Source organism: Mesorhizobium sp. M0778, assembly GCF_040320105.1.
Lineage (GTDB): Bacteria > Pseudomonadota > Alphaproteobacteria > Rhizobiales > Rhizobiaceae > Mesorhizobium.
Map to the genome: position 1 here is coordinate 1 of NZ_JAMYPA010000033.1, position 52,733 is coordinate 52,733.

Genomic DNA, 52,733 nt, shown 5'->3' on the forward strand with positions numbered 1-52,733 from the left:
CCGCGCAGTTCGGGCGGCGGGCTTTTCCGTCCCGGCTCCAGCGTCTGCTGCAATCGCAGATCACGGTCCGTCCTCGGGGCGAGGAGCGAGCACAGTCTGATCGCGGTGGAACACCATCGTGGAGGGAGGCGACCAACTGTTCCCGGTCGACGCTGGCGAAGCTGGCAAAGCTCCTTGCGCCTGCCGTCGATACCTTGGCGAACGCTAACGCAGAGTAATCTGAAGCTGCTACGAGGTTTTCGAACTGTTCGTTTGCTGCCCATCGGCTCAAGGTGAACTGCTCGAACCGGCGCGCCAGCTGGACGTCGCCGCTGATCGCCTCGCGCGCCTCGTTGACGCCGAAGCAGACGGGCGAGATCTGCAGACGGTCACTGAGAAAGCTTAGCGTGTTCAGCACGATCCGCTGCTCGTGGTAGGATCCGGCGAGGATATTGTCCACCTCGTCGATGACCAGGACCTGCACGCCAATCGCCTCCATGATCCGCAGTGCGGCTTGCTCCATTTGGGCAATGTCGGCGCGCCGCCGTTGCGGTACTCCGAGCAGGGTAAGCAGTTCGGCGTAGAACCGCCGTTCTCGGGCCGGCTGGTCATCTCCATGGCGAGAACCGGTGTTATCAAAGTGCCGGTCGCCGGATTGAAGCTTGGCGGGTGTTCGTCCCTGAACTTCTTCATGATCATGGCTTTTACCCATGCCGCTGTCGCCATAAATTGCGACCGAAGGCATGCGTGCCCCGCGGATACTGAAGGAGCCGGCTCAAACGATCGTGCTCGCGATCGTCCTGCCTCAACCGCGTCATCATCGCCGGCGAGCGCCATAGCCAAACCGGGAGCGCTTATTCTCCACGGAGCACCGGGCATTGTCTGGTTGTGAAGACGGTGCTTGATCACCAGCCGCCTGAGTGTGTCTTCGCTTACGTTATAGTCGTACCTGAACAGATCAATGGCCCTATGGACCGTGATCGCCTCTGCCCGTGGGATGTAGAGCGGACCGAAGCCGTTCGCCTGCTGACGCTGTTTTGACAGGGAGCGCATCGGTCATTCGGCCCATCGCGCCTTTCTGCGGCCCGCCGTTTCGCCCGACATGAGGGAACGATATCGCCCCCCATGTATTAGAAACCGATGGACACTCTGGAACCCCACGGCCACGGGATGGCGGCCGATCTTTTGACATCGGAAGTTGCCAATGCCAGGCAGCGCATCCACCGGACCGAGTTCGCGCTTCAACGCACTGAAGAAATGCTGGCCGAAAATCTCGCGCTGTGCAGCAGGATACGAACTGCGGTCGAGGCCGCAGACCGCTTGATGAAGATCGATCCCCCCAGCTTTGAAGGACGTCGCGCGGGTTGAACTGGGCCGGCGTTTCATTCGTCGCGACCTTGCGGCACCCTGCCGCAAGAGCCTGCCCTGTCGGCATCACAGCGTGAGCAAACATTGACAGAAGCATTCCACCATTCACGATGTACAACACCGACGCTAGATCGACACGAATCCTCAGTTCAAAGAGCGAGGATTAATGCTGCGGCAAACGAAGGGGCACGGGCGTCTTCGCGCGAGCCAGTTATCCGATCTCCCGCTCAAAAATTTCTACCAAATATTCCGACCACCTGATGGAACCCATTCGTCGCGAGCGAGTTGCGGCTCATTGGGACGGACTTCCCGTACATGACAACCAGCAACAAAGCAGACCATCAGTCTGTCTCCAAAGCGTTTCGGAAACTGATCCGTTCCGAAGGCTATCGTCATCACGTACAAACGTTCTTAAATCTGGAGGTCGAACCAGAACTGCCGCCAACGTTACAGTCATTACTTGCGGCTATTGACCAGGCAAAACAGGGGTCGACGGAAGAAGGTCCTTAGCGGGCCGGCTGAGCGTCAAAGCGAAAGAGTACAGAGGCTCGCTCGCTCCGTGCTTGTTTCTCTGATTCCGGCTCAGAAATTTCTACCAAACATTCTTCTTGATGTTTCCCGACAAAGGATCATGAATGTCCCCGTGGGTTATCGCTGAGGTGGAGGCCTCGGATGAACGTTCGGATGAACTGCCGACCCATCAAAGTGACTGCCAATGAGCTTGTTGAAGAGCTGATTTTACAAGCTCGGCGCGGCCAAATCATCATCATCTCCGTCAAAGAGACTATCGCCGCGGTGCGACGAGACGGGCCACATCTGGTGGAAAGTGAGTGCGAGTTGGTGGAGCTTATTGTCGATATTGCTCCAGCCTTCGGCATGTTCGTCGCGTTCGACGTTCGCGAATAGCCCTCATGGCTCTCCACTGGTTCAACCCTCCAATCTACGGCAGGACCGAAAGCACCGGGGGACGAAAGGCGAATCGAGGCGCGCTCTAGGGGGCTTCGCGCGAGCCAATGTATCAGAACTCTAGCCAGAAATTGCTCACTGTTGCGGCCCAGCACCGTACCAATTGTACAATTCGTACATGGTCTTGATGCCGCTCAGGTAGCGAGTAGAGTACTCTTTCGGCGTGTCCCTGGGGAGGGCTGGATGAGCGTCGCGCGAAGGGTCGGTCCGCTTCTAGAACAGGCAATCACTGTACTCCTCAACAGGGCGGACCGTCGCGACACGGTCTCGATCAAAGCGGCACTACGCGAAGCTCGGGAGACTGTGCCTTATTTGGTGGCCTCCGACGAAGAACTAACCGAGGCGATCGTCGAGGCAGCAACTGCCATGGGCCTCTGCGTGGCTTTCGACGGTCGCGAGTAGCTGTCAGCCAACTTCAGTCTGTGGCATCGCAACGGAGGCGCACCCTCTTGCGCCGTTTTCAATAGTCAGAGGTAATCCGCAATTACCTTCGCAGGATGCTAGATCTGCCTGTAGAACGGAAGCTGCCGGCTGAGCAAAAGTATTTGCTGGAGGAACTTGATCGGGCCGACAAAGAGTGACGTATGGCTCTCCACTGGTTCAACCCTCCGGTCCCGGTCAAGACCGAGCGTCCCGGGATCATCCACAACGTCAACAACGCCGAGACAGCCGGCGAGGAGCTGATGAAGTGGACCAAGCGTGGCCCTTGCTGGGACCTCGCGGTGCGCGTTTGCATGGCCGTGATTTTCGACGAGATGGAACCTGAGGAGGCCCGCAAGGCATTCCTGGCTGCTGCAAAAGAGGAGGGGACATTACTCCCCCCAATGACATAGCTGAATTGGATGGGTATAAGGTTCTAGGTGTCTCTGACCAAAACCGCCTTCGCGAAAGGAGCCCGCCGCCGGTGAGGGAGAGGCGACGGACCCCGCCACAGCGGCTGCACATCCGAGAAGGACCACTGCAACCTCTAAACCCGCGAGGGCCTACATCGTTCCCTTAGCTGCGGCTAAAGCGGGGTTGGTCAGCGGGCTCTTGCCGCTCTAAGTTCCCCTTATGGGTCCCCTCTGGTTCGCTCCCCCGGTCTACGTGAAGACGAAACGTCCGGGCATTCGCAATGGGGTCAGCCACGTCGAGGGAGCCGCCGAGGAACTCATGGCGTGGGACACAAAGGGCCCGAGGTGGACCGAGGCGGTCCAATCCTGCGTCGATGCGTTCGAGGGCAGAGCCTCCCCCCAAGAGGTCCGTGAAGCCTTTGAGGCGGCTGCCAAGGAGGCCAACGTGTATCTCTCCCCTGAGTAGGAGGTATCATGGCGTCCATCTGGTTCGTCCCTCCGGTGTTCGTGAAGACTGAAACCGGTGTCAGGCATGGCTGCAACAATGCGAGGGCAGCCCTTGAACAGCTCAAGACGTGGACCCGGAGAGGACCTCGCTGGCACAAGTCGGTGGCCCTCTGCCTGTCAGCTCTGGAGGGCGATCCGATTGACCCCCAGGTGATACGAAAGGCTTTTGAGGCTGCCGCTAAGGAGGCCAAGATGTATCTTTCTCCGTAGGAGGAGGTGTCATGGCAACCCATTGGTTCTCCCCTCCGGTGTACGTCTAGACTGACCGACCTGGGATCACTTACGGGTGCAACAATGTCGAGAGTGCCGCCGAGGAACTCATGAAGTGGACCAAGATGGGACCTAAGTGGAGGAAGGCTGTGCAACTGTGCGCCGACGCCTTTCAGGACCGTGTGACTCCGGAGTGCGTCAGGGTTTCGAGGCTGCTGCCAAGGAGGAGGGGGTGCTCCGTGAGTAGCAGGCCGGTGCCCATGGCTATGTTGGGAGGGACCCGCTAGGCTGTCTAATGCTGACCAAGTCCTGTCTGGCCGTCGTCACTCTCGCAGCAATCGTCCTGTGGCTCAGATAAGAGTCCCCATGATCTAGAGCGAGATAGCTCGGCCCGCACCCAGGCGTTTGGCCTCGCGGTAGCGAGGTCGGCTGCCACCATATCTTCCATGGCGACGCCCATCGCCTTGTAGATCGTGATCTGCTGATCTGACGTCCGACCTGGTCGCTGACCCAGCAGCATCGCCCCAAGTTCGGTGCCTGCCTCGGGATCAATATTTGCAAGCTCGCAGCAACCCACGGGTGTTGGCGAGAAGGAAGCCTGCGTCTCAACGAAGAGGTTGCCGCGAGCGATCAAATCGATCGGAAGTTCGCCGCCGGGCGGCGCGACACCAACCGAGGACACGTGCGTTCCCGGTTGCACCCATTGTGCAGATATCACGGGCACGTAGGAGTGCGTCGCGAGACACACAACATCTGAAGAGCGTACCGCGGCCTCGAGGTCCTCGACGGCAGTGATATTTGAATGATGTGAAGCCAGCGCCTGCGCATCGGCAAAATCCTTCGAGAAAACTCGGATTTTCCTGGAAATCTCGAACGAGCGGCAACAGGTGAAGGTGCTGGCTGGCTTGCACGCCGGCGCCGACGACGGTCGCGACCTTGGCATCACGCCTGGCGAGCTCTCGCACCGAGAGAACGGCCGAGCCAGACGTGGGTATGGCCGTAATGTAGGTGCCATCCATGATGCAAACAGGCATTCCTGTTTCTGGATCGAAGAGATGTATTGTTGCGAGGTGACTTGGGATGCCCCGGCCGATATTGCCTTCGAACACATTGACTAGTTTTACGGTCAAATGCATGCCCTTCATCCAGGTCGGCATCGCCAGCGAATAGCCTGCATTCGGAATATCGGGTTGTGGCCGCGCTGGATTGACGACACGACCGTCGGAAAGCGCTTTGAACCCGACCGCTAGCGCGTCGAGCAGCTTACGCAGGTCGATACATCTTTTGATCTCCGCTTCGCTCAGGAGAGAATCTTGATCTCCCCTTTTGCATCAATGTTCGAGGCGGGTTGTTGGCTGTCCATGATGTTGCTTGCCTTCATTACAGTTGATGTGTTCCAAACGTATTGCGGCAAACTGGCGTGATCAAATATGATAATTTCGATTTCTTTGCGTGATTATCGCGCATTTTGCCAAGACAAAGTGTGAATCCAAAATGAACGATCTGGACCGTGTCGACCGGATGCTGCTCAAGCTTTTGAAAGAAGATGGTCGGCGAGCCGTACTTGACCTCGCCGAACGCGTTGGGCTGTCACCGACCGGCGCATCATAGCGCATCAAGCGCCTTTTCAGCGAAGGCTTTATCCGCGCCGTCCGGGCTGTGATCGAACCCTCGAAGACAGGACGCGGCACCCTCGTCTTTGTCGAGGTAAGGCTCGATCACACCGCGCCACACGTCTTCGACCGCTTTGCGGAGGCTGTTGCGACGGCACCCGAAATCATCGAATGCCATATGGTGATTGGTGGTTTCGACTACCTGGTCAAGCACGAATAGCTGACATGGCGACGTTTCAGGAATTCCTGCAGCGGGTCATTCTGCCGCTTCCTGGTGTCAGGGAAACGCATAGCTTCGCATCGATCGGTGATGTGAAGCCCGACGCGTTGTTGCCGCTTTGACGCCTGCGGATCGTCCTATCGATCAGACAAGTGTTCGCACGACCTAGGGGACCGGAACCGGAATGTCGGGCTTCTAAAGCCGATGGCAGAAAGCGGATACGCTGTGGCGGCATTTGAGGGCACGTTCCTGCTCTTGATTATTGCCTGTGAGCTGTGCACGAAAATCGGGAATGGAAGGGCCGGAGGCAGGAAGCACGGCCTCAGGCCGAGGCGCTAATCAAGCGGGTCGGTAATGATCGCGAAAAGCTCAACACGGCCGGCAGCGAAACTAAAGAAGTAGTCGCGCGTTGGATGGCGGATAACGCTGTTTCGTCTCTGAGTATGGTTTAGGTCAGAGTGGTTAAGCCAACGTCGCGTAAGGCAATCAATGGATCGAGCGCTAGTCAAGCGAAGTCGCCCGCTCGTGACGAGGTCACTTTAGCGCCGCCCGCTTTCCGGCCGGTCCAGCTCGCAACGCTCGTGGACACGGTCCCTGCCGGCGATCGTTGGATCCATGAGATGAAATACGACGGCTATCGTATTCTCGTTGCCGTCGGCGGTGGCGAGGCGCGAGCCTACACACGATCTGGTCTGGACTGGTCTAGCCGTTTTTCCTCGATCCTCTCCGAGGCTCGCAAGCTCAAGGTGCGCTCCGCCCTGATTGACGGCGAGGCCGTGGTTGTCGATGCGGAAGGAAGATCTAACTTCCAGGCGCTTCAGAATGCATTGAAGGGTGCCCCGGCGACTATCGACTTTTATGCGTTCGATCTGCTGCAGCTCGACGGCGAAGATCTGACAAGGCTTTCTCTTCTTGAGCGCAAGGCGAAGCTGGAGGCGATCTTGCCTGCGAAAAATCCGGTCCTTCGTTACTCCGACCATATCCTCGGCCGCGGAGAAGAGCTGCTCGATCGGTTCTGCGCTGCCGGCCTTGAGGGCGTGATCTCAAAGCTCGCGGATTCGAGTTATGTGGCGGCCCGCGGCGCAAGCTGGCTGAAGATCAAATGCATCAGGCGGCAGGAATTTGTGATTGTCGGCTGGACGCCGTCCGACAAGGTGCGCGCGTTTCGGTCCTTGATCCTTGGCGTTCATGTCGGCGGCAAGCTGCGTTACGCCGGGAAAGTCGGCACCGGCTTCGATACCGCTGAACTTCTTCGTCTCTTGAAGATCATGGCGCCGCTTGAGCAGAAGGCCGCGACCGTCGACGCACCACGCGCCGAAGTGCGCGGCGCACACTGGCTGCGTCCTAAACTGGTCGCTGAGATTGCTTTCACCGAAATGACAAATGAAGGGACGTTACGACATCCGAGCTATCTTGGTCTCCGCGAAGACAAGAAGCCGGAGGCGGTCGTGCTTGAGAGGGAACGTCATGCAGCCGATCTCGGAGCGTCTGCGACAACCGCCATCACGATAAGTAACAGTAACCGCATCATCTATCCGGAATCCAACATCACCAAGGGACAGCTCGCCGACCATTACGCAGCGGTCGCGGCGATCATGCTTCCTTGGGTTGGCAGGCGGCCGATCAGTCTGGTTCGATGCCCACAGGGCCGCGCGAAGAAGTGCTTCTTCCAAAAACACGACGCCGGCAGCTTTGGTGACAAAGTTCACCACGTCGGCATCATGGAGAAGGACGGGCACGAGGAACCATATCTCTATGTCGACGATGCCGACGGACTGATGACTTGCGTCCAGATGGGAACGATCGAGCTACATGGATGGGGGGCTCGGATCGAGGATGTCGAAAAAGCCGACCGCCTCGTGTTCGACCTCGACCCCGATGAAGGCCTCGATTTTGAGGCCGTCCGCGCCGCTGCCTTTCAGTTCCGCGCTATCCTTAAATCGTTGGGACTTACGAATTTCCCGATGCTAACGGGAGGCAAAGGAGTGCACGTCATCGCGCCGCTCACCCCTGACGCCGAGTGGCCAGAGGTGAAGGACTTCGCGTCTCGCCTGGCGCAGGCGGTCGCCCGGAGCGATCCGGCCCATTTCACGGCCGTGTTGTCAAAGGCGCGCCGCAAGGGTCGCATCTTTGTGGACTATCTACGCAATCAGCGCGGGGCGACCGCGATCATGCCCTACAGCGCAAGATCACGTCCGGGCGCTCCTGTCGCCGCACCGATCACGTGGGCGGAGATGAAGACAATAGATGCGCCCTCTCATTTCCACGTGGGCGATGCTCCTGAATTAAGGAAACGCGCGGCCTCCAAAGCTCTGGCAGGATGGGGTCGCGCTGACCAATCCTTGCCCAATCTGTAGCGTCCGACGCGGGAAGAGGCAGTAAAGCCGGGATTCAAAGGGCAACGCGGCGCTCATGGCCTTGCCTGATTGGAACCTGCGGAGATCGGCCTCGTTTGGCTGAAGCCATGGCAAAAATCGATCCGAGGACCGCCGCCAGTCTTCTGAGGGAATACGCGCAACGGGCGTCTATGCGCGGCGACAATCCCTATCGCACAAAGGCATACTTGCGCGCGGCAGACAGTCTGACGGCGCTGTCGCAGCCGCTTGATCGGATCATCGCCGCCGGCGCCCTCACCAAGATCCCGGGGATCGGTGACGCGATCGCAGACATCGTGACCAAGCTCTACCAAACCGGCACGCACCCACGCCTTGAGAAGCTGCGCGAGGATGTTCCAGCGGGCGTGATGGAGCTGTTTGCCATACCCGGGCTTCGTCCCGACAAGATACTGAAGCTTCATCAGGCGCTCGGGGTAAACTCGCTGGCGGAGCTCGAGGCCGCAGCAAGAGAAGACCGCATACGCCCAGTCAAAGGCCTCGGCGCCGCGCTTCAGACAAAGCTCCTGCAGAACCTGGCCATCGTGCGAAGCGGCGAAACGCAACTTCACCTGCACAAGGCCGCCGCTCTTCTCGAACATGCGGTTCTATCGGTGAAGCAAGAGCATCCAGAGCTTTCGCGCGTCGAAATTGCAGGTGACTTCCGGCGCGGTTGCGAGCTCGTTTCCGACTTCGTTCTGGTAGCGCAAGGCAGAAAGTCGACTGGAATCGAGGATACGACCCTCAGACTTGTTTTCACGGACAGGAAGCACTTTGGCGCGAGCCTGCTCGAAGCAACCGGTTCGGCAGGCCACCTTGAGCAACTGAAGACGTTCGCGGCCGACAAGGGATTCACCCTAAACGCCAACGGGCTTCATCGCGGGAGAAAGTTGATCGCGTCAGCGACAGAAGAAGAAATCTACCAAGCGCTAGAATTGCAGTTTATCGAGCCTGAATTGCGCGAAGGCAAGGGCGAGATCGAGCGAGCGGCAAAGCAGAAGCTACCCGCCCTCATTCGGGATGAAGATCTGCATGGCATCCTGCATTCTCACACGACCGCATCCGATGGCACCGAAACGCTTGAGGCAATGGCTGAAGCCACGCGCAAGCGCGGTTTCGAATACTATGGTGTCGCCGATCATTCGCAGTCCGCTCACTACGCAGGCGGCCTTTCGTTGCAGGGGATTGCTGAACAGCACCGCGAAGCTGACCGGCTGAACAAGGCATACAATGGAAAATTCCGCATACTGAAGGGCATCGAGGCGGACATCCTGGCGGATGGCTCGCTCGATTACCCGAATGATATCCTGGAGCAGTTCGATTTCGTCGTCGCGAGCGTGCACAGCCGCTTCAAGTTGCCCAAGAAGGAACAGACGGAGCGTATCATTGAGGCGATCGGAAATCCTCGGACGACAATCATCGGGCACATGACCGGTCGCCAGCTGTTGCGCCGGCCCGGTTATGATCTCGACGTCGACAAAGTCCTCAAAGCGTGTGCGAAACACGGCGTCGCTGTCGAAATCAACGCACATCCGTGGCGACTCGACCTCGACTGGCGCTGGCATCAAACGGCACTCGATCAGGGCTGCATCTTCAGCATCAATCCGGACGCTCATTCAATCCGCGAGCTCGACCACATGCATTGGGGTGTCGAGATGGCGCGCAAGGGCGGTGTCCCTGCGAAGCGGGTCCTGAACGCGATGCGTTTGGCGGCCCTCCTTGCGCATCTCGCACGGCGCAGGCAAACGTCCTAACCTGCTTGTGCGCCCGGCCTATCATCGCAGGAACCCGTCATTCTCAAAATCTTCCCAGCCGCGCAAACTGGAGTGCGAGTTCTCATCGGGGCCATAGCCAGCGGAAGCTGCAGTTCCGCGACCGCTTCTTTGAGCACGTTTCAAAGCGGCCTTCCCCGCGGCTCGCCGCCTATTCTCTGCAGCTGTCGCTGCGTCCTGTTCGCGCCAGACCGTAACCAAGTCGCGGTCAAGCACATCCTCCACGTGCTGCGGGTCGAACACGTGAAAGGTGATGTTCCTTGCCCGCCCGCGGAGTTTCACCGTTTTCGTCCCGGCGCTCTGCAAGCGACCATCTTTCAGCCAACGGTGCCGTTCGGCCGTCGAGATCGTCAGAATGTCCTCGATTTCACGGGGGATTACAGGCAGGTCTTCGATATTCTGCAGTGCATTGGATACGATCCCGAATACCACCTGCACATCATTCTCGGTGCCCTCAGACAGGCGCAGGGTAAGCACGCGGGACTCGATGTGGAGCAGTTTCCTGAACTCCGTTGGAAGGCGGGCGCGTATTTCAAGGAAAATACCCCTCGCTCTGACGGACGATCCGAGCGTTGCAGCCGGGGTTAAAGGCCACTCTCCAATCAGCTTCGCTGCTGCATTGATTTTTCGGCGTGTGGACATGCCCCTTTATATAGGTCACCGATTGTCGGCAGCGATGAGCCGATCGCAAAGCCAGCAGAGTTCTAATCCGCCAGCGGTCTGAACCATGATGCCCAAAGGCGCAACCACGATTGTTAGCGGGGCCGCTGATTGTCGTCGCCTAGCGCTTACCGACAATTGTGCTTCGCCCGTTCCGGGCTTCCTTGTGGGTGCCGGGACCAATATGTGATCTCCATAATGCGTAAGAGCCGGAGGCCCATCGCCGGCGACAAGGCGATCATCGCAGAGAAAGGTTACGATCGATCGGATGCCCGCGGCCTTCACGCGAAATGTTGCTGGGCGCCTCCTTCGACAGCGCGCCCATGCGAGACGTCCTGGCCGGGCGCGCCGCCTGTTTGCCGAGAGCGACGATCGCGAATGCGCGAACGGCTGGACGGCAGGTGAAGCGGGGTCGCGATAGGCGCACATCGGACTTGCTAGCCGTCGAACTCCGGCTTATCCGTTCGTCCGCCCCATATCCGGCTGGACCGCGCTGCGCCCTTGGGCTGTTCAAAGGCGCTTGCATCCTATGCCGACATCGGCCGTTGTATCGCCGGAGCGTCAACCCGCTGAAGTCCGGCGCTGCTTTCTCAGCCGAGTGATCGCCGACTTGTCGACCGTGATCACCCCGCCGCAGTCAATCCGTACAGTGAGTTTGTTTGCTCCGCGATCGATGCGGGTGACGTCCCCAACAAGAACCACTCGGTCGCCGGCCCGGACTTTGGGCGGCGGATCAATCGTATAAGGATGGTCATACGAAGGAATGCTCACCCTGGCGCGCCCGCTGGGGAGAATCGTGATGACCATACTTGCTAGCGCAACCTCATCGCCGACCTCAAATTCGCGAGGCATGTTAACGTGCAGCATGGTGTTCCTCCCGATGCTTTCCTAATTGACGCTTTGCTAAATTAATGCCCGGCCAACCAGGTTGGTTGCTTGCAATCGACTTCGGCGGTTCAATTCCAAGCTGGTATGCACTCCCAGTTGGCCTCGGATCGGCCTTGGTGCGTCAAATTCTGCAGAAAATGGGTTGACCTTCAGCGATGACTTTGGTGCGTCCCGCCCAGCTACGTGTTAGCGGAGCGGCGGACTTCCTCTCGGTTGGCGATGGCCATAAACGCGGAGCGTGGAGCGGAAATCGATCTTTCGCCTTCAGGTACGTCGTTCCGGTAAATTCGAGGAACGCCGACGCCGGAAGCAGGTATCGAGCGCGCTTTGATGCTACGGCAACGCCTACAAGCAATTTTCGCTATGTTCTCTTTGGCGGCAATGATCGATGGGCACCCTCGATCGTTGCCGTCCGCCGCCGCTCCTATTCAGTTCCAAGCCGGAGCTCGCTCGTCGACATCGGAGCCGGTGTTAACCAGCTTCCGCGCCGATCCCTCACTTCACGATCGCTACGTTCCCACCGATCACCGCTTGGCGCTGTCGCTGTCCGCTTCGGCCCGCGCAAGGAACTGCTCGGTCGTTGAGGCAAGATGGGTTTTCAGCCAATCCGCCATCGCGACTTCCTCTCGCAGGTTTTCTTCGCAAGCCCGAAGAACCTCGGTTTCGCCGAGCGATCGAGCAGCGGCAATCAGGATCGTGTAGGAGGCGATTTCCATGTGCTCGAACGTGTAGCTCGCCAGCGATCCTTTCATCACCTCGTCTCCGGCGAAGACACCGCTCAGCGATTGCGCCATCGCCGTCAGCTTGCCGCCAGCGTCCTTCATCGTGGATGAACCCTCGTCCATCTGATCGAGACAAGTCCTCAGCCGAGCGGCCTGCTGCTTGGTTTCGTCGAGGTGCTGTCGGATCCGGTCGCTCAGTTCGGGATAATTCTCGATACGACGCAACTGCCCGTTCAACATCGTCTCTGCCTGCTCTTCCATGGCATGAGCGTCTCTAAGCCATTGGACAAACCATTCCCGGCTTTCTGACATTTCGAATCTCCTTTGCTACTTAAGGAAAAACTTTCGGAAGAAGACATTGTTCCGGAGCAAAGCCCGCCGAACGGCCCTTGACAGTCCCAGAGGATCAGCGACGTAGCGGATCTCAATTCACCTCACGAAGATTCCTCAGCAATGCGGGTGAAGGCCAAGATGGCGGAAGATCGGCGCAAGGAAAACGGGCCATGGACGCGAGACGCGCCGATCAACCACACCTGCTCGCCGCTGCGCGTTCCATTACAAAGTCCAACTGGCACTGGCCCGCTTCCTCGCCATCCCACGCGGCGACGAATTGAAGCGCCCCGCATGGCATACCGCGACCGCCGTCTGTCGTCCCGGGCAAGTAAGAACGGCAAGCAGATGAAACTCCCAGTGCTCGGCGAAGCTGAAGCGGTTTCTTGAGGAGGCACTGATCGCGGCCGCTGGCGCTCCGCATTGAGCCTCGTGCCTCACCGCACCATCACGTTCGCAAGGAACGCGACGGCCTCTCCGCTCGTTGATTGCTTTTCGAATCGAGCCGCCGTCATGCCCTCCATATCGATACGCAAAACGGAATACGATCCCGACAGAAGAATCCTCTCGGTCTGGTTCGTGGCCAGCGGTAAGCGGTACGAGTTTGAGGGGGTACCGCCGGAAACTTTTGCCGCTTTCCGGGCGGCATTCGCCAAGGGCCGCTATTTCAACGACCATATCCGCAACAATTTCCGCTACCATCTGGTTGCGACCCATAGCGACCCGGGATGACCTACCTGCCGGTGTCTCAATCGTCCTGTCGCTCCAACCGGCGGTTGGTGGACGCGTCGCCGCTGTTGCCCTAAGTTCGCTTTCGGTCCGCGCGCACCTCGCAAAGCCCACCCCCGAAGTCCCTGCCTGGTGCAAAGGCGCTTGATCAGTCCCGCCGCCCTGGCAGTGTGCGGCGGGATTTTTTGCGCTCCAGGTGGAACACCGGGGCGCGGGCAAGGTTCGGTGCACGCAGTGCATCCTCCATACGATATTGCTGCACGATCGGCTGACTCCGATCCGGCCCGCGTCTCCTCAATCCAGAGACGCGGGCTTTTGACGAATGTCTGTGGATTAGCGCGCCATCAGGTCTGTTCAGCGCTAGAGTAGAGGCGATCGCGTATCTATCTGACCGAAAGCAAACAGAAGCGAGGCGTGCCCCACTGAAAGCACAAGCAAGCGCAAAGGTTCCTAGACTGATGCTCGGCTGGCGGCAACTTGCTCGCCAGCCGAGTTGAGTTCACGCGGTGGTCGGGGGAGACTGGCCAGCCACACGCTGGTCATTCCAACCTGTGCCGATGTGCCAATCAGCAACCTTCGTCGGTCTTTTTCACCTGGCCCGGCGCCGCGGTGTTGGCGGTCGTGTCCTGCTGACCTGGCGCAGCCTGCTGAGCGCTGCCAGTCTGCTGGCCGGGCGCGCAGTCTCTGGCCGAGTTCGGATTTGTGGTGCCGCTGGTGGTGGTCGTGTCGGTGCCCTGATCGCCGGACATGTTGGTCCCGCTGCTCGTCGTGCCGGTGCCCTGATCGGTCGTGCTGGGCATGGTTGTCGTGGTCGAGGTTCCGCTGGTCGAGGTTCCGCTCGAAGTTCCACTGGTCGTCTGGGCAAAGGAAAGCCCGGCCGACACCGCTAGCACGGCCGAAGCCAAAAGGATGCGTTTCATCTTCTTTCTCCTGTCTGAATGCGCGGGATGCGCCTGGCAAATCGAACAGGCAGACAGAAGGAGTGTTCCCCGATGAAGTTCAACTTTTGTAACTCTGGTCGTAGGTCAGCCTTAGGATGGCTGGCGTATATTAGAAGCCTCTTGAAGAAGACACTGCCCGCACCAGAATCCATGGCATGGCTCGGGGAATAGGCATTGGTGACCAAGTGGCAATTACTGCCACGGTTCGAAGGCGGATAACAGAGGACCGCGTAAGCGTCTCTATCCCAGGTTACGAGTTCCCACATTCCATCATCGACCACACCAAGGTGAACCGAGGCCAGCAAATTGACCTGAAAGGCGAGGTCACGCGCATCGACGAGGACACCGTGACGATCGACCTCGGGCCACTAGTCACGGTCGACCGTGACAAGCGAGAAATATCGGCCGCCAAAACGACCGAAGGCACTTGTCGATGCCCCGGATTAGAACCGACAACATCGCCACAGGCTATAAGGGCAGGCCGCATGACGGGCCGGTAGAGGACGAATCGAAGCACTTTATCTACTGCCCAGTCTGCGGCCAAACCTTCGACGCGCGCGATCTTGGACAGGTGTTCCACCACGCTGAGCCGCAGCACGAGCCGCTTCCGGTCGAGCAATAGTCCAGCTAGGCCGTGAATTCATAAATGCGGAGGATGGCGGGAAGCCGACTGGCTGCCATCAGGAGAGGCCGCGGTGGATGCCGACATTAGCTATTCGTCGTGAAAGAATGCACCTAATTCGGCAGCCAGTGCCTCTGGCACCTCCTCCGCCATGTGGTGGTGGCAGTTGAGGCTGTTTCCTTGAACATTTGAAGACCATTCCCGCCATATGGCGATGAAGTCGCCATGCAACTCCTCCAGGTCATCGTAAGCTGACCATAGCACGAGCAGCGGACATTCCAATTTTCGGCCTGCGGCTCGGTCGTCCTCGTCATGTTGTCGGTCTATGCCTAACCCGGCCCTGTAATCCTCGATCATGCCGTGGACCGTCGCCGGATCGTGGATCGAGGCGAGAAAATCAGCGTAAGCCTCAGCGCCCATCTCCGCGGGATCACCGCCGTACCATGCATCTGGATTGGCAAGGATAGCTTGCTCCGGTTTTTCAGGCTGAGCGAAGAAGAACCAATGCCACCATGCCGATGCGAACCGAGCGTCACATCGTGCCAGCGCATCGCCGATCGGAATGGCTTCAAGGATTGCGAGGCGGCTGACGGATGCCGGATGATCCATTGCTGTCCGAAAAGCGGTGAATGCCCCACGATCGTGACCCACAAGTCCGAAGCGATCGAAGCCAAGATAGTCCATAAGCGCTAAGCAATCGCGGGCCTTGGACCTTTTAGACGAGCCCGAATGGTCAGGCATGTCAACGGGCTTGGAAGACTGGCCGAAACCGCGAAGATCAGGGCAAACTACGGTGTATTCCTCAGCCAAAATCGGCGCCACGCGATGCCAAGTGGCATGGGTGCGAGGATGACCGTGCAACATCAGAAGTGGTGGGCCCCCTCCACCAACCCGCACTCTGAGCGTCGCTTCCGGAAGTTTGATCTGCTCCAGCGAGAAACCTTCAAACACGCAACTCCCTCCATTCGCAACATTTGTTAAACGTGTAAACGGAGAGGCAGTTCAATGTCGGCTTCCGCTGGATCTGAACTTGCCTCGTATGTCCGAGAAGGATCGTTTGTCGACTGGCGGTTTCAAATTGGAGCGGAATCTGATTCAGGTTCAGCATGAGCCGATATGACCTGACCGAGTTCGAATGGCGCGTGATCGAGCCACTGTTGCCCAATAAGCCGCGAGGGGTGCCGCGCGTCGATGATCGGCGGGTGCTGAACGGCATCTTCTGGGTGCTGCGATCGGGTGCGCCATAGCGCGATCTGCCTGAGCGATACGGCCCACGCACAACCTGCTACAATCGCTTTGTCCGATGGCGGAAAGCAGGTGTGTGGGATCGCCTCATGGCCAACATTACCAAAGCCCATGACGGTGAGGTGCAGATGATCGACACCTCCATTGTTCGCGTCCATCAGCAGGGTGCGACGGCAAAAAGGGGGATCGAGATCATTGTCTCGGCCTATCCCGAGGCGGGCTGACAACCAAAATCCATGCTCTTGTCGACGCGAAAGGCAGGCCGATCAAGCTGATGCTTACGGCAGGTCAGATGAGTGACGTCGCTTCCGCAGCGGACTTGATCACGGATTTGCCCGAGGGTGCCATGCTGCTCGCAGACAAGGGCTATGATGCCAATGCCTTGCGCACTGTCGTCACCGAGCGAAAGGCATGGGCCAACATCCCGCCCAAGGCCAACCGCAAGGACCCGATGTGCTTCAGCCCCTTCCTCTACAAGGCACGCAACCTCGTCGAAGGCTTCTTCAACAAGGCCAAGCACTTCCGTCGCATCGCAACTCGATATGACAAGCTGGCAGAAAACTACCTCGCTGCCCTCAAACTCGTCTGCGTCCGTATTTGGCTACGCGGTAATGAGTCTACGTCCTAGCACTACTTTGGCAGATTTTTAGCGGAGATGGTTCTGCGGCAGTGGGGACGACGGATTGGGGGCGGCTGCGCGAGCGCGGTGAGGATGGCTTGCCTGACGGCGGGTAGGCTCGGTTGGGGCGGCGGGCCGAGGATTCTTTTTTCCCCCTCCCGCTTGTTTGAGGCGGCGAGATTGCAGGAAGGCGTAGGCGATCATCGTCATCAGCGCGTGCCGGTGCAGGCCCGTCCATGAGCGCCCCTCGAAGTGGTCGAGGCCAAGTTCCTCCTTGAGCTGCTGATGCGCCTGTTCGCAGACCCAGCGCGCCTTGATGGCGCCTGCGATCTGCTTGAGCGGGGTGTCGGCGGGCAAGTTGGAGAGGTAGTATTTGCGCTCGCCGGTCGAGCGGTGCTCGCCGATCACCCAGACCTCCTCGCCAGGCAGATGCTGAGCGCCCATGTCGCGGATGCGCTGGGGTGGGCCATCTGCAACCCGGACACGGACAGCGGCGAAGCGGGCCGAGAGGCGGCCTTTGGTGCCACGCCGCCAACTGACCGTCCGCCATTGGGCTTTTTCCAGCATCGCCTGCGCGGCCATCGACTTCACATCGGGGATATGCCGGCGGCGCGGGCGGCCGTGTCCGGCAACGGGGAAGATCATCGCCACGTCGGCGGCATAGACCTTCTGCTTGAACGGGATACCGACGGCCCAGGTAAGGCCGCGCTCGGTGAGCGCCTGCCGGAAGGGGGCGCTCAAGCCATATCCGGCATCGGCGAGCACGCAGCCAAAGCGTAAGCCGGCTGCGCGAGCCCGGTCGATCTCGGCCAGCGCGATTTCGGGCTTGGTCCTGTAGGCACGATGGTCCTCGGGCACACCGGCACGGTCGAGCCGGGCGGGATCGGAAGTCCAGCTCTCGGGCAGAAACAGTCGCAGCCCCACCATGACCGGCACTTCGCCAGAGGCCAGCGTCAGCGACACCAGCGTCTGGCAGTTGGCGTTCTTGCCAAGTGCCGAGGCATATTGCGGCGCGACGCCGACCGAGTGGCGCCCCTTCTTGGGGAGCGCGGTGTCGTCCACGATCAGCCACGCATCGTTCCCGCCAACTTGTCTGTCGGCCTCCGCGAGCAGCACCTTCTCCAGCGGCGCAGCATCCCACACGCCGCTCGCGATGAAGTGGTGCAGCTGGTCATAGTTGACGCCTGCGTCGCGCGCAGCCATCGGTTGGACGCTCTTGCGATCCCCAAGGCCAATCAGCCCAGCAATATAGGCCGGACACATCCGCGCACGCGTCTTGTGCCTCAACGCCGAGACGAACGGCTCAAGCCACCGCTCCAGATCGAGTTGCCAATCCCTGTTCATGGCCGGCCCCTCCAACAGCCGACCTCTCATGAATCACGCAAAACCGCTCTTGGGAATCCTCGAAACGCTCCCGGAACTAAAAATCTGCCAAAGTAGTGCTAGTTGAGCTCCGGCGGCAGACCGACGTTGAGACCCTTCAGCGCGCCACACGTTGGATGAGAAAAGGGTGCTGCGTGCACCGCGCCTTCCCCGCGCTCCGATGTTCCACCTGGACCGCAACCCGCCGCACTGCCAGAACGGCGGGACCGATCAAACGCTTTGCACCAGGCGGGGGGATGCGGGGGTTGGGCTTGTCAAGTGAGCGCGGACCGCAACCAACCTAAGCGCAACAGCGGCAACGCGTCCACCGACCGCCGGTTGGGAGCGACAGGACGACGGTGCGAAGCGTCAGCGGAGCGACGTTTGCACCTTTCGCTCGATGATCGCATTTTCGATGTCGATGTCGATGTCGATGTCGATGTCGATGTCGCTGACGCTAAGCTTTCTCACGAACTCCGCGTACCGCCAGGCTGGCGTTCGTCAATCGACCTCCTGCAAGCCGAGACGGGAACCAGGATCGACCTTGCCGCGATGCCGCCGGACGGCGTTGCCCGATGTAGGGCAGCGTGGTCGCGGCTCGTCGGGCGCAGGACATGTGTTGTTCATGGCGACCCTAACAATCCGGCTGGTCTCGAAGAAGCCGCCCATGACATTGCCGCTCAGGCGTCAGCCGCTTGGGAAGCCGCTGTTTGTTGGAAAACGATTACGCAATCAAGACGGCTCGCCGAAGTTAGAGCCCTTTGATCGATGGCTAATGGCGGAATAGCCCAATAATTGTTTATCGCGCTCGGCAACGAGGAGTTTGACCGGGTCTCGAAGAAGGTTCGGCGCTCCGTTCGAACGTAGCAAGCTCCACAATCAGTCCATGAAGCCGAGCGGCATCGCCTGGCGATGCAACTCGGATCGCAATGGTCACGTGTCTGAATCTTTCGCCAACTCGAAGCCTTCATCGAGCCAACCGTAACGCCGCCAGCCATGATCTTCACCGGGCGACCGAGCTCCGCAAGGCGAAGCGCCCCCCGGGCGGCACCGTTGCAGTGAGGGCCGGCGCAGTAGGTGACGAATACGATTTGGTCGGACCAGCGCTCCAGCTTTGAGCGGACAATCTTGCCATGGGGCAAGTTGATGGCCCGGGGAAATGACCTTGGGCGAACATCGAAGGGCTGCGGACATCGAGGAGGACGAAATCGGGTTCGCGCGACAGCGCATCATGAACATCCCACAGTCCGTTTCGAAGGTAAATTCGGCTGAGAAGTGTGGTTCGCGTGCGATTTCGCTCGGAGCAGCAGGAGCGGCTGTGACGGCAGAGGACAAGGTGATCTCCTTTCTGTTCGGCTCTGCATTTGGCTGACTAGGATATCATCTTGCAATTGGCACGAATGACATACTACGGGTATATCATGCCAAACACGAACGGCCCTCTCGTTGTCGCGCTTCGATGGCCGCGTGCAGACTTTCGAGAAGGGGACGCGGCCAGCGGCAAACGGTACGAGTTTGAGGGCGTACCGCCGGAAACCTTTGCCGCGTTTGGGCCGCGTTCGCTAAGGGCCGCTATTTGAACGACCACATTCGCAACAACTTCCGCTACCGTCTGGTCGCGAGCGATAGCGACGGGGGATGACCTGACCTGTCAAAACCCTATAGAGCTTCTGTCGTTTTCCGCGCCTGCGGTTTCAGGAACCGGGGGCGATTTAGGTGTATGGTAACTCTGCACGGACAAAATCCTGTGGCGAAGGGGGTTTGTCATGCCGATACATCGAAAAGCCGAAAATGCTGGTGTTTTCAGGCCATCCGAGATGGCGCTGCTGGGCCGCGTTTTCGATCGGTTGAAGGTCGACGCTCAAACTGAGCATCAACGTCAAGCGCTCGCGTCCCGGATCATTGCAAATTACATGGCCGGGCTAGTGGACGAGGAAGAACTTCTGTCGGCTTCCCGACAGCCGCTTGGACGGTAGGCGATTGACAGATCCCAATGGATCGGTTGGGCTTCCATCATTCCCGTAACTTCTCCGAAAGGGCGGAGATGCTCATCTGTTCGGCCGATGCGCATGTCACAGAAGACTTTTATCCCAAACTGGGGGGCTGACCCCAACCCGGACAGTCTACCCCTTGCCCGCTGGCTTCTGCTGGCGGGCCTTTTTGAATGAGAGCCGAAGCGTAGCTTCTATCCTGGCGGTCTTTAGTAAGCGCGCCTCGCGTAGCAATGACGCGTGGTCAGTTCCGATCGTTTCGATCAGCTCGCGCGCTTGACTCTCCGTTATGCCAGTTTCCTTGGCTAGGAACTTCGCCTGAAAATCCTTCAATCGCTCGTGGTCTGACCTGTCCTCGCCCATGTGAGGCTCCTTCAGATACCGAACCCCTGGATCCGGACCTTGTTCCTCGCTCGGCCGCTTCGGGCTTGGAAATCTTGCGCTGTCCAACTCTGGCAAATATAAGCTGCAGGATACCGAGAAGAAGCAGCCTAATGCGCGTCACAATCTAGTACGCCATGAGCGCCCGTGGGACGAACTCCTTGTAAAGTGGATAGGGTTCGACCCGCCCGAAACGTCTGTGCCCACGTTTGATTCCGATGAGCGAGTTAACGCATAAGCCGTTCGAAGACGCCAAGCCGCCAGGCATCAGCAGCACCGAGATTGAGGAAGACACCGGCAGCCTTCATTAGGCGATGCTCGACGCGATCGTTCATCTCAACGACGGAGTGGCCGACTGAGCGATGCAGGTGCAGACCTGCGCCCACAAATAAACATCCGCCGGCTGCAGAAACACTGCGCCATCCTCATGCGACGAGTTCATTTAATCGCGACACCGCCTGCCCAGGACGCTCAGTGGCTTGTTCGAGCGACCAATGAGAATAGCCAGCTTTCCACCATCTCGGCTATTCGCGGTAGTCGGCTGAAACACATCGTCGGCTCTGCAGGGAGGCGGCGGTCGTAGAACTGCCAAAGCGCGAAATATCGGCTTGCCCGACTAGCTTTGCGCCTTCAGCAGACGCTCTAGCGTTGAGAAGTCCCTCATGTCGCGGTAGGGGGTCAGGTCAAGATCCTTCGGGATCTTCTTGAGCTTCTCTTCGGAGATCGGTTTCTCGTTCTTTTTGTTGACGGCCTGGTAAGCGGACCAGCCAACACCCGCCGCCTTCACCGCATCGCGTTCGGCCCGAAGGGCGATTTGATGCGCGTGAAGATAATGAAGCCCGAGTTCGTCCAGGAGGGCCTTTTCAACGATCTCGTGCGTTAGCAGAAATGGGGCAAGCCGAACTTTGGCCGATTTCCAATCCATAGTGCGCGGCATATGGCGATCGATATAAATCGTCTTGCCATCTTTGCTGTAGCCGGCAATGTAGGGGATGTCGAAATCGTGAACGATCTGCACCCGACGGTGCAGCGCCCGCACAACATCGCCCAGTACAGCATCGTTGACGTCTTCGGAAACGTGGCGGACTTCGTCTTCAAGCTTCATTTTTCCACACTGAGAGTAGCGGGGCTTTGCTCCCATAGACCGGAACCTTCCGTGGACGGCCAATCTTGCGCATCGTTTCTAGTGCCCGAAACCTGCCGGTTCCGCGCGCAACTCCAAGCACCTCATGTCTGCGCGAAAGGTAATGAACGTAGTGGTAGATGCCGTCCCGCCAGCTGTCACGCCAACCATTGGCCTCGAAAGCTCTTCCAGCACGGCCGCGGAGTCGAATTGCTCCATCGGCTTCACCGCCGCACAATAGATGATAAATGGCCAGCACGGGTGGTTCGGCACGAGGCCATCATCCTTGAACCGAAACTCAAGTGGCTTCTTCACCTTCACCAGTTCGGCGAGTTCTTGCTTTCTCGGTCGCGCAATACCCGACGCCTGCTCGGCAGTTTTCTTCACGCTCTCAAGAATACCCACGGCGAATCCTTGCGCTGGATGAGACAGTATACAGAGCGGTGGGGAACGCCTCCGCTCTGGCTCAACTCAACCAGCGGCACCGCACTTTGTTCCTTTGCCGGACGGCCGCGGTCAAGCTGCGGCCGCGAGCTGACCAATAAGGGTTTAATTATTTGGAGATCCGAGTTCAGCGGCCATGGCGCTCCTCTCTCGGAGTCGGAGCATCATCGGTTTGCTGGCGATCTCTTGCTCGGCGCGCGGCACGTGCCTTCGAGGCAGGCAAGGCGTGTTGAGATAATCCGCTTCGTGAGCCTCACCGTAGTGCTGGAGAATCTTCGCGTCCTCTGTATCCTCCGCAGGCAGCAACGGCTCGGATGCGCGCACCGCACCTCATGGATCTTGATTGACGTCCCCGTACGATCCAACAGCAGAAGCAGAGGAGTCATCGCCATTTGCTAGCGATCGCGACAACTCGCTGAACATCCGCATGGCTTTGTGGGTGATGGAGAAGCGAAAGGACATGCTTGCCCCAGGCATCGCCAGTCATTCACACCGTCACTGTGATGCCGCCGTCCACGTAGAGAGTGTGCCCGTTGACGAACGAGGAGGCGTCGCTGGCGAAAAACACTGCAGCCCCGATCAGTTCTTCAACGTTGCCCCATCGACCGGCCGGCGTGCGCCGTTCCAGCCATGCGGAGAACTCGGGTTCGCGAACGAGAGCTTCGTTGAGCGGCGTCTTGAAATAGCCAGGCGCAATGGCATTGACTTGCAAGCCATGTTTTGCCCAATCCGCACACATGCCTCGGGTCAGATTTCTGACAGCCCCTTTTGTCGCCGTGTAGGGCGCGATACCCGGACGAGCCAATTCGCTCTGGACTGAGCCGATGTTGATGATCTTCCCGCGGCCGCGGCTAATCATGCCTTTGGCGACGGCTTTGCTCACATAGAAAATGCTGGAGAGATTGGTTCGAACAAGATCGTCCCATTTCTCTTCCGGGAAATCCTCCAATGCTGATCGATGCTGGATGCCGGCATTGTTGATGAGAATGTCGATCGAACCAATCGAGGTCTCAATCCGCTCGACCCCCTGTCGCGCAGACCGGGCATCCGTGACGTCGAAGGCCGCCACCTCCACCGACAGACCATCCTTGAGCAGATCTGTGGCGGCGTCCTTCAACGGCTGCTCACGGCGACCGTTCAGGACAATCAGGGCACCAAACTCCGCCAGGCCACGGGCAATCGCCAGGCCAATGCCCTGGCTCGAGCCCGTAATCACGGCAATCTTACCGTCGAGGTCGAAAAGCGATCGCATCTGCGTTTTCGCCCTGCGATCAGGAAGCGTAAGACACTGGCGTCGCATGCCAGCCGTCCTTCCGCTTCTCCCAAAAGGCTGTTCTCAGCCGCGCGGAAATCGGACCAGGTCGGTCGTTCCCCATGATCCTTTTTCCAAGACGGCTTACCGGCATAATGCCGCCAGCCGTAGTCGAGAAGAAGATTTCGTCGGCGGCTTCGAATTCGTCGCGGGAGATATCCCGGACCTCACAGCGAATTCCAAACTCGTCGCAGAGTTCCAGGACTGTTCTTCGAGTGATACCTTCGAGCGCACCGCGTTTCGGCGTGATGACCTTGCCGTCGATGACGGCGAAGACATTGAAGCCTGGTCCTTCCGTCACGTTTCCATCGCGACCCAGCAAAATGCAGGTTTCGGCACCTTGATCGTGCGCCTCGAAATTCCCGCGCGTCAGGTCGCCCCAGTGGAAATTCTTGATTGTCGGGTCGAGTGACTCCGGCGCAATCCGTTGGGGGGACGCGATCATGGCGTGCACGCCGCGTTCCTGCTGCTCGGGGGTGAACACCCACACCCAAGGCATGGCATGGCAAATCAAATAACTGCGGCCGTTTATGGGGTGAAGCGGCACGCCGCGCGGTGGACGGGAGCGGACACAGTCCATCGCCACATAGGCCTCGCGCAACCCGGTGCGCCGCACCAGTTCGGCGAGAATATTCTTGATCTCTTCGTCGCTTTCCTTCGGGTTCATCCGCAACTTCGTCATCGAGGTGCGAAAGCGTTTGACATGATCGTCAAGCCGGAAGAATGCGCCGTAGTAGACGCCCACCACATCGTAGGTAACATCGGACCGGCGGTAGCCCCATTCGGTGATACCGAGCTTGGCATCCTTGAGAGGCATGAATTCACCATCAATGTAGGCCGCGCCAACGGACCAATCGACGTCTGTCATCGTAGTTCTCCTTGATCTGAAAAATCGTGCCCGCTGTCGGGCAGCCTGACAAAACGCGGGGTATCGGCCGGGCTATATGGCCACCGCCAGTTCGCTCCGGCCGGCGCGCAGGACGCGTGTTTGGACGATGTCCAATTCAAGATTGTCGTCTTCGGGAGACCCCTTGAAGGCTACTCCGTAGATGTCTCGTGCGCGCTGCCCGCTGATCCACCCTTCGGCAACATCGTGCAGCACGCGCGCGGGATCGCGTTCCCGCGGAGAACCATATCCACCGCCGCCTGCGGAGTGAGAGACCATGTGCTCACCCGGCTGCAGAGTGACTCCGTAGCAAGGGGGAAGATCGACGACCGAACCATCTGCCTTGCGCATTGCAGCTCTGGACAGACCGCCGGGGCCACCGCCGCGGGCGCCTACGGCAGGCGTGATGGTACCATCAGCGGTATAGAGGACCGTCAAGGAGTTCCCGCCCCACGGGCCGTACTCACTGTAGACCGACGGCGCGCCGCGAAACGTGCCCGCTCCCTCGCTGTCGTTGAGAATATGGCGATCGTAGACGATGATTGGATGGTGGAGCTCATCGACTTCGACACTGTCGATATGGCACATGCCCGCGTTGCCGGCATGGATCATGGTCAAAAAGCCGTCGGTGACCGGCGTGCCGGCGCCACCGCTAATGCCGATATGGAGTTGATTGATGAAGGGCTCATCATTGTTGTAGGGATCGCGCCCAGAGATGACACCCATTCCTGGCGGTTGGATTGGACCGGTCGCGGCTTGCCCAAAGCCAGCCGAAAGCTCGGCTATTGCGCGCTGCACCGGATTGGTGACGTGGTCGGCGAGATTGGTCGTCGCCACCGAGCACGAGGCCGGGTGCCTCGGAATGCCGACGCAGCAGTTTTCGCGAACCCGAATCTCAATGCGTCGAAAGCTGCCCGCATTGGCGGTGACATGATGATCGAGGATGCCGTTGAAAATCCCGATCATCGCCGCGCTCTTGGCGGTTGCCTCCGTAAGATTGAGACCACAGGGCTGGCAATCGGGATTGTCGCGCAGATCAACGATGATCCTGGCCTGGGCCGTGTCGACCTCAACGTCCACCTTGATGGGAATGCCGTCCGGGATGCCGGGGAAGGGGTCGTGAGCGGACTCCAGAACGACACGTCCCGAAGACAATCTCCTGATTGCCTCGATCATTTTTTGTTCGGAATAGTCGAACCAGCGGGCGGCGTAGCCTTCAAGCATATGCCAGCCGATCTCGCGGCCGAGGTTGAGCAGTTCGCGCTCGCCGATGCGGACAGATCCCAGGCTCGCGAGAAAATCACCCCACCATTGGTCCGGAACCCGGATACGGGCCTGGCACATGCGCACGATGTCGTGGTTGGTCTCGTAGTCTTCCTGAATCTTCGTCGCCGAAAAGATCAGGGCACCCTCTTCGTACAGATCCGTCACATCGGCGAGATAGCTGGAGGGACGGGAATTGCCGCAGTCCGCCTGATGTGCCTTAGCCAGCACGAAGAAGCGCAGGATGCCCTCATCGTCGATGACCGGGACGATCATGCAGTGGTCAGCCGCGTGGGAGTTTCCCTCATAGGGGCTATTGTGGAGGAAGCAGTCGCCACGCTTGAGCCCCGGATGGTGCTTGAGGACCGCCTGGCACATCAAGTCAGGGCCGATGAGCGTGTGGTTCGGCAGACTTTCCGCGGCCGCCAGCAGCTTGCAGTCAGCAGTCAGAACAACACATGAAAAATCATGGGCAGTGTTGAGGATACCGGAGCGAGCGGTTCGGAAAAGAGTGTTCTGCATCTTGCGGGCGATGGTCTCCATACGGCTGGAAATCATCGCCATCTGAACGCCGTCCGGCGCCTTCTTCAAAATTTGCTCAGACATATGTAAGCGCCTCCTTAGAATGTCACACGCAGGCCACCACTGGCCGTGCGTTCTGCGACTGTGCCCGGATCGATCACGACGGTCGTGAACGACGATTCGATGATGGCGGGGCCGGCAACTGGTTCGCCCGGCTGCATAGCCTCGTAGCGATGAACCGAGACGTCGCTCCAGCCGAGTTCGGAGAAGTAGACCGGTCGCCTTGCGCGACCGCCGGCAAAATCACCCTCAGGAGGGAGCGTGCCGGTGGCCCGATCGGTCAGTCTGCATCTGACCTTGGCGCGCCATGTTACGAATTCGACATTGGAATTGCGGTCGCTGATTTCGAAAATGCGCTGGTGGGTGTCATGGAAGGCATCCGTGACCTGCTTCAAATCGCCTTCGCTCTTCACTTGATTAAGCGGGAGAGGAACGTCGATTTCCCAGATCTGATGCGGATACCGCGCCTCTACGGAATACTCCATTTGGCAGTCGAGTGCCCCGGCGCCAGGCCCTTCTGCGAACTCAAGGCATCGCTTCCTCAGTTCTGCCAGAACCTCGTTGATCTTGTCGCCCGCAAATCTGTCGCTGGTTGTAAACTGCAGTTGCGCGTAGTCCGACGAAAGCTCCGACATTAGGGCTCCGGCAGCGCTCATCACGGCACCTGCTTCGGGGATCAGCACGCCAGCGCATTGGAGACGCCTGGCGACCGCGACCGCATTGAGCCCGGCGGCGCCGCCGCCGCCGATCATGACGGCCGAGGTGGGATCGATGCCCTGATTGACCGTGATCTCCTCGATCGCTCCGACCATCTTTTCGGTTGAAAGCCTCAAGACGGCGGCAGCGGCTTCCTCAACTTTGATGCCGAGCGGCTCGGCGACCCTCACGCGCAATTGCCGGGTCGCGCCCTCCCGGTCGAGGACCATGGCGCCGCCCAAAAAGAAGTCCGGATCGATATAGCCAAGGATCAAGGCGCAATCCGTGACAGTAGGTTCGGTTCCACCGCGGCCGTATGCGACTGGCCCCGGCGTCGAACCCGCGCTCTGCGGACCAACCTGCAGAATTCCGCCATTGTCGACCCATGCGATCGAGCCCCCTCCGGCGCCGATGCTCTTGATGTCGACAGATGGAAAGCCGGTCATATGGCCACGCGTGCGCTGGCCAATCCACGTCTCGCGGCTCCAGGGGATGCGCCCGTCACGTACCAGGCTGACATCAAAGGTGGTTCCACCCATGTCCGCGACAATCGCAACGGCGTTGCCGAAATCGCGCTCTGCGTAGTAGCGGCCTGCAACGGGCGCCATCGCCGGTCCTGAATTGATCGAGTGGATGGGAGCCCGTGCAACTGCCGTCGCATCCATGATGCCGCCACTTGAGGTAACCATCAGTGTACGACCGTTGAAACCGGCGTCTCGCAACCTGTTGGTCAGGCCATCGAGATACTTAAACATCAGCGGTTTCAGTGAGGCGTCGATGACGGTCGCGGACGCTCGACGATATTCGCGCAGGGTTGGATTCAACTGGTGCGAGAGCGTGTATGGAACATCCGGCAGATGCTCCTTCAGCAGTTCTCCGATACGCCGTTCATAAACCGGGTTGACAACCGACCACAGGAGGCAAACGCCAACGGCTTCAATTTTCAGCGCCTGCAGTTTTTTGATTGTCGCGATGAAGTCGGTTTCGTCCAGTTCCTCGACGATATTGCCGCGAGCATCGACGCGCTCATCCACTTCGAACGTATACCGCCGAGGCACATAGGGTTCAGGGTAGGCGACCGTGAAGTTGAACGGCTCAATGCGCCCGCCCTCGCGCATGACCAGGATGTCACGATGACCTTTGGTCGTGATGAAGGCTGTTTTCGCCGTCTTGCCGGTGATGATCGCATTGATGGCCCGGGTGGTGCCGTGCACGAACATGGCGCCGCGGCTCAGGAAATCTCCGAGTTCTACCCGATAGTGCCTGGCTGCGAGACCCAAGGCATCGAGCACGCCGCGCACCGGGTCATCAGGAGTCGTCGACGCTTTGAACAGCCTGATCTCGTTGCCATCTTGAACGACAAGGTCGGTGAAAGTACCACCGGTGTCGCACGCCATCCTGATATGATTTGCGCTTGGTTTGATCTGGGTGGCGTGGGTATTCATAAGGCAAGCCTCTTTCGTGCCAGCGCGGATGTATCCGGCCGGATATTCTCGGGTTGTCGGAAGAAGGGCGCTGTTTGGCGCTACTATTCTAGGTGTCGTTTCCGGACATGCGTGGCAGCATCTTCCTGTGGCTTCGCACATGTGTCTCGAATGACGAGTTCGGGCAGAAAAATCGTGTCGGAGCCGGCGTTGGCCGGCGCCGCATTTGGTTTGAGAACACGCTCGACGGCAGCGCTGGCCATCGCTTCGATAGGCTGACGTATGGTCGTCAGTGCAGGAAATGACAGCTGGCTGATCCAGGCATCGTCCACGCCAATAATCGACATGTCCTTTGGAACGGCAATGCCGGCGGAACGGAAAGTCGCCAGTAACCCCAGCGCGATCATGTCGTTGAACGCAATAATGGCCGTGGGCCTGGGCGACAGTGCCGCCACATCGGAAGCGGCATCACGACCGACCTCGACCATCTGGGCGTCTGCGACATCAAGTGCGCTCTGGTGACGCTCGAGCACCACAGCCTGACTGTCGTCGAGTTCGTGGTCCTTCATTGCTTTCTTGAAACCGGACAACCGCATCACCCGGCTGTGGGTGATGAGGGGATCGGTCACATAGGCTATCCGCCGATGACCAAGAGCAAACAGATGCTCCACAGCCATCCCGATTGCCGCCTCATGGTCGAGATTGACCGTATCGAGTCGAGCAAGCTTCAAATCGAGCCTGTTGGCGTCCACGGCAACGATCGACAGGTCGCTCCAGGCCGAGTAGTAACCCCGCCTGGTGTTCAGGGGCGCGATCGTGATGAGATCGGCAACGCCTACGGCGGCCAGATTGTCCAGAAACTCCTTCTCAAGCTTCGGATCGCGCATGGTGTTGCACAGGTGGACCCGATAGCCCGCCTTCACCGCGGCCTGTTCTATCGAAAACACCATCTGCCCGTTGAAGGGATTGACGATGCTGGGCACGACAAGGGCGATTACCCGGGCCTTGCCAGTCTTTAGTTGGCGCGCAGCCTGGTTCGGTCGGAAATCGAGCTCGGCAATTGCCGTCGCAATGCGCGTCCGGGTCTCCGTTCCGAGCCGGTGGAATCGATTGTTCATGTAATTCGAGACGCTGCTCACGGATACGCTCGCCGCTTTCGCGACGTCCTGAATGGTGGCGCGGTCCGCAGCATCTGTGGGCGATCCACTCTTCGGCGGCATGTCGTTCAAATCTCCCAAGGTCCCAGAGACCCTCATTCTACAACTCCCGCAGGAGAACAAAACCTCGATGGTCGCGAGTCCGGCTCCGCCGCTGTGTGGCCAATCAATCAGGTAAAACGGTACACTAAAATTCCTCCCTGTCAATCGATCGCCGATCTGACGATGTTCACCGATCATGCCACTGGTATCGCAAAATTTGGCGTGACAGCTCGACTCCGAAGAGAGGACAAACGCGTCAAAGGGAGTTGACAGGTGAAAAAAATCAGGTGTATCGTTTTACCAACTGTAGCAAGCCAAAGAGCTTCGCAGCAGGCTTAAAGGCGCTGAACACGTCTCGCATGGGGGCAACGCCACGCCTGAAACTTCCACGATCGTTTTCTTGCGATGCTGCCGCTAGTCCGACGGGTACCGGGCGAAGTCGGCAAAGACAAAGCTTTCCATCATCAAAAAAACCGACGGAGACGGAACATGAAAAAGATTTTGCTGGCCGCCGCATGTCTAACGCTGCTCGGCGTCCCTGCTCAGGCTGAAACAATCGGCTTCAGCATGCAGCGGTTCGACGACAATTTTCTCGCGATTCTTCGCAGTGGTCTGGAGGCGCACGCCAAGGACCTTGGGAACGTGACGTTGCTGATCGAGGATGCGCAGGGCGACATCGCCCGGCAGCAAAGCCAGATCGAAAACTTCATTGCCGCCAAGGTCGACGGCATGATCGTGATCCCGGTAGAGGCCGATGCCGGCGTCGCGATGTCCAAGACCGCCGACAAAGCCGGAATCCCTCTGGTCTTCGCCAACAATCAGCCTTCCAACGTCGATCAGCTGCCGGAGAAGCAGGCTTTCGTCGGCTCCGACCAGATCCAGGCAGGCAGCTTGGAGGCGCGAGAGGTCTGTCGCCTGCTGGGTGGCAAGGGCAAAGCCGTCATTCTGATGGGAGAGCTTGGAACCCTGGTTGCGCGTGGCCGCACCGAGGCAGTGCACGAGGTGTTCAAGTCCGATGGATGCAAGGGCATCGAGATCGTCGAAGAGCAGACGGCGACCTGGTCGCGCACGCAGGCGCTCGACCTGACCACAAACTGGCTGTCGGCAGGCCTGAACTTCAACGCTGTTATTGCAAACAACGACGAGATGGCGCTGGGTGCGCTTCAGGCCATCAAGGCAAGTGGTGGATCAACCGGCGACTACGTCGTTGCCGGCATCGACGCGACGCAGGACGCCTTGACAGCCATGAAGTCGGGCGATCTCAAGGTGACCGTTTTCCAGGACGCGATCAGCCAGGGAGAAGGCGCGCTCGACACGGTGCTGAAGCTGGCCCGAGGCGCGAAGAGCGACAAGAAGGTCTTCACTACGCTCGAACTCGTCACCAAGGACAACATGGACAAGTACCTGAAAAGGAACTGACCGCCAGCATCGCGCGCCGGTCATTTGACCGGTGCGCGGACTGTTCCGTTCGATCTGGATTTGGGACGACTTCGATGCAGACCACAGTCGCCGTCACGCGTACCCCGCCTGGTATTGAGGACAAGCGTCAGTCTTGCCTGCTGAGCGCGAGCGGGATCAGCAAGTCGTTTCCGGGCGTGGTAGCACTCGACGATGTGAGCTTTCAACTCAGGCGGGGTACCGTCCATGCACTGATGGGCGAGAACGGCGCGGGCAAATCCACGCTGATGAAAATCCTGGCGGGGATATATCAACCCGATGCAGGAGAAATCTTCCTCGACGGCGTTTCCGCCCAGTTCAAGACCCCGCTCGACGCCCTGACACAGGGTGTCGGGATGATCCATCAGGAGCTAAACCTGATGCCCTCGATGACGGTCGCGGAGAACATCTGGATCGGCCGAGAGCCGCGCAATCGATTTGGGATCATCGATCACCGGCGCATGAATCGCTTGTCGGTTGATCTTCTCGCGGAGCTGAAGATCAGCCTGAACCCGGAGGCGGAAGTTCGTCATCTTTCGATTGCCAGCAGGCAGATGGTGGAAATCGCAAAAGCGGTTTCCTATCGCTCGCGCGTCCTGATCATGGACGAGCCCACGTCAGCGCTGACAGAGCGCGAGTCTGCTCACCTCTTCGAGATAATAGGCGACCTGAGGAAGCAGGGCATCGGCATCGTCTACATCTCGCACAAGATGCACGAGATCTTCGAGATATCGGACGAGATCTCCGTTTTTCGTGACGGCAAATATATCGGCACTCATGCGGCAGCGGCCACTAGTCGGGATGAGATCATCCACATGATGGTTGGCAGAGACATCTCAACACTGTTCCCGAAAAAGAATGTTCCGACCGATGATGTTTTACTTTCGGTTCGTGACCTCACTTTGCGCGGCGTCTTCTCGGGGGTCTCTTTTGATCTGCGGGCGGGGGAGATACTGGGCCTCGCCGGCTTGATCGGGTCGGGGCGGTCCAACGTCGCCGAAACCATCTTCGGGGTGACGCCCGCCACCAGCGGCGAGATACGGATAAACGGGCAACGCGTCGATTTGAAATCGCCACGCGATGCGATCTCCAACGGAATGGCCTTCCTGACAGAAGACAGAAAACAAAGCGGCTGTTTTCTCGTCCTCGACGTCCTCGAGAATATGCAGATTGCCGCTCTTCAAAGCCAATTCGTCAAAGCTGGCTTCGTCCAAGGCAAGGTGATTGCCGCGGCATGCAGTGAGATGAGCAAGACGTTGCGCGTCAAGAGCTCCGGAATCCACACCATGGTCGAAAACCTATCGGGCGGCAATCAGCAGAAGGTGCTGATCGGACGCTGGCTGTTGACCAGACCGGGCATCCTCATCCTGGACGAGCCGACACGCGGCATTGACGTTGCTGCCAAAGCCGAGATTCACGCCCTTGTCTCATCACTCGCCAGCGCGGGCGCGGGCGTCATTCTGATCTCCTCGGAGATGCCGGAGATCCTTGGAATGAGCGATCGGATCATGGTGATGCATGAAGGAAAGATCACCGGCGTTCTGGACCGAGATGAGGCGACGCAGGTCAAAATAATGGAACTCGCTTCGAAGTAAGTGAGGAATAGAGGAACTGCACGATGGGAAAAGACACAACAGCCGCCGCCATTCCTGAGTACCGCGGCAGCTTTGGCGATTGGCGAAAACCTCAGGAACTCAATATCTTCCTGGTCCTGGTGGGGATCGTTCTCCTCTGCGAGGTGTGCGGCTGGCTTTTGATCGGGCAGAGTTTCGTCTGGAATCCGCAGCGCCTGACGATCACCATCCTCCAGGTGTCCGTGGTCGGCATTATCGCAATCGGCGTGACACAGGTCATCATCACCGGCGGCATCGACCTTTCTTCGGGGTCCGTGGTAGCGGCAAGCGCCATGATGGCGGCTGGGTTTGCCCAATCCGCGGAATGGTCGAAGGCGCTTTATCCTTCATTGACCGATCTGCCGGCGATCGTGCCAATCGCCATCGGTGTCCTGATCGGCTTGCTTGCAGGTATGAGCAACGGCGTTTTTGTTGCTTATGCCCGAATCCCGCCGTTCATCGCAACGCTCGGAATGATGGTTTCGGCAAGGGGCATTTCGAAATGGTATACAAAAGGCCAGCCCATTTCCGGGCTGACTGATCAATTCACCGCCATCGGCTCGGCCGCATGGCCGGTGTTTGTCTTCATAGTCGTTGCAATGATTTTCCATGTTGCGCTTCGCTACACCCGGTACGGCAAGTACACTTATGCCATCGGCGCGAACGTCCAGGCAGCGCGGGTCTCCGGCATAGATGTCGAAAGGCATCTGGTTAAGGTCTACGCGATCGCCGGAATGCTCGCCGGCCTCGCCGGCATCGTCACAGCGGCGCGCGCGCAGACGGCTCAATCCGGCATGGGATACATGTATGAGCTGGATGCGATTGCCGCAGCCGTGATCGGCGGAACGTCGCTTGCCGGCGGGGTGGGCCGGATAGGGGGCACCGTAATCGGCGTGGTGATCCTGGGCGTGATGTCGTCAGGCTTTACGTTTCTGCGGGTCGACGCCTACTACCAGGAAATCGTCAAGGGCCTGATCATCGTCACGGCCGTGACCATTGATGTCTACCGCAATCGGCAGAAGCGCTCCTAGATCGAGCCCGCGCTGGAAGGGCATCTATTCCAAAAAGGTACAATAAAAAGCCGTTCAGATAAAACTCACCAAGGCAGGGAAGTTCCGCAAGCACAAACAGACTTCAGGTCAATTCTGAAAAATTCCATCGATGGAGATCGAAAATGCAGATCAAAGCGCTACACAGCTTGGCATTTCAGCATTTTGACATCGGCCTACCAGTCGAATGCATATCTCAAAGGTGGCGATATTTGGCCCGGGTTCACGACGTTGCTCGTCGCCTTGTTGACAAACATGGGGCGAGCCGTGCGTCGGATCTTGCAAAACGGGCCGCCGCCAGAGCGTCGGGGAGGCGCGGGGCGATCCTGCGGGCCGTTGCCGAGTCAGTGAACGATCTGATGCGGTTGGATATTTTCTACCATTGATCGGGCGGTTCGAGCTTACGGCAAAGGCCGCCCACAGTCGCTCACTACGCAACGATCAACTCAGCTGATCGGGGTGCGGTTCGATGGCCAGCCAAACCGCATCGGTGTCGGCGAAATAGCGATGCCACGGATATTTCCACTGGTTCGTTCCGCTGACCCGGCAAAACGCCTCATGAGTAAAGCCTGGCGCCATGAGGACATCTTGATAAAGCGTCGCCTGGTCGTTCTCCCTGAATTTCTGCATGCGGCCGGTTCCGAAAATCTGCGGGTGGACCTCGAGGAAAGGATGGTTGTCGTGAATGAAGCAGTCGGTTTCAGCAGGTGACCACCAGAGGTTCAGCTTGAGCACGAAGCGCCGCAATTGCCGTTCCACGGCGACGTCACCGGAAAAGAACAGCGGGTCGAGTTCGACTTCGCCGAACGTGTCCTGCGGTGAGATGAAGAGCGGGGTCTGGCGCGGGAAAGACCGGATGCGGTTGCCGAGCCAGTCCCAGCCGCGGAACACGACGCCGCCCAGGTCGACTGTCTTGCAAACTTTCAGGACAGCGATCCGGCCGCTCTGTTCGATCGTGGCCTTCGACAGCATGGCCGAGCGCCAGGGCGCAATTGAAGTCTTGATCGCATCATCGATGATCAGACGGTCGCTCGACAGGTTGACAACGATGCCGCTTTCGACGTGCAGGCCGGAGCCGTCTTCGAAGGAATCGGCGGCAACAAAATCGTCCGTGAAATTCAGAGGTCGATGCTGCAACAGGGTAGCGCCCCGATGAATGCTCATATGCCCTCTGCCCCTCTCAAGACCACAGTGCGACGCTGTCCTGCGATGGCTGTCGCCAGGAAGTCACATCGACAGACGGTCAAGAGGACAGAAAGAGGGGGCTTCAGCAATTTCGCAGACGCACTTCAATCAGCGCGATCTAACGCAATACTCGCGTCGCCGGCCGGTATTGCGCCATCCGCGGCACCGGCTGAGTCGTCGATCCAACAGCGGACAGAGGGTCTGGCGTCGAAATTCAAGCGGACGATCCGATTTCGTTGCGGAAACCGAGCACCGTCGCCGAACGGGGGTCAGCATGCACTGACAGCATCTTACGCACTGGGCGCTTCAGATTGCGTCACATTAGAGATCATTGAGAAATTGCGAGTTGTCTGTCGGCGAAGTCATATCGCAGGGCATTCAGCCGATCCGGGCCTACCTACCAGAATGGTCGTGCATACCGAAGGTAAGCCAGAAAAGAGCGGAGCAAATGCATGCCGGCGCGCGAAAGCGTGGGACGGCAGACTGCTCACGAGGGGAGTTCTGCAGGCATGAAGGCTCAGCCGGCCGAGCCAAGCAAGGTTACGCCGAAAAAGGTCAAGACCGTGACTATCAGGACCGGAGAATGTGCAAACAAACAGAATTGCGTTTCCAATAACTCCACGCCCGCAACGTCGAACAGCAAGTAATGTGTTCGAAGCGAATTAGAGTGTGCTATGGGATTGAGAATTTCATGCTCTTGGTTGCAAAGACAGCCAATTGGGCACTCGTTCCCTAGCGATTGTGCACGAGACGATCTCGCTGGTGAAAGTGATAGGCGGAAAAACAGGTTCCGAAACGCTAACCACTTGCGGGTCGCATTAGTATGGCTTGGTCGTGGAACGCAAAGGCTGACCCGATTTCGTCCCGCGATGCGGTACAGTTAGACATCAAGCAAAACGTCGCCATGTGGGCGGCTGCAGCACGCTAGGATGTAGCCTGCCGGTTGATCCTCCAAGGTCAGCCCGCCTAGGTCCTCCATAACGACTTCGCCGGACAGCTTGGCGATTCGGCACGTACCGCAAATTCCCTGCTGGCAGGCGGTGGGGATGTGGACGCCACATTGGCGCGCCGCTTCCAGCAGGGTCTCTCCGGGCGCACAGTGATGCGCAATGCCGGAGCGGGCGAAGCGGACCGAAGACGAAATCTTTGAAGCCAGTTCCGAACGCGAACCGTTGCCGCCTCCGAAGCTCTCCTCATGATACTGTGAAGCGGCGAGGCCGAGCGCCTCCAGCCAGCTGCGTGCAGCCTTCATGTAGGATTCCGGCCCACAGGCAAAAACGGTGCGGCTATGGAGGTCGGGAACCAGGTTCAAAAGCATCTGACCGTTAATGCGTCCGGTTGGACCCGTCCATGCCGGGTCTTCCTGACTGCAAATGCACGTCACTTGAACATTGGGAAAGCGAGCGGCAAGTGCGTCCAGTTCGAGCCGAAAGATGATGTCGTCCGGCGTTTTCGCACTGTGAATGAAGTGGATATCCTGGGCGGCTGCGCGGTCGGTAAATGCCCGCAGCATAGACATGACGGGAGTTATCCCGCTGCCACCTGAAAGGAAGAGGGACTTTCCATGCGACAGATCGTCGAGATTGAACGAGCCGAGCGGCCCTTCGATCTCGATCCCATCGCCCGGCCTCAAATTGTCGTGGAGCCAATTCGAAACGAGCCCGCCCGGCGTCCGCTTCACGGTAATCTGAAGGTCGAGCGGTCGCGTCGGCGGTGACGAAACAGAGTAGGAGCGCGTCACCGCGGCACCGTCGATCCTCAGGTGCACCAGAACATACTGGCCAGCGCTGAAGCAGAACATTCGATCTGAAGCGGGTGTGAGAACGAATGTTTTCACATCGTGCGTTTCGTCGATCACGCGCCGGCAGAGCACAAGCTGCGGTGTGGTCTGTGCCCACTGCCGGTGACGCTTTGTCGGGACGAAGCCAGAGGCTCCTAGTGCCGCGTGCGCATTCATCATTCAACTCGGGTTTGAAGTCGAGCCAAGATGCCACTTCAAAACCGGCTGAACAGCCGCGCAATCCTACCTTTATGATCGGCAATTTCGATTAAACTTCCAGTGACATTACAGCGACCTGGAGAGCTCGGATGCCTTTGCGAATAATGGGTTCGTGTTTGCGGCGCGCGAGTATCGCGGTGTGGACTGGCTGGTGCAGCGTCGGCGCTCCCTCGACGAGGAACGATGGGAGTTCAGCAGTGAACCTGCGCGCATCGTCGCTACGCATATAGCAGGTGCCGCCCGTTCGCCGCAGCATGATCTCCGCCAGAGTTTCCGATCCCGTCGAAAGCCGGCAGATCGCCAGCTCGGCCAGCAGCTCTGCGTGCGTCTTTTCCAGCACGGCGGTGTAGCCCGGGCGAATGTAGGTTTCAGGGTCGACGTCGGACAGCGTTCTGGCAGCCGTCGAAACCATCACATATTCCTCGATCATCAGATGTTCGTAGGCGATCTCAGGCAGGTAGCGAGGCGCATAAAGCACGGCGATATCCAGATTTCCCATGCTTAGATCGCTGACCATCTGGTTCGAATAATCCGACTCGACATGGATCGAGGATTTTGGAAGGGCCTGGCACAGTGTCTCGACCCATCCGGGCAGAACCGACCGTGTCATGCCCACCTGTGCGGCGATGCGCAAGGTGCCCTCGAAACGGTTGAACGCTCGCACATCGTGTCGAGCTTGCGACCAGGTCGACAGCAGGGATCTGGCGTAGGCTTCGAACCGCCGTCCTGCCGCTGTCGGTTCAGCACCGGCGCGCCCGCGCTGAAAGAGCTCGGACCCGATCGCGCTCTCCAGATTCTTTATGCGGGTGCTGATCGTCGACTGGGTCAATCCCAACCGATCGGCGGTACGATTGAAATTTCGCGACTCGATGATGTCGAGAAAGGTTTCGATGTGATCTAGCTGCACGGGAGCTCCGATCGAAAAAGTCGATCATATTGCGCAGGATCATAAGCTTGATCAAACAATACTCAAGGCGGAAGCTGCATCGGTGAAATCGGTCGGCAGCATCGACCAGGCTGAAGCGACGGGGCTGAGCAACGTGATCATAGTCGACTGCGATTGTCATAATTACTGGTCAAGCGCCACCGTATTGGAGCCTTACCTTTCCGGCCTATGGAAGGACATGTTCGTCGAAGGCGAGAAGACAGGTCCGGTTGGCGCCTTCCCGCATGGCCATCGTCCTTGGTTTCATCCGCAGGACTTCTCCCGCAAGGACGTCCGTCCGAAAACGGAAGCCGACAACTATCTCATCATGAAGGAGAAGCACCTCGACAAGTACAAGGTCGACGTGGCGATCCTGACCGGCGACGAGCCGATCGAGGCGTCCACCCTCGCCAACCCCTATTATGCCAGCGCTCTAGTCAGCGCCTACAATGACTACCAGATCGACCAGTGGCTGCCGAAGGACGACCGCTTCATGGGCTCGATCATCATCGCGCCACAGGATCCGAAGCTCGCGGCCGCCGAGATACGCCGCCTGGGCAATCATCCGCGCATGGTTCAGGTTCTTGCCTCGCAAGGCTCCGTCAAGCCCTATGGCGACCCGTTTTACCATCCGATCTATGAAGCTTGCGCCGAAGTGGGGCTGCCCTTTGCCATACATCTGGGCGGCCATGGCGGCGTGAATTCGACCGCAATTGCTCCCGCCCCGACGACGTTCTTCTGGGAGACGCATGCCATCCTGCACATGTCGGCGATTTCACATGTCGCCAGCATGATTGCGCATGGCGTCTTCGAAAAATGGCCGGACCTTTACTTCGTAGTCATCGAGTGCGGCGTCGCCTGGGTGCCGTCGGTATTGTGGCGCCTGGACGCCGATTACAAAGCCCTTCGCAAAGAGACACCATGGCTGAAGATGCTGCCGTCCGAATATTGCCGGCGCAACATCCGCTTTTCCACGCAGCCGCTGGAGCAGCCCGCAAATATTCAGCATCTCTGGTCCACGCTGGAAGCGATGGACGGAGAAAATACGCTGATGTTTGCCTCGGATTATCCGCATTGGGATTACGACGACGCCAACACGCTGCAAATCCCTCCCTCCTGGAAGAGCAAGATCATGGGGCTGAATGCGTTGGAGGTCTACAAGCGCATCCCCCGCGCGCAAGCGGCGAATGCCGCCTGAGGAAGCCAGACGATGCCCGAGAAGACATATATTTGCCGTGTCGACGAGATCGAAACCGGATCTCCCTTAATCGCCAAGATCCGCAGCCTTTCGGTCGGCGTTTTCCGCATCGGAGACTCATTTCACGCGCTGCTGAACGTTTGTCCGCACCGCGGCGCTCCGCTTTGCGAGGGGCCGCAATGCGGAACAACTGCACCGGTCGAACAGGCGCAATTCATCTATCATCGCGAAAACGAGATCGTGCGGTGCGCCTGGCATGGCTGGGAATTCGACATCAAATCAGGCGCGGCTTTGGTCGATCCGTCCGTTCGAGCGCGCACATTTCCAGTCACCGTCGAGGCGGGGAGCATCTATGTGACGGCCTGATTGAGGTATGGATTTGAGGAGCTAGAAGAAAAGGTGATCGCGGCTAATGAGCAGATTTCTTCACAGGTGATTGACGAACAATAACGCGGAAAATCCGCAATGGGAGAGTCAAATGTCAGAATCTGAATACAAGCTTGGTATCGCTCAAAGCCTGATTGGTCGCGGCAAGATTTCTCGTCGCGACTTCATTCATCTTGGGCTGGCCGCGGGGCTGACCGTCGCCGCTGCGGACAAGCTCTTCGTCAGCACGGCACGGGCCGAACCGCTGCAGGGCGGCTTCGCCAAGCTCGGCATGGCACATGGCGCGACAACGGATTCGATCGATCCGGCCGGCTACCCGGATACGTTCACACAAACGGCATTCTCGGGCTCGCTGTCAAACAGCCTCACCGAGGTCGACGCGAAAGGCAACGTCCAACCAGACCTTGCCGAGAGCTTTGAATCATCCGATGGGGCCAAAACCTGGGTCTTCAAGCTGCGCAAGGGCGCAACCTTCCACAATGGCAAGAATGTGACGGCGGACGATGTCGTGACTTCGCTGCGCTATCATATGGGCGACGAAACCAAATCGGCGGCGAAGCCGCTGCTTGAGCCCGTCGCGAGCATCAAGGCGGATGGCCCGGAAACGGTTGTCTTCACGCTGAAAAGCGGCAACGCCGATTTCCCCTACATCATGAGTGACTACCATTTGGTCATCATGCCGGCCAAGGACGGCAAGGCGGATTGGGGATCGGGCGTTCGCACCGGTGCTTTCGTGCTTGAGAATTTCCAGCCCGGAGTTTCGGCAAAACTCAAGCGCAATCCGAACTACTTCAAGAACGGCAAACCCTATCTCGACGAGGTGGAGTTCATCGCCATCACCGATCTCGCCGCTCGCATGGCCGCGTTATCGACAGGGGAGGTGGACTATATTGGCCGCGCCGACCTCAAGACCCTAGGCATGTTGAAACGCAATCCCAAGGTGGAGATCGTCGAGGTCACCGGCTATGGCCACTATACCTTGCCGATGAATGTCACGGTGGCGCCGTTCGACAATCCAGACGTCCGAATGGCTTTGAAATGGGCGATCAACCGTCAGGAAATCGTCGACAAGATCTTTCTCGGCCACGCCACTGTGGCCAACGACAACCCGATCGCGCCGGCGATCAAATTCGCCACCAATCCGCAGCCGCAGCACAGTTTCGATCCGGAAAAATCCAAACATTACCTGAAAAAGGCTGGAATGGAGAAACTGAAGGTGGACCTCTCGGTCGCCGATGCCGCTTTTGCAGGCGCGGTGGACGCGGCTGCGCTGATCCGCGAGACGGCAGCCCAGTGCGGCATCGACGTAAACGTCGTGCGTGAGGCCGAGGACGCCTATTGGGACAATGTCTGGCTCAAGAAACCTTGGTGCGCTTCCTACTGGAGCGGTCGCGCGACGGCCGACTGGATGTTCACGCAAGCCTTCGCCGCAGACTCCAGCTGGAACGAGTCGTTCTGGAAAAATCCCCGCTTCAACGAGTTGCTTGTCCAGGCGCGCGCCGAGACGGACGAGGCCAAGCGGGCGGCAATGTATGCCGAGATGCAGCAACTGACCCATGATGATGGCGGCAGCATCGTGCTGGTCTTCAACAATTTCGTCAGCGCCAAATCCAATAAGCTCGCACATGGCGAGGTGGCGCCGAACTGGGAGAATGATGGATTGAAGATGGCCGAACGCTGGTGGATCGCCACTGCGTGAGAGTGCGGGCCGGACCCGCGATGGCTATTAGGCTCCGGCTTGCAACCGCGTGCCCTGACTGGTGTGGCAGGGCGGCGGCACCAACGAGAAACGCGTACCCATGAACCCCGTCGCAAGAACGGTTCTGCAGCGCCTTGGCCTCGGCCTGGTCACGCTGTTCATCGTGTCCATCATCATCTTCTCTGCGATTGCAATGCTGCCGGGCGACTTCGCCAAGGCAATGCTCGGGCAATCGGCGACACCCGAAACGGTCGTCGCCTTCCAGCGAGAAATCGGCATCGACCGTCCGCCTGTCGAGCGCTACTTCGTCTGGGTCGGGCAGATGCTCCACGGTGATTTCGGCTCTTCATTCGCGAGCCGCACCGGGTACCGGCGCACCGTCGCCGAGATCATCGCGCCACGCCTCTACAACACGATGTTCCTAGCAGCGATGACCGCGCTGATAGCAGTTCCGCTGGCCCTGGGACTGGGCATCCTCGCTGCGCTCTACCGCAATGGCTGGTTCGACCGGCTGGTGAACGCAGTGACGCTGACGACCATTTCGTTCCCCGAGTTTTTCGTCGCCTATATGCTTGCCTACCTCGTCATCTCCCGCGACACGTTCATCGGATCCGAGTTCGCACAATCCCTGCCGCACTGGCTCGCGGTCTCGCTGAACTGGATACTCAATGCAGTTCCCAAGTTCCCGACATTGTCGAATGTGAACGATCAGACGCCGTTCTGGGAACATGTCTGGAGAGTAGCCTTGCCGGCGATCACTCTTACGCTCGTCATCGTGGCGCACATGATGCGAATGACACGAGCTGCGATCATCAACATGCTGGCAAGCCCATATATCGACATGGCGCGTCTCAAGGGAATGTCGCCCATGGCCATCGTACTCACGCATGCCTTGCCCAACGCATGGGCTCCGATCGTCACGGTGGTGGCTTTCAATCTTGCTTATCTCGTCGTCGGAGTGGTCGTGGTCGAAGTGGTATTCGTCTATCCCGGCATCGGTCAGCTGATGGTTGACGCGGTCAAATCAAGGGATGTTCCGGTTGTCCAGGCCTGCGCCCTGATTTTCGCCGCGACCTACATCCTGCTCAATCTGACCGCCGATATTATTTCCATCGCCACCAATCCAAGACTCTTGCATCCACGATGACCAGCTACGAACCCATGGCTCAGGTTCACAGGCTGAGGCGCTCGCGCGCCACCCGTGCGAACACGGCGCTGAAGAAGGCACCCTTCAGTGCATGGTTCGGCATCCTCGTGATCCTCGGTTATGTCATCGTTGCGGTGTTCGCGCATTGGATAGCCCCATACGGCGAAACGCAGGTCTTCAGCGAAGCCTTTGCACCGTGGAGCCAGCAGTTCAAATTGGGAACCGACCAGCTCGGCCGGGACATGCTCACGCGCCTGATTTACGGTGCGCGCAACACCATCGGTATCGCCGTCGCGACCACATTGCTGTCCTTCGCGGTCGGCGTCTCGCTCGGCCTTCTTGCCGCATTGTATAGGGGATGGCTCGACCAGATACTGTCGCGTGCGGTGGACGTGTTGATGTCGATCCCAAGCCTGATCTTCGCCCTGGTGCTGCTCTCGATCTTCGGCTCGTCGATCACCAGCCTGATAATCATCATTGCGCTGCTCGATTCCACCCGCGTCTTTCGGCTCGCACGCGCCGTCGGGCTTAACGTGGCAGTGATGGAATATGTCGAGGTGGCGCGATTGCGCGGCGAAGGCCCGAAATGGATCATCGCCAAGGAAATCCTTCCCAATGTCATGCCGCCGCTGGTCGCGGAGTTCGGTTTGCGATTTTGCTTCGTATTCCTCACGATCGCGGCACTGTCCTTCCTGGGCGTCGGTATTCAGCCGCCGACCGCTGATTGGGGGTCGATGGTGCGCGAGAATGCGACCCTGATCACCTACGGTGATGTCACCCCGCTGCTGCCGGCCGGCGCGATTGCCCTCCTTACAGTCTCCGTGAATTTCGTCGTCGACTGGTTCCTGCACGCAACCAGCGGGTTGCGCGATGAAAGGTAGCGGTCCGGGCTCGCGCGAAAAAGGCAAGGATCTGCTGCAGATCCGCAACCTACATGTCGAGGGTTTCTCGGACGAGCGGTGGCATCCCATTGTCCGCGGGGTCGATCTGGCGCTGAAGCGGGGGGAGGTTCTTGGCCTGATCGGCGAGTCAGGCGCCGGCAAATCCACCATTGGCCTCGCCGCGATGGGTTACGCCAAGCCGGGCTGCCGTATTACACAGGGCTCGATCCTGTTCGACGGAATCAATCTTCTGGCACTCAGCGAAACAGGGCGGCGTCGCCTCAGAGGCTCCCGCATTGCCTATGTCGCGCAAAGCGCAGCGGCCTCTTTCAATCCGGCCCACCGACTCCTTGACCAGACTGTCGAAACAGTCGTGGCCCATGGGATTGCCAGCCGCGAGAAAGCGAACCGGAGTGCCGTCGATCTCTATCGCCGTCTTCAGCTTCCAGATCCGGAGACCATCGGCTTTCGCTATCCTCATCAGGTTTCCGGCGGACAGTTGCAACGGGCAATGACCGCGATGGCGATGGCTTGCCGTCCGGACCTCATCGTCTTTGACGAGCCAACGACGGCGCTCGATGTGACGACGCAGGTCGAAGTTCTCGCCTCCATTCGCAACATCGTGGAGGAATTCAACACCGCTGCAATCTATGTGACGCATGATCTGGCGGTGGTGGCGCAAATGGCGGACCGGATCATGGTTTTGCGCCATGGACTTACCGTGGAGGAGGCAGAAACGCGCCAGATGCTCGCCTCGCCCAGCCAGGAATATACCAAGACGCTCTGGGCCGTGCGCAAGCTCGCCAAGCCCGAAGTTCCGGCCGATGACTATCTGCTTACGATAGACAACGTCACGGCGGCCTACGGCCGGGCGGTTAAGGTGCTCCAGGATGTCTCCATCAAAGTTCCACGTGGAAGAACGGTGGCTGTGGTCGGCGAATCCGGTTCCGGGAAATCGACGCTCGCTCGCGTTGTTACCGGCCTGCTGCCGCCGCTTTCGGGATCGATTTCCTTTGCTGGCCAGGCCCTTTCCAAGACCCTGAAGGCGCGCCCAAAAGAGATCTTGCGCCGCATACAGATGATTTATCAAATGCCCGACAACGCCCTAAATCCGCGCCAGACGGTCGAAGAAGTCATAGCTCGTCCGCTTGAATTCTACCTCGGCCTCAAGGGTGCACAGCGGGATAGGCGGATCGGCGAACTCATGCACATGGTCGAGATGAGCGAAACTTACCTGGATCGTCTGCCGGCCGAACTGTCGGGGGGTCAGAAGCAGCGCGTTTGCATCGCCCGAGCGTTGGCTGCCGATCCGGAACTCATCATCTGCGACGAAATCACGTCCGCGCTCGACCAGATTGTGCAGGAGGAAATCCTGAAGCTCTTAATGCGGCTTCAGCGCGAGCTCGGCATGAGCTACATCTTCATCACCCATGACATTGCCACCGTGCGAGCGATCGCCGACGAGATTGTGGTCATGCACCAGGGGAAAGTCGTCGAGCAGGGATTAAAGAGCGAAATTCTCACGCCGCCGCATGCCCCCTATACCGAACGGCTTTTGTCCTCCGTGCCGGAAATGGATCCCGATTGGCTCACAAGGCTGCTCGCCAGCCGGAGGATGTGATCGTCGGGCAGAGCGTCGCGTGTCTTCCATATCGCCACCATTTTACAGCTTGGCGGTCGGCCGTACGGAACAATGCGGGAAAATTGGCGGTTCTCGCCGCACCAACTGCAGAACCTGCTTCTCGGCAAAGCGGTCGGTTCGTTCCGTCCATCGGAACGAACCGAGCGCACTTTCCTGACGTTCTTGTGAGCGCCGCAATGATCGCGGTTCGGAATTCAATCAATCTTGGGTGGGGACTCCTGCAGCGGATTTGAATCGTGATCGTCGCGCAGCCGTACCAGCAGTGCCGACCGCAGGTCCGCTGCGTCTCTTCCGGCGATCCGATCGCCTGTCGCGAGCGGGTCAGGTGCTCTTCAGCGTCCCGTTCATCCCTTCCGGATAGAAGCCACCCTTGCTGACGCCGTCCTTGTCGGTGAGATAGACGATCCGCAGCACTTCTTTCGGCGTCCTGGTGAACGCGATCGCGTCGGGCGTCGAGGGAACGAAATTGGCCTTGCCATTCACCTGGATGCCCTGGTCCTTGTCTTCCGGCCCGTCGATCTTGTCTCGTGCATCGGAGACAGCGTTGGCGGCCTTCCAGGCTTTCTCTCCCTTCCGGTATAGAGTGGAGCGCGCCATTCCCATGTGGTAGGCCTCGACCGCCAATATGCCCGCCGCGGCGGCGAGGAAGTCCTTGTTCTTCAGAAGCGTCGCAGCACCGGCATAGGCGGTGACGCCGACATCCTCGAACAGCATGCCGCCGAGAACAAAGTTCGTTTCGTTGCCAAAGGGGTCGAAGTCCCGCCCGAGGCCCGCTGCCTCCGCAACCGCTTTGAACCCAGCATCGAAATCGATGGCCGGCCTGTCGACTGCGTTCTTTGCAAGCGTCTTGCGGTAGAACCGGACATGCGCGAGTTCGTTTTCAGCAACCTCCTGCATGAATTCGCCGATGGCGGGTGTCTCGAAGGTCACTTTCTTTCCGCCGACGACATCGCCGGGTTTCGAACCGGCATCGGCGGCGTCGATGCCTTTTCCGGTGGTGCCGCGAAGGTAGTATTCGGCCTCCATGTATTCCAGGTTGAGCGCAAAGCGGAAAATGTCCTCGTCCTGCACTTCCTCCTTGGCGTAGGCGCGAGAAACCGGCGCCAGGCCCGTCGTGGCGGCGAGGCTGGCTCCCAGCCCAAATTGCAATGCGCGGCGACGGGAAAGGTGGAGTGAAGGGATGGCACGTATCATGGCTTCCTCCCAAAAGCCCGCCGGCGTCACCTGTTGACCTTATCGCGGGCAATGCGCCCAACTCCACCACAGGCGAAATGTTCCTGTAAGGTCGGGCTTTGCAGGGGTCGTGCTCGGGAGGAAGGGCTTTTTGGCAGCGTAACGTCGGAGTTGGCATCGACTATTTGTGACCAAGCCTCGAGTCTAGACATTGAGGTGACACATTATGAGCCGGATAGCTACGCCCGCTCAGCACGGTCGACCAAGAACTCGAAACGCAAGTCGGCAGGCTAAGGGCCGGAGGGAAACGAGCGGACCGTGATAACCCAGGCCAGCAAGGATGACTGGAGGGGCTTCACGCCGGAAAGGAAAATTCCTGTCGACTTGTGAGACGAGTGGGCCATCCGAGAGAAGCTGGTATTCTGGTCGATCCATCCGGGCCTTGCGATTTGTCGCTTTTGCTGCGTCTATTTATGAACCGGTCTGGCCTCTTCGTCCGATCAAACACGCTGGAAGTCACAAGGAGTATATGCACATGGCAACTGGAACCGTGAAGTGGTTCAACAGCACTAAAGGGTTTGGGTTTATCCAACCCGACGATGGCGGTCAGGACGTTTTTGTTCACATCTCCGCCGTCGAGCGCGCTGGTTTGTCGAACCTCGTTGAGGGCCAAAAGATCAACTACGACATCGAGCAGGACCGACGTACCGGCAAGTCTTCTGCTGGCAATCTCCGCAAAGCAGGTTGATTTCTCTGGCGCGCCGTGGCGAAAGCCGCAGGAGCGCGGCAAGTCACGCATGTACTGACCGCCGTGTAAAAAAAGCGCGCGAAGCTTGGTGTGATGGAGAGACCTGGGCAGCAGATTGCTGCAACGCCTCAGAAACGATCGTGTGAACCAGGTTGTCAGGCAACGGAAGGCGGGAAGTCCCCCGCGTTTTTCGCGTTTGCGTCCTCCAGCGTAGGATGGTTGGCGAGGTGGTGTTGCCCCGTGGAGCACTTTGGCTTGTTGTATCCTACAGCAATGTCATTGAATTGCCTGAGTTGGCCCCACATGGACATCGCGTCGGATTTTTCCTCCCCTTTTGGAGGTTTAAGCTGCCTTCATACTTGGCCAGGCTCAATTACGATGCGCATTCGCACTGAGCCGCTCGACAAGCATTATGACCAGTCAGGATCATCAAATGGCAAATCCTCCACGCCGACCCACAAATCCGATGTCAGCCGCTGAAGCCGCCTTCAAGCCGATCAAAAAGCCGGCGGCGCCGGTTCGCGAACCGTCGGCTGCTCCAAATGTCAGAGAGCTTGTTTCGATCAGGATCGATAGGGCGGTGCTGGACCACTTCCAGGAAGATGGACCGGGCTGGCAGGATCGGATCAACGACACCTTGCGGCGCGCTATCTCCAAAGAACCGACGAATGCCGATGACAAACGATCAGACGACTACTGATCGGCACGGCGCTGATAGCGGCGACGCAGATGGAGTTGAACGGAAGCATAAGCGTAAGCGATTGCGCACCATTTGGACAACCGACAACGTGCATCCTGGAATTTTTTCACCGAGCCGCGGCCGAACCCCTCTATGCTCCGGGCGGAGACCCGAATGGCATTTCGATTCTACACACGGCCGACATTCACCTCGACTCGCCGCTACGTTCGCTGGCGCTGCGAAACCCTGATCTTGCCGAACTTGTGGGGGACGCCAGTCGCCAGGCATTTGTCTCGATAATAGACCTCTGCCTTGCGGAACGTGCCGATGCGCTCGTCATTGCCGGCGATCTTTATGATGGCGACCAGACGTCGATGAAAACCGCCCGTTTCCTGGCGTCGCAAATGACACGCCTCCACCAGGCCGGCACTAGGGTTTTCAAGATCCGCGGAAACCACGACGCCTTATCGCGCATATCGAAACAGCTCGTTTTTCCTGACACGGTCACGATCTTCGGCGGCCGCCCCCAATCGGTGCTGCAAACGGCCGGCGGCTTGACGTCGCATTCCATGGATTGAGCTTCGCGAGCCCAAAGGCGCCGGAAAGCCTGCTGCCCAAGTATCCGGCGGCCCGGGAAGGGGCGGTCAATGTGGGCATCATGCACACCAGCCTCGCTGGATCGCCCGGTCACGATGTCTATGCCCCTTGCAGCATCGCTGACCTGCACGGCCATGGTTTTGACTATTGGGCGCTTGGGCACATCCACGTGCGCCAAGTCCATCCTGGAGCAAGCACCGTTGTGATGACGGGAATGCCGCAGGGCAGGGACATCAACGAGGCCGGAGAGAAATCCGTCACTCTGGTCACGATACGAGATGACCGGTCCGTCGAGATCGAGGAAAAACTGACCAGTATCGCGCAGTTCGAGCGGGCGAGCGTCGATCTGACCGGGACGGTCGAATGGTCTGAAGTCGTCGGCCGTGTCCGGTCCGCGCTCGAAGATATCCGGGGTTCCGTCAGATCCCGCCGCGCTGTGGTCCGTCTCGGACTGGCCGGGGCGTCGCCGTTGTCATGGGCGCTGATCCGCGACCGGGACCTGCTGCTGGCCGAAGCCGAGCAGGCGGCGGAGCAGACGGGCGACACATGGGTCGAAAAGCTTGAGCTTGACCTCGCTCCACAGAGCTCGGAAACAGACGATGACGTCGCCGATCCGATTTTCGAACTCGCGCAATCCATGCGTGCCAATGTCAAGTCTGAGGCCTTCCGCGCCGAGGCGAGGGCGCTTGTCCAAAAGATGATTGCCGATCTGCCGCCGGACGGGCGCGACTTCGCCGGACGGGACGAAGCTGGGCTGGAACTGTTCATCGACAAGGTGCTTGCCAGCGGTGCCGACCTGGTCACGGCCCGCCTCAAGGCAGGTGGAGCGCAATGAGGCTCCGGCGCCTTGATCTTATTCGTTATGGAAAGTTCACCGACGGGACAATCGAATTCGGCCCAAGGCCGGAGTCCGGTCCCGACTTCCACATTGTGTTCGGGCTGAACGAGGCCGGCAAGTCGACCGCACTTTCCGGTTATCTGGACCTGCTGTTCGGTATCGAGGAACGCAGCCGCTACAATTTCCTGCACGAGTACAGCGCGATGCGTATAGGCGGGGTGCTCGAACTCGCCGGCACTGAGCACACATTCACGCGCACGAAGCAGCGCACCAACTCGCTGCTGAACGCAATGGAGCAACCGGTGAGCGAAGTGGCGATAGCGGCCCATCTCGCAGGTCTGTCGCGTGACGCATACGAGACCATGTTCTCGCTGGACGACGAGACGCTGGAAGCAGGCGGAAAATCAATCCTGGAGTCCCGTGGCGACCTGGGCAAGCTCCTGTTCACGGCCAGCGCCGGTCTTGGGCATGCGAGCGACACGTTGAGCGCGCTAGAAACCGAAGCGGACGGGCTCTATCGCAAGCAGGCTCACGGAACCGAACTTGCGCTGCTCAAGAAGCGCCTTGCGGAACTCAAGTCGCGCAGGGACGCGATCGACACCTTGGCCTCGACTTTTGAGAGCCTTGAGGCCGAACGTCTTGACGCGGCGGAAAAATACGACCGCAGTATTGCTGAACGATCATTGCTGTCGGCTCGGCTTGACACCATTGCCAGGTACCTTCGCGCTATGCCGATCCTCGCCGACATTCGACGCAAGGCGGCCCAGCTTGCCGAGCTGCCTGACTTCGCTTCACCATTGCGGACCTGGACAGGCACCGTCACCGGATTGATCGACGACGACGCCAGCCTGAGAACGCGGCTGTCAGGGAACATCGACGACGCCGAGCGCGTGACAATGAAAATCGGCTCGGTCGATGTGGACGAGGCGATCCTGGCAATGTCCGAGCGGGTTCGGACGCTCGCGGATCGCAAAGTGCGCCATGTCTCCGCAGGCCTGGACCTGCCAAGCCGCAGGACCGAGCTGCAGATACTCGACAGCGCCGTGGCGAATTGCCTTGCCGCCCTTGGAAGATCGTCCGAGGCAGATCCGGCTGCGCTGCTTTTGCCTGCTGCCACAGTCGGTGCTGTTCGCGCCATGCTCGAAGAGCGATCGGGAATCACCACCGGCGTACGCGTTGCCCGCAACGAATGCGCGGCGGCGCTCGATGCACTTCAGGCGGCACGCGAGCGGGTTGGGCACGAGAGGGGGGGTGCCCGAACCTGCCAGGGCAAGGCTGGCCTCGGCCTTGTCGAAAGCGCGAGCCAGCGGGCACCTAAAAGACCTCAGGATGGCCCGCGAGGCGGAGGACGCGAGCACGGTTCGATGGGAGGCGGCAAACGGCTCGCGGTCGGCGTGACGCACGTTGTGGAGCTTTTCGGCGCCGGTCGCACGGAGGAGGCGCGCAAGGTTCAGCTGGATGAGATCATTCCGTCGGCTGACCGCCTCGAGCGGCTGACGAACCAGCTGGTCAACATGGCCGAAGCCGACATGGTCGCGGCGATCGAAACGACCGAGGGGGCGTACGGCACTTCTCGACTGATCGTAGTTTCTTTTGCTGTGGGCAGCATCCTGCTGGCACTGGGGCTCGGCTACATCATCTCCTGGTCGTTGATCGAACCGGTCAAGAAGATCGAGACGCGTCTCAGCCAGATAGCGGCCGGCGATTTCGCCCAACAGGTCGCCGTCGCCAATCGGGACGAACTGGGAGCGCTTGCGGACAATGTCAACCAGACATCCGAGCGGCTAGGGAGACTCTATCAAGAGGTGCAGGCGCGCACGGCCGAGCTTGCTCGGTCGGTCGGCGAACTGGAGGCGCTCGGGGAAGTCAGCAAGGCGGTCAATTCGACGCTCGATCTCGCCACGGTGCTGCAGACGATCGTGGCCAAGGCGGTTCAACTGTCGGACACGGATGCGGGCACCATCTATGTGTTCAGCGGGACGAGACAACAATTCCGCCTGCGCGCGACCTTTGGGATGAACGACGAGCTGATTGCCGCGATGTCCGACCAGGCCATCGGGTTGAACGATTTGGGGATCAACGCCACAGGGCGCTGTGCGCCCGTCCAGTTTCCCGATCTCGGCACAGGAACGCCCTCTCACGTCCAGAAGATCGTGCTCGATGCCGGCTATCACAGCATCCTGGTGATCCCACTGCTCAGGCCGAACAAGATCGTCGGCGCGCTTGTCGTCAGGCGTCGCGAACCTGGTGAATTCGACAAGCAGGTCGTCGAGTTGATGGAAACGTTTGCCGCCCAATCGGTACTTGCCATTCAAAACGCGAAGCTGTTCCGTGAGATCGAGGAGAAAGGCCGGGAGCTGGAGGCAGCTAGCCGCCACAAGTCCCAGTTCCTCGCGAATATGAGCCACGAGCTCAGGACACCGCTCAATTCGGTCTTGGGCTTCACAGAACTGCTGGTCGACGGCATCTACGGCGAACTCCCGGACAAGGCTAAGACGACCGTCGCGCGCGTGCAGGCAAACGGTCGTCACCTCCTCGGGCTCATCAACGACGTACTCGACCTTTCCAAGATCGAAGCCGGGCAGCTCACGCTGGCGATCGAGGACTACTCCGTCGCGCAGATTGTTCGATCGACCGTTACGGCTGTAGAGCCGCTGGCACGAGCGAAGGGTCTTGAGCTTTCAACGACTGTTGCCGAGAACCTTCCAATCGGCCGCGGGGACGAACGCCGTTTGACGCAGGTCCTGCTCAATCTTGCAGGCAACGCCGTCAAGTTCACCGAAACGGGTGCGGTCGACATTCTTGCCGATGCGGTCGACGGGCACTTCGAGATGACCGTCCGAGACACCGGTCCCGGCATCGCGTCCAAGGACCAGGCTCTCATCTTCGAAGAATTCCAGCAGGTCGACAACAGCAGTACCAGGCAGAAGGGCGGTACGGGTCTTGGCCTGGCGATCTCGAAGCGCATCGTCGAAATGCATGGCGGAACCATCGACGTCGAGTCCGTGATCGGGTCAGGGTCGACATTCCGTCTGAAGGTACCAATCCGGGTAAATGAGGACGTGAGGGCCGCATGAGCAAACGAATCCTGATGGTGGAAGATACCGAGGACAACCGCCAGATCATCCGCGATCTCATTGCCACCACCGAATACGAACTGATCGAGGCGGCGGACGGCGCCGCCGGCATCGCTGCAGCCGGCGCGCACAAGCCAGATCTGATCCTTATGGACATTCAGCTCCCGGTGATTGACGGGTACGAAGCGGCTCGCCGCATCAAGGCCGAGCCGGCGCTCCGGCACATTCCGATTATCGCCGTCACCTCCTACGCGTTGTCGGGCGATGAGGCGAAGGCACTTGCCGCAGGCTGCGATGGCTACATTGCCAAGCCATTCAGTCCGCGCGAGCTGCTCGCAAAGATTCGGCAGTTCCTTTCCTGAAGGAGACAAGGTCTTGCATGATCCACCCCGCATTCTCGCGGTCGACGATACACAGGAAAACCTCGAGATCCTGCGCATGCGCCTCGAGGCGAATGGATACGATGTGGTGACTGCCGCTGATGGCGAAGAGGGGCTTGCGAAAGCACGCAGCCTCAGTCCGGACCTGATCCTGCTCGACATCATGATGCCGAAGCTGGATGGCATCAGTGTGGTGCGGATGCTCAAGCAGGACAGCTCCCTGCAGCCGATTCCGGTCATCCTCGTCACCGCGAAAGCCGACACGCGCGATGTGGTTGAGGGACTGGACGCCGGGGGCGACGACTATCTGACAAAGCCCTTCGAGCACAGGGCACTGTTGGCGCGAGTGCGCTCGATGCTGCGCCAGAAGGCGCTTCACGACACCGTCGCGAGCCAGTCCAAACGCCTTGAGGACCAAGCCGCGCAACTCTCCGACTGGAACCGCTCGCTCGAGCAAACCGTGGCTGGGCAGGTGACGGAGCTCGAGCGAATGGCGCGGCTCAGGCGGTTCCTTCCCGAGCAGGTCGCCGACCTCATCGTTGCGGCGGGCAATGGAGACGCGCTCTTGCAGAGCCACCGTCGCGAGGTGACCGTTGTTTTTTGCGATTTGCGCGGCTTTACTGCCTTCGCAGAGACCGCCGAGCCCGAAGAGGTCATGACAGTTCTTGCCGAGTATCATTCCTGTCTCGGTGAACAAATCGTCCGCCACGAGGGAACTCTAGAGTATCCGTCTTGGTCAAGGAAGGGATGGCGACCATTTCCGGTCGTCCCTGATGAGGGCGTTAGCGAGAACGACGAGCTTTCTCATGATGGCGGTTAT

At 59.1% G+C, this 52,733-nt stretch carries 45 protein-coding genes and 7 pseudogenes; 30 read left to right on the forward strand and 22 right to left on the reverse strand.

The genetic code is table 11. The features are described 5' to 3' along the window. The coding region (locus NKI22_RS29190; RefSeq protein ID WP_352939818.1) for a TniB family NTP-binding protein at window positions 1–724 on the reverse strand (724 nt) is incomplete at its 3' end. Between the two features lie 395 nt (window positions 725–1,119). Here NKI22_RS29190 and NKI22_RS29195 point away from each other — a divergent pair. From NKI22_RS29195 to NKI22_RS29225, 7 genes are all read left to right on the forward strand, one after another. After that, window positions 1,120–1,347, forward strand: a complete 228-nt coding sequence (locus tag NKI22_RS29195) for a hypothetical protein (RefSeq protein ID WP_352816096.1) — start codon at window positions 1,120–1,122, stop codon at window positions 1,345–1,347. Window positions 1,348–1,662: 315 nt separating this feature from the next. After that, window positions 1,663–1,857 carry a hypothetical protein gene (locus tag NKI22_RS29200; protein WP_352595304.1) on the forward strand — a complete coding sequence of 65 codons (195 nt, stop codon included), beginning with the start codon at window positions 1,663–1,665 and terminating at the stop codon, window positions 1,855–1,857. A gap of 162 nt (window positions 1,858–2,019) precedes the next feature. Further along, a complete protein-coding gene (locus NKI22_RS29205) occupies window positions 2,020–2,253 on the forward strand; it encodes a hypothetical protein (RefSeq protein ID WP_352791420.1) in 234 nt (77 codons plus the stop codon). A 243-nt stretch (window positions 2,254–2,496) separates the two neighbouring features. Further along, a complete protein-coding gene (locus NKI22_RS29210) occupies window positions 2,497–2,715 on the forward strand; it encodes a hypothetical protein (protein WP_352816094.1) in 219 nt (72 codons plus the stop codon). A 182-nt stretch (window positions 2,716–2,897) separates the two neighbouring features. Then, window positions 2,898–3,146, forward strand: a complete 249-nt coding sequence (locus tag NKI22_RS29215) for a DUF982 domain-containing protein (protein ID WP_352816092.1) — start codon at window positions 2,898–2,900, stop codon at window positions 3,144–3,146. Window positions 3,147–3,366: 220 nt separating this feature from the next. Then, window positions 3,367–3,612, forward strand: coding sequence for a DUF982 domain-containing protein (locus NKI22_RS29220; RefSeq protein WP_352816091.1), 246 nt, complete (start codon window positions 3,367–3,369; stop codon window positions 3,610–3,612). Window positions 3,613–3,620: 8 nt separating this feature from the next. After that, the gene (locus NKI22_RS29225; RefSeq protein WP_352792131.1) at window positions 3,621–3,863 is read left to right on the forward strand and encodes a DUF982 domain-containing protein; all 243 of its coding nucleotides are present in this window, start codon (window positions 3,621–3,623) and stop codon (window positions 3,861–3,863) included. Window positions 3,864–4,155: 292 nt separating this feature from the next. Here the strand turns inward: NKI22_RS29225 and NKI22_RS29230 are convergent. Next, window positions 4,156–5,167, reverse strand: a pseudogene (locus NKI22_RS29230) (ornithine cyclodeaminase family protein). Window positions 5,168–5,357: 190 nt separating this feature from the next. Here NKI22_RS29230 and NKI22_RS29235 point away from each other — a divergent pair. The 3 genes and pseudogenes from NKI22_RS29235 (at window position 5,358) to NKI22_RS29245 (ending at window position 9,822) form a co-directional block, all read left to right on the forward strand. Next, window positions 5,358–5,818 (forward strand): annotated as a pseudogene (locus tag NKI22_RS29235) (Lrp/AsnC family transcriptional regulator). 336 nt (window positions 5,819–6,154) lie between these two features. After that, entirely contained in the window at window positions 6,155–8,053 is a 1,899-nt protein-coding gene (gene ligD, locus NKI22_RS29240) for a DNA ligase D (RefSeq protein ID WP_352816089.1), read from the forward strand. A gap of 107 nt (window positions 8,054–8,160) precedes the next feature. After that, a complete protein-coding gene (locus NKI22_RS29245; RefSeq protein ID WP_352816233.1) occupies window positions 8,161–9,822 on the forward strand; it encodes a DNA polymerase/3'-5' exonuclease PolX in 1,662 nt (553 codons plus the stop codon). Between the two features lie 21 nt (window positions 9,823–9,843). Here the strand turns inward: NKI22_RS29245 and NKI22_RS29250 are convergent, their stop codons facing one another. The 3 genes from NKI22_RS29250 to NKI22_RS29260 form a co-directional block, all read right to left on the reverse strand. Then, window positions 9,844–10,482, reverse strand: coding sequence for a hypothetical protein (locus tag NKI22_RS29250; RefSeq protein ID WP_352816087.1), 639 nt, complete (start codon window positions 10,480–10,482; stop codon window positions 9,844–9,846). A gap of 579 nt (window positions 10,483–11,061) precedes the next feature. Then, window positions 11,062–11,367: a hypothetical protein gene (locus tag NKI22_RS29255; RefSeq protein ID WP_352816085.1), complete on the reverse strand. Its 306-nt coding sequence runs from the start codon at window positions 11,365–11,367 to the stop codon at window positions 11,062–11,064. Between the two features lie 545 nt (window positions 11,368–11,912). After that, window positions 11,913–12,422 (reverse strand): ferritin-like domain-containing protein, encoded by a 510-nt coding sequence (locus NKI22_RS29260; protein WP_352641893.1) that lies wholly within the window; start codon window positions 12,420–12,422, stop codon window positions 11,913–11,915. A 531-nt stretch (window positions 12,423–12,953) separates the two neighbouring features. Between NKI22_RS29260 and NKI22_RS29265 the strand changes: the two genes are divergently transcribed. Beyond that, on the forward strand, window positions 12,954–13,172 hold the full coding sequence (locus NKI22_RS29265) for a KTSC domain-containing protein (protein WP_352816083.1): 219 nt from the start codon (window positions 12,954–12,956) through the stop codon (window positions 13,170–13,172). 563 nt (window positions 13,173–13,735) lie between these two features. Here NKI22_RS29265 and NKI22_RS29270 read toward each other — a convergent pair. After that, a complete protein-coding gene (locus NKI22_RS29270; RefSeq protein WP_352456137.1) occupies window positions 13,736–14,089 on the reverse strand; it encodes a hypothetical protein in 354 nt (117 codons plus the stop codon). Window positions 14,090–14,543: 454 nt separating this feature from the next. Here NKI22_RS29270 and NKI22_RS29275 point away from each other — a divergent pair, with 454 nt between their 5' ends. After that, entirely contained in the window at window positions 14,544–14,732 is a 189-nt protein-coding gene (locus tag NKI22_RS29275; protein ID WP_023718729.1) for a hypothetical protein, read from the forward strand. 90 nt (window positions 14,733–14,822) lie between these two features. On the opposite strand, the gene NKI22_RS29280 is transcribed toward NKI22_RS29275, so the two are convergent. Beyond that, the gene (locus tag NKI22_RS29280) at window positions 14,823–15,683 is read right to left on the reverse strand and encodes an alpha/beta fold hydrolase (RefSeq protein ID WP_352816081.1); all 861 of its coding nucleotides are present in this window, start codon (window positions 15,681–15,683) and stop codon (window positions 14,823–14,825) included. Between the two features lie 155 nt (window positions 15,684–15,838). Here NKI22_RS29280 and NKI22_RS29285 point away from each other — a divergent pair. Continuing rightward, window positions 15,839–16,605: pseudogene (locus NKI22_RS29285) on the forward strand (IS5 family transposase). Between the two features lie 18 nt (window positions 16,606–16,623). Here NKI22_RS29285 and NKI22_RS29290 read toward each other — a convergent pair. Next, window positions 16,624–17,977, reverse strand: a pseudogene (locus tag NKI22_RS29290) (IS701 family transposase). 467 nt (window positions 17,978–18,444) lie between these two features. Between NKI22_RS29290 and NKI22_RS29295 the strand changes: the two are divergent. After that, window positions 18,445–18,723 (forward strand): annotated as a pseudogene (locus NKI22_RS29295) (aminoglycoside phosphotransferase); the annotation flags it as partial. A gap of 168 nt (window positions 18,724–18,891) precedes the next feature. Here the strand turns inward: NKI22_RS29295 and NKI22_RS29300 are convergent. Further along, window positions 18,892–19,293 (reverse strand): annotated as a pseudogene (locus NKI22_RS29300) (rhodanese-like domain-containing protein). A 431-nt stretch (window positions 19,294–19,724) separates the two neighbouring features. On the opposite strand from NKI22_RS29300, the gene NKI22_RS29305 reads away from it, so the two are divergent. Beyond that, window positions 19,725–19,934, forward strand: a complete 210-nt coding sequence (locus NKI22_RS29305) for a hypothetical protein (protein WP_352816077.1) — start codon at window positions 19,725–19,727, stop codon at window positions 19,932–19,934. 147 nt (window positions 19,935–20,081) lie between these two features. On the opposite strand, the gene NKI22_RS29310 is transcribed toward NKI22_RS29305, so the two are convergent. The 9 genes from NKI22_RS29310 to NKI22_RS29350 all read right to left on the reverse strand — a co-directional run bounded on the left by NKI22_RS29310 (window position 20,082) and on the right by NKI22_RS29350 (window position 29,280). Then, entirely contained in the window at window positions 20,082–20,312 is a 231-nt protein-coding gene (locus tag NKI22_RS29310; protein ID WP_352816075.1) for a hypothetical protein, read from the reverse strand. Window positions 20,313–20,557: 245 nt separating this feature from the next. Next, window positions 20,558–20,716: a hypothetical protein gene (locus NKI22_RS29315; protein WP_352816074.1), complete on the reverse strand. Its 159-nt coding sequence runs from the start codon at window positions 20,714–20,716 to the stop codon at window positions 20,558–20,560. A gap of 230 nt (window positions 20,717–20,946) precedes the next feature. After that, complete coding sequence (locus NKI22_RS29320) at window positions 20,947–21,435, reverse strand: hypothetical protein (RefSeq protein WP_352816072.1); 489 nt, start codon at window positions 21,433–21,435, stop codon at window positions 20,947–20,949. A 78-nt stretch (window positions 21,436–21,513) separates the two neighbouring features. Then, entirely contained in the window at window positions 21,514–21,858 is a 345-nt protein-coding gene (locus NKI22_RS29325) for a hypothetical protein (RefSeq protein WP_352816070.1), read from the reverse strand. Window positions 21,859–22,384: 526 nt separating this feature from the next. After that, window positions 22,385–23,149 carry an SDR family oxidoreductase gene (locus NKI22_RS29330; protein ID WP_352816068.1) on the reverse strand — a complete coding sequence of 255 codons (765 nt, stop codon included), beginning with the start codon at window positions 23,147–23,149 and terminating at the stop codon, window positions 22,385–22,387. Window positions 23,150–23,168: 19 nt separating this feature from the next. Then, window positions 23,169–24,077, reverse strand: coding sequence for an aminotransferase class IV (locus NKI22_RS29335; RefSeq protein WP_352816066.1), 909 nt, complete (start codon window positions 24,075–24,077; stop codon window positions 23,169–23,171). Between the two features lie 72 nt (window positions 24,078–24,149). Further along, window positions 24,150–25,964 carry a hydantoinase B/oxoprolinase family protein gene (locus NKI22_RS29340; RefSeq protein WP_352816064.1) on the reverse strand — a complete coding sequence of 605 codons (1,815 nt, stop codon included), beginning with the start codon at window positions 25,962–25,964 and terminating at the stop codon, window positions 24,150–24,152. 14 nt (window positions 25,965–25,978) lie between these two features. Beyond that, window positions 25,979–28,081: a hydantoinase/oxoprolinase family protein gene (locus NKI22_RS29345; RefSeq protein WP_352816062.1), complete on the reverse strand. Its 2,103-nt coding sequence runs from the start codon at window positions 28,079–28,081 to the stop codon at window positions 25,979–25,981. An 83-nt stretch (window positions 28,082–28,164) separates the two neighbouring features. After that, window positions 28,165–29,280 carry a LacI family DNA-binding transcriptional regulator gene (locus NKI22_RS29350; RefSeq protein WP_352816231.1) on the reverse strand — a complete coding sequence of 372 codons (1,116 nt, stop codon included), beginning with the start codon at window positions 29,278–29,280 and terminating at the stop codon, window positions 28,165–28,167. Window positions 29,281–29,748: 468 nt separating this feature from the next. On the opposite strand from NKI22_RS29350, the gene NKI22_RS29355 reads away from it, so the two are divergent. From NKI22_RS29355 to NKI22_RS29365, 3 genes are all read left to right on the forward strand, one after another. Beyond that, on the forward strand, window positions 29,749–30,678 hold the full coding sequence (locus NKI22_RS29355) for a sugar ABC transporter substrate-binding protein (protein WP_352816229.1): 930 nt from the start codon (window positions 29,749–29,751) through the stop codon (window positions 30,676–30,678). Window positions 30,679–30,752: 74 nt separating this feature from the next. Beyond that, window positions 30,753–32,291, forward strand: a complete 1,539-nt coding sequence (locus tag NKI22_RS29360; RefSeq protein ID WP_352816060.1) for a sugar ABC transporter ATP-binding protein — start codon at window positions 30,753–30,755, stop codon at window positions 32,289–32,291. A gap of 23 nt (window positions 32,292–32,314) precedes the next feature. Continuing rightward, entirely contained in the window at window positions 32,315–33,340 is a 1,026-nt protein-coding gene (locus NKI22_RS29365; protein WP_352816059.1) for an ABC transporter permease, read from the forward strand. 459 nt (window positions 33,341–33,799) lie between these two features. Here NKI22_RS29365 and NKI22_RS29370 read toward each other — a convergent pair whose 3' ends face one another. The 3 genes from NKI22_RS29370 to NKI22_RS29380 form a co-directional block, all read right to left on the reverse strand. Then, a complete protein-coding gene (locus NKI22_RS29370) occupies window positions 33,800–34,522 on the reverse strand; it encodes a hypothetical protein (protein ID WP_352816058.1) in 723 nt (240 codons plus the stop codon). Between the two features lie 901 nt (window positions 34,523–35,423). After that, window positions 35,424–36,500, reverse strand: coding sequence for an FAD-binding oxidoreductase (locus tag NKI22_RS29375; protein WP_352816056.1), 1,077 nt, complete (start codon window positions 36,498–36,500; stop codon window positions 35,424–35,426). Between the two features lie 91 nt (window positions 36,501–36,591). Then, window positions 36,592–37,449 (reverse strand): LysR family transcriptional regulator, encoded by an 858-nt coding sequence (locus NKI22_RS29380; protein WP_352816054.1) that lies wholly within the window; start codon window positions 37,447–37,449, stop codon window positions 36,592–36,594. Between the two features lie 133 nt (window positions 37,450–37,582). Here NKI22_RS29380 and NKI22_RS29385 point away from each other — a divergent pair, with 133 nt between their 5' ends. From NKI22_RS29385 to NKI22_RS29410, 6 genes are all read left to right on the forward strand, one after another. Next, complete coding sequence (locus NKI22_RS29385; protein ID WP_352816228.1) at window positions 37,583–38,665, forward strand: amidohydrolase family protein; 1,083 nt, start codon at window positions 37,583–37,585, stop codon at window positions 38,663–38,665. 12 nt (window positions 38,666–38,677) lie between these two features. Next, window positions 38,678–39,031: a Rieske (2Fe-2S) protein gene (locus NKI22_RS29390; protein WP_352816052.1), complete on the forward strand. Its 354-nt coding sequence runs from the start codon at window positions 38,678–38,680 to the stop codon at window positions 39,029–39,031. Window positions 39,032–39,143: 112 nt separating this feature from the next. Next, on the forward strand, window positions 39,144–40,751 hold the full coding sequence (locus NKI22_RS29395; RefSeq protein WP_352816051.1) for an ABC transporter substrate-binding protein: 1,608 nt from the start codon (window positions 39,144–39,146) through the stop codon (window positions 40,749–40,751). A 100-nt stretch (window positions 40,752–40,851) separates the two neighbouring features. Continuing rightward, a complete protein-coding gene (locus tag NKI22_RS29400) occupies window positions 40,852–41,898 on the forward strand; it encodes an ABC transporter permease (protein WP_352816050.1) in 1,047 nt (348 codons plus the stop codon). A 14-nt stretch (window positions 41,899–41,912) separates the two neighbouring features. After that, window positions 41,913–42,779, forward strand: coding sequence for an ABC transporter permease (locus NKI22_RS29405; RefSeq protein WP_502897726.1), 867 nt, complete (start codon window positions 41,913–41,915; stop codon window positions 42,777–42,779). After that, the gene (locus tag NKI22_RS29410; protein WP_352816046.1) at window positions 42,769–44,400 is read left to right on the forward strand and encodes an ABC transporter ATP-binding protein; all 1,632 of its coding nucleotides are present in this window, start codon (window positions 42,769–42,771) and stop codon (window positions 44,398–44,400) included. Before NKI22_RS29405 ends, NKI22_RS29410 begins: the two co-directional genes overlap by 11 nt. 342 nt (window positions 44,401–44,742) lie before the next feature. On the opposite strand, the gene NKI22_RS29415 is transcribed toward NKI22_RS29410, so the two are convergent. Beyond that, the gene (locus NKI22_RS29415; RefSeq protein ID WP_352850839.1) at window positions 44,743–45,615 is read right to left on the reverse strand and encodes a ferritin-like domain-containing protein; all 873 of its coding nucleotides are present in this window, start codon (window positions 45,613–45,615) and stop codon (window positions 44,743–44,745) included. A 514-nt stretch (window positions 45,616–46,129) separates the two neighbouring features. Between NKI22_RS29415 and NKI22_RS29420 the strand changes: the two genes are divergently transcribed. From NKI22_RS29420 to NKI22_RS29445, 6 genes and pseudogenes are all read left to right on the forward strand, one after another. Next, a complete protein-coding gene (locus NKI22_RS29420) occupies window positions 46,130–46,342 on the forward strand; it encodes a cold-shock protein (RefSeq protein ID WP_031194806.1) in 213 nt (70 codons plus the stop codon). A 433-nt stretch (window positions 46,343–46,775) separates the two neighbouring features. Then, window positions 46,776–47,042: a BrnA antitoxin family protein gene (locus tag NKI22_RS29425; RefSeq protein ID WP_031194808.1), complete on the forward strand. Its 267-nt coding sequence runs from the start codon at window positions 46,776–46,778 to the stop codon at window positions 47,040–47,042. Window positions 47,043–47,195: 153 nt separating this feature from the next. Beyond that, window positions 47,196–48,453 (forward strand): annotated as a pseudogene (locus NKI22_RS29430) (metallophosphoesterase family protein). Next, window positions 48,450–51,533, forward strand: coding sequence for an AAA family ATPase (locus NKI22_RS29435; protein ID WP_352816042.1), 3,084 nt, complete (start codon window positions 48,450–48,452; stop codon window positions 51,531–51,533). The pseudogene NKI22_RS29430 and the gene NKI22_RS29435 overlap by 4 nt, the downstream one beginning before the upstream one ends. Then, window positions 51,530–51,895 (forward strand): response regulator, encoded by a 366-nt coding sequence (locus tag NKI22_RS29440; RefSeq protein WP_352469281.1) that lies wholly within the window; start codon window positions 51,530–51,532, stop codon window positions 51,893–51,895. The genes NKI22_RS29435 and NKI22_RS29440 overlap by 4 nt, the downstream gene beginning before the upstream one ends. Before the next feature lie 13 nt (window positions 51,896–51,908). Beyond that, the coding region (locus tag NKI22_RS29445) for a response regulator (RefSeq protein WP_352939555.1) at window positions 51,909–52,733 on the forward strand (825 nt) is incomplete at its 3' end.

Bases quoted from the DNA above. Each gene is read 5' to 3' on its own strand.
- NKI22_RS29195 (WP_352816096.1), top strand. From the start codon at position 1,120: ATGGACACTCTGGAACCCCACGGCCACGGGATGGCGGCCGATCTTTTG.
- NKI22_RS29200 (WP_352595304.1), top strand. From the start codon at position 1,663: ATGACAACCAGCAACAAAGCAGACCATCAGTCTGTCTCCAAAGCGTTT.
- NKI22_RS29205 (WP_352791420.1), top strand. From the start codon at position 2,020: ATGAACGTTCGGATGAACTGCCGACCCATCAAAGTGACTGCCAATGAG.
- NKI22_RS29210 (WP_352816094.1), top strand. From the start codon at position 2,497: ATGAGCGTCGCGCGAAGGGTCGGTCCGCTTCTAGAACAGGCAATCACT.
- NKI22_RS29215 (WP_352816092.1), top strand. From the start codon at position 2,898: ATGGCTCTCCACTGGTTCAACCCTCCGGTCCCGGTCAAGACCGAGCGT.
- NKI22_RS29220 (WP_352816091.1), top strand. From the start codon at position 3,367: ATGGGTCCCCTCTGGTTCGCTCCCCCGGTCTACGTGAAGACGAAACGT.
- NKI22_RS29225 (WP_352792131.1), top strand. From the start codon at position 3,621: ATGGCGTCCATCTGGTTCGTCCCTCCGGTGTTCGTGAAGACTGAAACC.
- NKI22_RS29245 (WP_352816233.1), top strand. From the start codon at position 8,161: ATGGCAAAAATCGATCCGAGGACCGCCGCCAGTCTTCTGAGGGAATAC.
- NKI22_RS29250 (WP_352816087.1), bottom strand. From the start codon at position 10,482: ATGTCCACACGCCGAAAAATCAATGCAGCAGCGAAGCTGATTGGAGAG.
- NKI22_RS29255 (WP_352816085.1), bottom strand. From the start codon at position 11,367: ATGCTGCACGTTAACATGCCTCGCGAATTTGAGGTCGGCGATGAGGTT.
- NKI22_RS29260 (WP_352641893.1), bottom strand. From the start codon at position 12,422: ATGTCAGAAAGCCGGGAATGGTTTGTCCAATGGCTTAGAGACGCTCAT.
- NKI22_RS29265 (WP_352816083.1), top strand. From the start codon at position 12,954: ATGCCCTCCATATCGATACGCAAAACGGAATACGATCCCGACAGAAGA.
- NKI22_RS29270 (WP_352456137.1), bottom strand. From the start codon at position 14,089: ATGAAACGCATCCTTTTGGCTTCGGCCGTGCTAGCGGTGTCGGCCGGG.
- NKI22_RS29275 (WP_023718729.1), top strand. From the start codon at position 14,544: ATGCCCCGGATTAGAACCGACAACATCGCCACAGGCTATAAGGGCAGG.
- NKI22_RS29305 (WP_352816077.1), top strand. From the start codon at position 19,725: ATGCCGATACATCGAAAAGCCGAAAATGCTGGTGTTTTCAGGCCATCC.
- NKI22_RS29310 (WP_352816075.1), bottom strand. From the start codon at position 20,312: ATGGGCGAGGACAGGTCAGACCACGAGCGATTGAAGGATTTTCAGGCG.
- NKI22_RS29320 (WP_352816072.1), bottom strand. From the start codon at position 21,435: ATGAAGCTTGAAGACGAAGTCCGCCACGTTTCCGAAGACGTCAACGAT.
- NKI22_RS29330 (WP_352816068.1), bottom strand. From the start codon at position 23,149: ATGCGATCGCTTTTCGACCTCGACGGTAAGATTGCCGTGATTACGGGC.
- NKI22_RS29335 (WP_352816066.1), bottom strand. From the start codon at position 24,077: ATGACAGACGTCGATTGGTCCGTTGGCGCGGCCTACATTGATGGTGAA.
- NKI22_RS29340 (WP_352816064.1), bottom strand. From the start codon at position 25,964: ATGTCTGAGCAAATTTTGAAGAAGGCGCCGGACGGCGTTCAGATGGCG.
- NKI22_RS29345 (WP_352816062.1), bottom strand. From the start codon at position 28,081: ATGAATACCCACGCCACCCAGATCAAACCAAGCGCAAATCATATCAGG.
- NKI22_RS29350 (WP_352816231.1), bottom strand. From the start codon at position 29,280: ATGCCGCCGAAGAGTGGATCGCCCACAGATGCTGCGGACCGCGCCACC.
- NKI22_RS29355 (WP_352816229.1), top strand. From the start codon at position 29,749: ATGAAAAAGATTTTGCTGGCCGCCGCATGTCTAACGCTGCTCGGCGTC.
- NKI22_RS29360 (WP_352816060.1), top strand. From the start codon at position 30,753: ATGCAGACCACAGTCGCCGTCACGCGTACCCCGCCTGGTATTGAGGAC.
- NKI22_RS29365 (WP_352816059.1), top strand. From the start codon at position 32,315: ATGGGAAAAGACACAACAGCCGCCGCCATTCCTGAGTACCGCGGCAGC.
- NKI22_RS29370 (WP_352816058.1), bottom strand. From the start codon at position 34,522: ATGAGCATTCATCGGGGCGCTACCCTGTTGCAGCATCGACCTCTGAAT.
- NKI22_RS29375 (WP_352816056.1), bottom strand. From the start codon at position 36,500: ATGAATGCGCACGCGGCACTAGGAGCCTCTGGCTTCGTCCCGACAAAG.
- NKI22_RS29390 (WP_352816052.1), top strand. From the start codon at position 38,678: ATGCCCGAGAAGACATATATTTGCCGTGTCGACGAGATCGAAACCGGA.
- NKI22_RS29395 (WP_352816051.1), top strand. From the start codon at position 39,144: ATGTCAGAATCTGAATACAAGCTTGGTATCGCTCAAAGCCTGATTGGT.
- NKI22_RS29400 (WP_352816050.1), top strand. From the start codon at position 40,852: ATGAACCCCGTCGCAAGAACGGTTCTGCAGCGCCTTGGCCTCGGCCTG.
- NKI22_RS29405 (WP_502897726.1), top strand. From the start codon at position 41,913: ATGGCTCAGGTTCACAGGCTGAGGCGCTCGCGCGCCACCCGTGCGAAC.
- NKI22_RS29410 (WP_352816046.1), top strand. From the start codon at position 42,769: ATGAAAGGTAGCGGTCCGGGCTCGCGCGAAAAAGGCAAGGATCTGCTG.
- NKI22_RS29415 (WP_352850839.1), bottom strand. From the start codon at position 45,615: ATGATACGTGCCATCCCTTCACTCCACCTTTCCCGTCGCCGCGCATTG.
- NKI22_RS29420 (WP_031194806.1), top strand. From the start codon at position 46,130: ATGGCAACTGGAACCGTGAAGTGGTTCAACAGCACTAAAGGGTTTGGG.
- NKI22_RS29425 (WP_031194808.1), top strand. From the start codon at position 46,776: ATGGCAAATCCTCCACGCCGACCCACAAATCCGATGTCAGCCGCTGAA.
- NKI22_RS29435 (WP_352816042.1), top strand. From the start codon at position 48,450: ATGAGGCTCCGGCGCCTTGATCTTATTCGTTATGGAAAGTTCACCGAC.
- NKI22_RS29440 (WP_352469281.1), top strand. From the start codon at position 51,530: ATGAGCAAACGAATCCTGATGGTGGAAGATACCGAGGACAACCGCCAG.